At 60.6% G+C, this 57671-nt stretch carries 47 protein-coding genes and 1 tRNA gene (2 of these 48 cut by a window edge); 38 read left to right on the top strand and 10 right to left on the bottom strand.

All coding sequences use genetic code 11. The features are described from left to right. The 7 genes from rmuC to DWY03_RS02730 form a co-directional block, all read left to right on the top strand. A protein-coding gene (rmuC, locus tag DWY03_RS02760) for a DNA recombination protein RmuC (protein WP_117839840.1) crosses the window boundary here: on the top strand, positions 1-482 show its end. Its footprint begins 874 nt before the window's first position; 482 of the gene's 1356 nt are visible here — the last part of the coding sequence; its start codon lies off the left edge, out of view; it ends in the stop codon at positions 480-482. Positions 483-609: 127 nt separating this feature from the next. Continuing rightward, a complete protein-coding gene (locus tag DWY03_RS02755) occupies positions 610-2412 on the top strand; it encodes an ABC transporter ATP-binding protein (protein WP_117839839.1) in 1803 nt (600 codons plus the stop codon). A gap of 63 nt (positions 2413-2475) precedes the next feature. Continuing rightward, entirely contained in the window at positions 2476-3141 is a 666-nt protein-coding gene (nth, locus tag DWY03_RS02750) for an endonuclease III (RefSeq protein WP_117839838.1), read from the top strand. A 159-nt stretch (positions 3142-3300) separates the two neighbouring features. Then, entirely contained in the window at positions 3301-6933 is a 3633-nt protein-coding gene (mfd, locus tag DWY03_RS02745; RefSeq protein ID WP_117839837.1) for a transcription-repair coupling factor, read from the top strand. A gap of 56 nt (positions 6934-6989) precedes the next feature. Then, positions 6990-7853, top strand: coding sequence for a phosphatase PAP2 family protein (locus tag DWY03_RS02740; RefSeq protein ID WP_117757524.1), 864 nt, complete (start codon positions 6990-6992; stop codon positions 7851-7853). Positions 7854-7898: 45 nt separating this feature from the next. Next, the gene (locus tag DWY03_RS02735) at positions 7899-8924 is read left to right on the top strand and encodes a low specificity L-threonine aldolase (RefSeq protein WP_117839836.1); all 1026 of its coding nucleotides are present in this window, start codon (positions 7899-7901) and stop codon (positions 8922-8924) included. Between the two features lie 78 nt (positions 8925-9002). Next, complete coding sequence (locus tag DWY03_RS02730) at positions 9003-9605, top strand: GNAT family N-acetyltransferase (RefSeq protein WP_117757526.1); 603 nt, start codon at positions 9003-9005, stop codon at positions 9603-9605. A 374-nt stretch (positions 9606-9979) separates the two neighbouring features. Here DWY03_RS02730 and DWY03_RS02725 read toward each other — a convergent pair whose 3' ends face one another. Next, positions 9980-10702 (bottom strand): GntR family transcriptional regulator, encoded by a 723-nt coding sequence (locus DWY03_RS02725; protein WP_117757527.1) that lies wholly within the window; start codon positions 10700-10702, stop codon positions 9980-9982. Between the two features lie 205 nt (positions 10703-10907). On the opposite strand from DWY03_RS02725, the gene DWY03_RS02720 reads away from it, so the two are divergent. The 12 genes from DWY03_RS02720 to DWY03_RS02665 all read left to right on the top strand — a co-directional run bounded on the left by DWY03_RS02720 (position 10908) and on the right by DWY03_RS02665 (position 24348). Then, complete coding sequence (locus DWY03_RS02720) at positions 10908-11900, top strand: SIS domain-containing protein (protein WP_117757528.1); 993 nt, start codon at positions 10908-10910, stop codon at positions 11898-11900. Between the two features lie 259 nt (positions 11901-12159). Beyond that, entirely contained in the window at positions 12160-13242 is a 1083-nt protein-coding gene (locus DWY03_RS02715; RefSeq protein ID WP_158558607.1) for a DMT family transporter, read from the top strand. Positions 13243-13425: 183 nt separating this feature from the next. Then, entirely contained in the window at positions 13426-14349 is a 924-nt protein-coding gene (locus DWY03_RS02710; RefSeq protein ID WP_117839835.1) for a PTS mannose/fructose/sorbose transporter subunit IIAB, read from the top strand. Between the two features lie 36 nt (positions 14350-14385). Then, positions 14386-15180 carry a PTS sugar transporter subunit IIC gene (locus tag DWY03_RS02705; protein WP_117629035.1) on the top strand — a complete coding sequence of 265 codons (795 nt, stop codon included), beginning with the start codon at positions 14386-14388 and terminating at the stop codon, positions 15178-15180. Positions 15181-15193: 13 nt separating this feature from the next. Continuing rightward, on the top strand, positions 15194-16027 hold the full coding sequence (locus DWY03_RS02700; RefSeq protein WP_117806036.1) for a PTS system mannose/fructose/sorbose family transporter subunit IID: 834 nt from the start codon (positions 15194-15196) through the stop codon (positions 16025-16027). 191 nt (positions 16028-16218) lie between these two features. After that, positions 16219-17202 (top strand): SIS domain-containing protein, encoded by a 984-nt coding sequence (locus DWY03_RS02695; RefSeq protein WP_226814256.1) that lies wholly within the window; start codon positions 16219-16221, stop codon positions 17200-17202. A 156-nt stretch (positions 17203-17358) separates the two neighbouring features. After that, the gene (locus tag DWY03_RS02690) at positions 17359-17988 is read left to right on the top strand and encodes an HAD family phosphatase (protein WP_158558606.1); all 630 of its coding nucleotides are present in this window, start codon (positions 17359-17361) and stop codon (positions 17986-17988) included. A gap of 352 nt (positions 17989-18340) precedes the next feature. Then, the gene (locus DWY03_RS02685) at positions 18341-19348 is read left to right on the top strand and encodes a YitT family protein (RefSeq protein WP_089572749.1); all 1008 of its coding nucleotides are present in this window, start codon (positions 18341-18343) and stop codon (positions 19346-19348) included. A 104-nt stretch (positions 19349-19452) separates the two neighbouring features. Beyond that, on the top strand, positions 19453-20172 hold the full coding sequence (locus DWY03_RS02680; RefSeq protein WP_117839834.1) for a GntR family transcriptional regulator: 720 nt from the start codon (positions 19453-19455) through the stop codon (positions 20170-20172). A 322-nt stretch (positions 20173-20494) separates the two neighbouring features. Then, entirely contained in the window at positions 20495-22477 is a 1983-nt protein-coding gene (locus DWY03_RS02675) for an ATP-dependent DNA helicase RecQ (protein WP_117839833.1), read from the top strand. A 2-nt stretch (positions 22478-22479) separates the two neighbouring features. Continuing rightward, on the top strand, positions 22480-23235 hold the full coding sequence (locus tag DWY03_RS02670; protein WP_117839832.1) for a GntR family transcriptional regulator: 756 nt from the start codon (positions 22480-22482) through the stop codon (positions 23233-23235). Positions 23236-23379: 144 nt separating this feature from the next. After that, a complete protein-coding gene (locus DWY03_RS02665; RefSeq protein WP_117839831.1) occupies positions 23380-24348 on the top strand; it encodes an SIS domain-containing protein in 969 nt (322 codons plus the stop codon). Between the two features lie 132 nt (positions 24349-24480). On the opposite strand, the gene DWY03_RS02660 is transcribed toward DWY03_RS02665, so the two are convergent. Then, a complete protein-coding gene (locus tag DWY03_RS02660; protein ID WP_117786755.1) occupies positions 24481-25458 on the bottom strand; it encodes an L-lactate dehydrogenase in 978 nt (325 codons plus the stop codon). Between the two features lie 210 nt (positions 25459-25668). On the opposite strand from DWY03_RS02660, the gene metA reads away from it, so the two are divergent. Next, positions 25669-26595 carry a homoserine O-succinyltransferase gene (gene metA / locus DWY03_RS02655; protein ID WP_055250586.1) on the top strand — a complete coding sequence of 309 codons (927 nt, stop codon included), beginning with the start codon at positions 25669-25671 and terminating at the stop codon, positions 26593-26595. A gap of 24 nt (positions 26596-26619) precedes the next feature. On the opposite strand, the gene DWY03_RS02650 is transcribed toward metA, so the two are convergent. The 3 genes from DWY03_RS02650 to DWY03_RS10330 form a co-directional block, all read right to left on the bottom strand. Beyond that, positions 26620-27216, bottom strand: coding sequence for a 5-formyltetrahydrofolate cyclo-ligase (locus DWY03_RS02650; protein WP_117786756.1), 597 nt, complete (start codon positions 27214-27216; stop codon positions 26620-26622). 127 nt (positions 27217-27343) lie between these two features. Continuing rightward, the gene (locus DWY03_RS02645; protein ID WP_117839830.1) at positions 27344-27673 is read right to left on the bottom strand and encodes a type II toxin-antitoxin system HicB family antitoxin; all 330 of its coding nucleotides are present in this window, start codon (positions 27671-27673) and stop codon (positions 27344-27346) included. Next, complete coding sequence (locus DWY03_RS10330) at positions 27666-27929, bottom strand: type II toxin-antitoxin system HicA family toxin (RefSeq protein WP_117839829.1); 264 nt, start codon at positions 27927-27929, stop codon at positions 27666-27668. The genes DWY03_RS02645 and DWY03_RS10330 overlap by 8 nt, the downstream gene beginning before the upstream one ends. Positions 27930-28150: 221 nt before the next feature. Between DWY03_RS10330 and DWY03_RS02635 the strand changes: the two genes are divergently transcribed. Beyond that, on the top strand, positions 28151-29806 hold the full coding sequence (locus DWY03_RS02635; protein WP_158558605.1) for a zinc ribbon domain-containing protein: 1656 nt from the start codon (positions 28151-28153) through the stop codon (positions 29804-29806). Between the two features lie 305 nt (positions 29807-30111). Here DWY03_RS02635 and DWY03_RS02630 read toward each other — a convergent pair whose 3' ends face one another. Then, positions 30112-33156: an insulinase family protein gene (locus tag DWY03_RS02630; protein ID WP_117839827.1), complete on the bottom strand. Its 3045-nt coding sequence runs from the start codon at positions 33154-33156 to the stop codon at positions 30112-30114. 481 nt (positions 33157-33637) lie between these two features. Between DWY03_RS02630 and DWY03_RS02625 the strand changes: the two genes are divergently transcribed. From DWY03_RS02625 to DWY03_RS02595, 7 genes are all read left to right on the top strand, one after another. Then, positions 33638-34342 (top strand): GntR family transcriptional regulator, encoded by a 705-nt coding sequence (locus DWY03_RS02625; protein WP_117563729.1) that lies wholly within the window; start codon positions 33638-33640, stop codon positions 34340-34342. Positions 34343-34477: 135 nt separating this feature from the next. Beyond that, the gene (locus DWY03_RS02620; RefSeq protein WP_117629024.1) at positions 34478-34897 is read left to right on the top strand and encodes a PTS sugar transporter subunit IIA; all 420 of its coding nucleotides are present in this window, start codon (positions 34478-34480) and stop codon (positions 34895-34897) included. Between the two features lie 71 nt (positions 34898-34968). Further along, on the top strand, positions 34969-35442 hold the full coding sequence (locus DWY03_RS02615; RefSeq protein WP_117634363.1) for a PTS sugar transporter subunit IIB: 474 nt from the start codon (positions 34969-34971) through the stop codon (positions 35440-35442). A 194-nt stretch (positions 35443-35636) separates the two neighbouring features. Beyond that, positions 35637-36671, top strand: coding sequence for an SIS domain-containing protein (locus DWY03_RS02610; protein WP_117640663.1), 1035 nt, complete (start codon positions 35637-35639; stop codon positions 36669-36671). Between the two features lie 81 nt (positions 36672-36752). Next, positions 36753-37526 (top strand): PTS sugar transporter subunit IIC, encoded by a 774-nt coding sequence (locus DWY03_RS02605; RefSeq protein ID WP_117563725.1) that lies wholly within the window; start codon positions 36753-36755, stop codon positions 37524-37526. After that, complete coding sequence (locus DWY03_RS02600; RefSeq protein WP_192924133.1) at positions 37526-38374, top strand: PTS system mannose/fructose/sorbose family transporter subunit IID; 849 nt, start codon at positions 37526-37528, stop codon at positions 38372-38374. Before DWY03_RS02605 ends, DWY03_RS02600 begins: the two co-directional genes overlap by 1 nt. A 430-nt stretch (positions 38375-38804) precedes the next feature. Next, positions 38805-40271, top strand: coding sequence for an ATP-binding protein (locus DWY03_RS02595; protein WP_117839826.1), 1467 nt, complete (start codon positions 38805-38807; stop codon positions 40269-40271). Between the two features lie 100 nt (positions 40272-40371). Here DWY03_RS02595 and DWY03_RS02590 read toward each other — a convergent pair whose 3' ends face one another. Then, positions 40372-40863 carry a hypothetical protein gene (locus tag DWY03_RS02590; RefSeq protein ID WP_117839825.1) on the bottom strand — a complete coding sequence of 164 codons (492 nt, stop codon included), beginning with the start codon at positions 40861-40863 and terminating at the stop codon, positions 40372-40374. Between the two features lie 11 nt (positions 40864-40874). On the opposite strand from DWY03_RS02590, the gene DWY03_RS02585 reads away from it, so the two are divergent. Then, positions 40875-41444: a hypothetical protein gene (locus DWY03_RS02585; protein ID WP_117839824.1), complete on the top strand. Its 570-nt coding sequence runs from the start codon at positions 40875-40877 to the stop codon at positions 41442-41444. 319 nt (positions 41445-41763) lie between these two features. On the opposite strand, the gene DWY03_RS02575 is transcribed toward DWY03_RS02585, so the two are convergent. Beyond that, the gene (locus DWY03_RS02575; RefSeq protein WP_117839823.1) at positions 41764-42450 is read right to left on the bottom strand and encodes a DUF5710 domain-containing protein; all 687 of its coding nucleotides are present in this window, start codon (positions 42448-42450) and stop codon (positions 41764-41766) included. A 335-nt stretch (positions 42451-42785) separates the two neighbouring features. Next, a tRNA-Val gene (locus DWY03_RS02570) sits at positions 42786-42860 on the bottom strand. Between the two features lie 289 nt (positions 42861-43149). Here DWY03_RS02570 and DWY03_RS02565 point away from each other — a divergent pair. From DWY03_RS02565 to glmM, 3 genes are all read left to right on the top strand, one after another. Next, positions 43150-44172 carry a DMT family transporter gene (locus tag DWY03_RS02565; protein ID WP_172674587.1) on the top strand — a complete coding sequence of 341 codons (1023 nt, stop codon included), beginning with the start codon at positions 43150-43152 and terminating at the stop codon, positions 44170-44172. Positions 44173-44321: 149 nt separating this feature from the next. After that, positions 44322-46634 (top strand): DUF4012 domain-containing protein, encoded by a 2313-nt coding sequence (locus tag DWY03_RS02560; protein ID WP_117839822.1) that lies wholly within the window; start codon positions 44322-44324, stop codon positions 46632-46634. Positions 46635-46717: 83 nt separating this feature from the next. Continuing rightward, positions 46718-48049: a phosphoglucosamine mutase gene (glmM, locus tag DWY03_RS02555; protein WP_117637400.1), complete on the top strand. Its 1332-nt coding sequence runs from the start codon at positions 46718-46720 to the stop codon at positions 48047-48049. Between the two features lie 205 nt (positions 48050-48254). Here the strand turns inward: glmM and DWY03_RS02550 are convergent, their stop codons facing one another. Then, positions 48255-49796: a carboxypeptidase M32 gene (locus DWY03_RS02550; protein WP_117839821.1), complete on the bottom strand. Its 1542-nt coding sequence runs from the start codon at positions 49794-49796 to the stop codon at positions 48255-48257. A 506-nt stretch (positions 49797-50302) separates the two neighbouring features. Between DWY03_RS02550 and pheS the strand changes: the two genes are divergently transcribed. From pheS to DWY03_RS02520, 6 genes are all read left to right on the top strand, one after another. Next, positions 50303-51379 carry a phenylalanine--tRNA ligase subunit alpha gene (pheS, locus tag DWY03_RS02545; protein ID WP_055250566.1) on the top strand — a complete coding sequence of 359 codons (1077 nt, stop codon included), beginning with the start codon at positions 50303-50305 and terminating at the stop codon, positions 51377-51379. Positions 51380-51539: 160 nt separating this feature from the next. Next, positions 51540-53993 (top strand): phenylalanine--tRNA ligase subunit beta, encoded by a 2454-nt coding sequence (gene pheT, locus DWY03_RS02540; RefSeq protein WP_117839820.1) that lies wholly within the window; start codon positions 51540-51542, stop codon positions 53991-53993. 325 nt (positions 53994-54318) lie between these two features. Further along, positions 54319-55401, top strand: coding sequence for a cobalt transporter CbiM (cbiM, locus tag DWY03_RS02535; RefSeq protein WP_117839819.1), 1083 nt, complete (start codon positions 54319-54321; stop codon positions 55399-55401). Next, entirely contained in the window at positions 55379-56215 is an 837-nt protein-coding gene (locus DWY03_RS02530) for an energy-coupling factor transporter transmembrane protein EcfT (protein ID WP_117786095.1), read from the top strand. Before cbiM ends, DWY03_RS02530 begins: the two co-directional genes overlap by 23 nt. Before the next feature lie 44 nt (positions 56216-56259). Then, the gene (locus tag DWY03_RS02525) at positions 56260-57030 is read left to right on the top strand and encodes an energy-coupling factor ABC transporter ATP-binding protein (protein ID WP_231500752.1); all 771 of its coding nucleotides are present in this window, start codon (positions 56260-56262) and stop codon (positions 57028-57030) included. 78 nt (positions 57031-57108) lie between these two features. Beyond that, on the top strand, positions 57109-57671 hold the 5' portion of the coding sequence (locus DWY03_RS02520) for a hypothetical protein (protein WP_117736236.1). The gene runs 286 nt beyond the window's last position; 563 of the gene's 849 nt are visible here — the first part of the coding sequence; the start codon lies at positions 57109-57111; the stop codon falls past the right edge of the window.

The raw sequence follows: 57671 nt of genomic DNA, 5'->3' as shown, positions 1-57671 counted from the left end.
TCAAGCGTGAGGCAAAGGACATCTGCGAAAAGTATCTGAGCGTGCCCGTGACCACCAACTTTGGCATCATGTTCGTTCCGTTTGAGGGGCTGTACGCTGAGGTCGTCAGCCGCCCCGGGCTTATCGAGACCCTGGGCCGCGACTATCATGTCAACGTTGCCGGCCCTAGCACCATGGCGGCCATTCTCAACAGCCTGCAGATGAGTTACCAAACGTTTAAGCTGCAAAAACGCACCGACGATGTACTGCGCGTGCTCTCCGCTGTCAAGGCCGAGCTGCCGCGCTATCAAAAGGCGCTGCGCCGCGTCCAGCAGCAGATCGAGACCGCGGGCAAAACGGTCGAGGGCATCATTACCACGCGCACCAACGTCATGGAGCGCAAGCTCAAGGACATCGACGCGCTGGAAGACGCCGACCAAGCCGATGAGATCTTGGGGCTCACGCCCGCGGGCTTTCCCACAGACCAAGAAGACGAGGACTAATTGCAACAAGACGGCGGGGCGCCGGCGCAAACGCGGATGCCCCGCTGCTTTTCGCATCGTGCTTGCCTGAAGTGCGCTTCAATGTGCAACAATGGCGTTTCGCCCTATCAGACGCGAAAGGAAGCCCATGTCTCAGAGAAGCACCAGCCCGCTCAAACGCTCCACCGTGCGCCGCACGCTACAGCGTTTTTGGGATGTCACGCGCACGCAGCCGCTGATTGTCTTTCTCTCGGTGTTCTCGTCGGCGGGCTACATCTTTTTGCTGACGTTTGCCAATACCTATGTGATGGCCCTCATTGTCGACCGCGTTCAAGCCGGTCCCGTGGCGGGTGACCAGGTGTTTGAGGTCTTCGGTCCCTACATTCTGGCGCTCGTGCTCGTCAACCTGGTGGGCCAGATCCTCTCCAAGCTGCAGGACTACACCGTCTACAAGCTCGAGATCGCGGGCAACTATCACCTGGCGCGCCTGTGCTTTGACACACTCTCCAACCAATCCATGACATTCCATACCAGCCGCTTTGGCGGATCGCTTGTGAGCCAGACAAGCCGTTTTATGAGCGGCTACACCGGTCTGGTCGACGTGACGGTGTATTCGCTCATCCCCACCATCGCCTCGGTCATCTGCACCGTGGCCGCACTCGCCCCGGTGGTGCCGACGTTTACCGTGATCCTGGTGTGCATCATGGTCGTCTACATCGCGTTTGTCTGGCTTATGTACAAGCGCATCATGCCGCTTTCGGCCGCGACGTCCGCCGCCCAGAACAAGCTCTCGGGCGTGCTCTCCGACGCGGTCACGAACATCTTGGCCGTCAAGACCTGCGGGCGCGAGGACTTTGAACGCGATCTGTTCGACGCCGCCGATCGTGCCGCGCGCGACGCCGAGACGGTCTCGATGCACGCCATGATGCAGCGCAACTTTACGACCTCGGGCCTTATCGTCATCACCATGGCCGTGGTGAGTGTGTTCGTGGCGGGCGGCAACGCGTGGTTTGGCATCTCGGCCGGCTCGCTCGTCATGATCTTTACCTACACCTATAACCTCACCATGCGTCTGAACTACGTAAGCTCCATGATGCAGCGCATCAACCGCGCGCTCGGTGATGCGGCCGAGATGACGCGCGTGCTGGACGAGCCGCGTCTGGTGGCAGACGACGAGAACGCTCCCGAGCTTAAAGTGACCGAAGGTGCGATTGATTTTGAGCACCTGAGCTTTGCATATCGTGACGCCGCGGCGGGCGAGAACGTGTTCGACGACCTGACGCTTCACGTGGCGGCGGGCCAGCGCGTGGGCCTGGTGGGTAAATCGGGCTCGGGCAAGTCGACGCTCACCAAGCTGCTGTTGCGCTTGGACGATGTGCAGGGCGGCCGCGTGCTCGTGGACGGCCAGAACGTCTCGCGCTGCACGCAGCAGAGCCTGCGCCGCCAGGTTGCCTACGTGCCGCAGGAGGCGCTGCTGTTTCACCGCTCCATTCGCGAAAACATTGCCTACGGTCGTCCCAACACCACCGACGAGCAGATTCGCGAGGCCGCGCGCCTGGCCAATGCCCTGGAGTTTATCGACCGCTTGCCCCGTGGCTTTGACACCATGGTGGGCGAGCGCGGCGTTAAGCTCTCGGGCGGCCAGCGTCAGCGCGTGGCTATCGCCCGCGCCATCCTAACCGACGCGCCGATTCTGGTGCTCGACGAGGCGACCTCTGCCCTCGACAGCGAGTCCGAGGCGCTGGTGCAGGAGGCGCTCGAAAACCTGATGCGTGGACGTACCTCCATTGTGGTGGCGCACCGCCTGTCCACCGTGGCGGCGCTCGACCGCATTGTGGTGCTGGCCGATGGCGAGATTGTCGAGGACGGCACGCATGCGCAGCTTGTCGAGGCGGGTGGCGAGTACGCGAGCCTGTGGGGCCGCCAGACCGGCGCATTCTTGGAGGCGTAAGCGTCTCGGACGTGGGACAATTGTGCCCATAAGTTTATTGTGCCGTTGAGCCGAGGAGTCGTTATGCCACGCGAGACCAATGCCGCCAAGCGCGAGCGCGCCATCGAGGTGTGTGAGCGCCTCAACCGTCGCTATGGCCCGGTCGAGTGCTTTTTGGACCACGAGAATCCCTTCCGCCTGCTGATCGCGGTACTGCTCTCGGCACAAACGACCGATGCGCAGGTCAACAAGGTGACGCCGCGGCTGTTTGCCCAGTGGCCCACGCCCGAGGCCATGGCCGGGGCGAGCGTAGCTGACGTGGCGGACACCATCAGGTCACTCGGCTTCTACAAGAGCAAAGCCAAGCATGCCGTCGAGGCCGCGCAGATGATCGTCGCCGACTATGGCGGCGAGGTGCCGGCCGACATGAAGGAACTCGTGAAGCTGCCGGGCGTGGGACGCAAGACGGCGAACATCGTGCTCAACGTGGGGTATGGCATCGTAGAGGGCATTGCGGTGGACACGCACGTCAACCGCATTGCGCACCGCCTGATGCTGAGTCCCAAGACGCATGCCAAGGAACCGCTCAAGACCGAGCAGGATCTGCTCAAGATTTTGCCGCACGAGTATTGGGAGTCGGTCAACCATCAGTGGATCACCTTTGGCCGCGAGATCTGCGACGCCCGCAAACCCAAGTGTGACGAGTGTCCGCTGGCAGATTTGTGCCCCAGCGTGCGCGTAGCGGGGTAGGGCGGAACGCATCTCCGTCTGGCGTTTTTGTTGCGGGGCTGGGCGTACGCTTGAGCTGGAGTCCTCTCCATGCGCTACCATGACAGACAATGTATTTGACGTACGACCCGCCGAGCTTGCCCCGGCGGGCTTTTGGCGTTGCGATGCCGGAGGAACAGCATGCTCATTCACCGTATAGCCGCGCAGCTCTACACTGCCGAGGCCTTGCAGACCGTCGAGGCCGGACTCGATGCCGGCGAGGACGTGACGCTGGCCGTGTCGCAGTCGGGCCGTACGCTCATGGCGGCCGCCCAGTTTGCGCGTCGTCCGCGCCCCACGGTCTATATCGTGAGCGGCGAGGACGCGGCCGATCGTGCCGCCCGCAGCCTTGCCGCCTATGTGGGGCTGGCGCACGTGTGCCGCTTCCCCGAGCGCAAGGACTATCCGTGGCGCGAGCAGGCGCCCGACGACGTCGTGGTGGCGCAGCGCTGCGAGGCGCTCGGGCGCATCGTGCGCGGCGACAACTGCATTATGGTCGCCTCGGCCCGCGCACTGCTGCGCTGCGTGCCGCCGGTCGAGAGTCGCTACTGGGAGTCCACTACTTTTGCGGTGGGCGAGGAGATTCCCTTTGACGAGGTGCCGCAGTGTCTGGTGGGCATGGGCTACACCAATGCCGGCGCCGCCGACGCGCCCGGCCTGTTCCGTGTGCACGGCGACACCGTCGAGGTGTTTCCCGCGCAGGAAAAGGCGCCCGTGCGCATTGAATTTTTCGGCGACGAGATCGACCGCATCCGCCGCATGGTGGGTTCCACGGGCCAGACCATCGGCAACGAGGACAGCATCGAGATTTTCCCCTGTCGCGAGCTCGCACTCACCGACGACGCCGTCCACAACATGCATGTGGCGCTCTATCGTGCCAGCCAGGACGACAGCAAACTGGCGGCGCTGCTCGAGATGGTGGATGCGCGCATCGTCACGCCCGAGCTCGATCGCTTTTTGCCGGTGATGTACGGCCAGACCGTGAGCCCGCTGGCGCACGTGAGCGGCAAGGCGCTCGTGGTGCTGTCCGAGCCGCGCTCGCTGTTCGACGATTGCCTGCGTGCCTACGAGGATATCGAGGCACGTGCCGGCGAGGCGGGGGTCGACCGTCTGGACGGCCTGTACGTGCGTGCCCAGCAACTCGACTTTGGTGCCCAGCAGCGCCTTAACTACGTGAGCTTGATTCGTGCCGGCGGTGCGGTGACGGCAGAGCTCAAGATTGAGCAGCCGGCCATCGCGGGCTCGGACAATCGCTTTATGACGCGCATCCAGGAGGTCGTGGGCAAGCGCTATGCCTGCGTATTTGCCATCCCCGACCGCGGTGCGCGCGAGTCGATGGAGCTCACCTTTGGCGATGAGGGTATTACTTTTGAGGAGTCGCTGACGGCCGCGCCCGAAAACGCGGGCGCTATTGGCGACCGTGTGCGCGTGGCAGCGGCGGATTCTGCCGATCGTGCTGTCCGCCAGGATGCTCATGCTGCAATTCGCGAACGCAAGGCCGACGCGCTCAACGCCCGCTCGCTCGAGGCAGGTGCCGCCCAGGCTGCCGCCGGCGCCACCGTGCCCACCATCTCGCGCGGACGCGTGACCTTTGTCGATGCCGCCTTGCCGCAGGGCGTGGTGGTGCCCGATGCCAACCTGGCCGTGTTCTCGATCGCCGACCTCAACGCCCGCATGGACGCCAACCGCGCGCGCAGCCGCCGCAAGGTGGACATTACGCAGATCACGTTTCCGTTTAAGCCGGGCGACTACGTGGTGCACGCCACTCACGGCATCGCGCTCTTTAGCGAGATCGCGCGCCAGGAAGTGGGCGGCAAGGAGCGCGACTACTTTTTGCTGGAATATGCCGACGGCGACAAGCTCTACGTGCCGCTCGAGCAGGTTGACCGCATCACACGCTATGTTGGCCCCGACGGCGACAAGCCGCGCCTGACCAGGCTCAACACCGCCGACTGGACGCGCGCCACCAACAAGGCGCGCAAGAACGCCAAAAAGCTGGCGTTTGACCTGGTCGATCTGTATACGCGCCGCTCTTCGATTACCGGTATCGCTTGCCCGCCCGACACGCCCGAGCAGATCGAGATGGAGCAGAGCTTCCCCTACGACGAGACGCGCGACCAGCTGGAGGCTATCGCCGACATAAAGGCCGACATGGAGGCACCCAAGCCCATGGACCGCCTGCTGTGCGGCGACGTGGGTTTCGGCAAGACCGAGGTCGCCCTGCGCGCGGCGTTTAAGTGCGTGGACTCCGGCCGCCAAGTCATGGTGCTCTGCCCCACGACCATTCTGGCCCAGCAGCACTACGAGACGTTCTTTGAGCGCTTTGCCCCGTTTGGCCTCGAGGTCGAAGTGCTCAGCCGCTTCCGCACCCCGGCGCAGCAAAAGCGCGCGCTCAAGGCGTTTGCCGAGGGCACGATCGACGTGCTGATCGGCACGCACCGCCTGCTTTCTGCCGACGTGAACCCCAAGAACCTGGGCATGGTGATCATCGACGAAGAGCAGCGCTTTGGTGTGCAGCACAAGGAGCAGCTCAAGAACCTGCGCGAGCAGATTGACGTGCTCACGCTTTCGGCAACGCCGATTCCGCGAACCATGCAGATGGCCACGAGCGGCGTGCGCGACATGAGCCTGATCACCACGCCGCCGACCGGGCGCCGCCCCGTGATCGTGCACGTGGGAGAGTACGATCCCGACGTGGTGAGCGCGGCGATTCGCCTGGAGGTGGGCCGCGGCGGCCAGGTGTATTACGTGTCCAACCGCGTCAAGACCATCGACGACGCCGTGGCGCGCGTGCACGAGGCCGCGCCCGAGGCGCGCGTGGGCGTGGCGCACGGCAAGATGAGCCCGCGCGAGGTCGAGGACGTGATGATCGAGTTCGCGACCAAGAAGATTGACGTGCTCATCGCCACGACCATCGTGGAGAGCGGTATCGACAACGCGACCGCCAACACGCTCATCATCGAGGACTCGCAGCGCCTGGGCCTGGCACAGCTCTACCAGCTCAAGGGCCGCGTGGGCCGCTCAGCCACGCAGGCATACGCGTACTTTATGTTCCCAGGCGAGCTGCCGCTTACCGAGGAGGCCACGGCACGCCTGACCGCGCTTTCCGAGTTCCAGGACCTGGGCAGCGGCATGCGCATCGCCATGCGCGACCTGGAGATCCGCGGCGCCGGTTCGCTTATGGGTGCCGAACAGCACGGTAACCTGTCGAGCGTGGGCTTCGACCTGTTTACGCAGATGCTGGGACAGGCCGTGGCCGAGGCGCGCGGCGATGACGATGCCGGCGTGGAGGCGGCGAGCGTGGGCATCAACCTGCCGGCCGATTACTTCTTGTCCGAGGAGTACATGCCGGCGGTGGATCAGCGCGTGCTCGTGTACCGCAAACTTGCGGCGGCCGAGGACCTGGAGAGCATCGATGAGGTGCAGGAGGAGACCGAGGCCGCGCACGGTGAGCTGCCGTTGGCGGGGCTCAACCTGTTCAACCGCGCGCGCATCCGTATCCGCGGCGAGCGCCTGGGACTCGAGAGCGTCACACTCAGTGGCGGCCGCATCACGTTTTTGGGCGTCGACGTGCCCAAGAAGGTGGCTTTTGAACTAAAGACCCGCTATGGCGCGGTGAACTTTCCCAAGAGTCGCAAGCTCTCCGTGCCCTACAAGGCGGGCGCCGGCGCGGGCAGCGGCCTGGGTCGCGGCCTCGATGCCAACGACGGCACCGGCCCGGTGGCGGCTGCGCTCATGCTGCTGCAGCAGCTGGGCGCGAGCGACGATGACTAACGGGTCGACGCTGCAAACGCCCCATTTGGGCAATCTGGTTCCATCGAAAGGAAAGCATGTTCGGGTACATCTATAAGAAAGACGCCGCTGCTATCGCGGTTATCCTTGCCCTCTGCCTGGGCGTGGGCAGTTTCTTCGATTATCAGATTTCGAGCGCGCTGTTCAACATCGGCAGCATGTACGGTCGCTTTGTCGAGGCGGCCGGCGAGCTACCGTTTGAGCTGACGGCGAGCATCGCGGGCGTTATGCTCGTGCGAGCGGTGCGCCCCGATTCCAAGGCAAGCAAGTGGCTCGCCGCGCTGGGCATTCTCATCAACGTGGGCCTGCTCGGCTACGAGATTGTCGGATCGCAGCGTGTCGGCGGCAAACTCATCGCGTTTCAGCTGGTGCTGACGTTTGTGCTGGTCATCGCTGCCAACCTTATCGCCTACCGCCTCACACGCGACACCGATCCCGACGAGCTCACGCGCTGGGCGTTGATGGTGCTTGCCGTGTGGGTCGCTCAGGCCATTATCCTCAACGTGATCGTCAAGCCGCTGTGGTCGCGCCCGCGCATGCGCGTGATCGAGGTCACGCCGGGGCTCAATTTTCAACCGTGGTGGGTAATCGGCAATCCCGATAAGTGGAGCTATATTGCCGCCGGCGTGATCAAGGACGGCTTTAAGTCGTTCGCGAGCGGGCACACCGCGCACGCGGCGATCGGCCTTATGCTCGCCGGGCTTCCCGCGGCGGCCTTTAAGGAAAGGCCGTCGCGCCGCCGCGTGGTCTTTTGGGCTGCCGCTGTGGTTGCGGCGCTCGTCGCTTTTGGCCGCATCGTGATCGGAGCGCACTTTTTGAGTGACGTGAGCTGCGGCTTTGCCCTGGTGCTGGCACTTGAGTGCCTTGCCGCGCGCATTGCCTATCCCAACGGCGTACAATAGCCCCGTTTGAATCATCTGGCCGATACCCGGTAAGAGAGGATTGTCATGCTCGCGTTTAACAACGACTATTCCCACGGCGCCCATCCGGCGGTGCTGCAGGCGCTCGTCGACACCAATATGGAGCCGCAGCCCGGCTACGGCACCGATGCGCACACCGAGCGTGCCAAGCACCTTATTCGCGAGGCCTGTCAGGCCCCCGATGCCGACGTGTTTTTTCTGGTGGGCGGCACGCAGGCCAACGCGACGGTGATCGACATGCTGCTTGCGCCCTACGAGGGCGTCGTTGCTGCTGAGACTGGTCACGTCGCCTGCCACGAGGCGGGCGCCATCGAGTTTGGCGGCCACAAGGTGCTCACCATCCCCGGCTACGAGGGCAAGATGCACGCCGAGGATCTCGAAAACTATATCCAAGTGTTCTACGAAAACGAGAGCTGTGAGCACATGGTGTTTCCGGGCGCCGTGTATGTGAGCCTGTCGACCGAGTACGGCACGCTGTACTCCAAGGCTGAGCTCGCGGCAATCCATGCGGTGTGCCAGAAGCGCGAGATTCCGCTGTTTGTGGATGGCGCCCGCCTGGCCTATGCGCTGGCGGCCGATGAGTGCGACATTACCCTGCCCGAGCTGGCGCAGCTGTGCGACGTATTCTACATTGGCGGCACCAAGTGCGGCGCGCTCTGCGGCGAGGCTGTGGTGGTCTGCGGCATGCACGCTCCGGCGCATCCCATTCCGCGCATTAAGCAGCACGGCGCGCTGCTGGCCAAGGGCCGCCTGACGGGCGTGCAGTTTGAGGCGCTCTTTACCAATGGCCTGTATTTTGAGATCGGTCGCCAGGCGATTGAGACGGCTCAGGCGCTGCGCCGCGTGCTGCATGAGCGCGGCTACGAGTTCTTCTTGGAGACGCCTACGAACCAACAGTTCGTGATTCTGCCCAACGAGGATATGGCCCGCATTCGCGAGCACGCCTCGATCGAGTACTGGGAAAAGCACGACGAGACCCGCACCGTGGTGCGTTTTTGCACCAGCTGGGCCACGACGCAGGAGGACATCGACGCGCTGGCGGCTGTCCTGTAGCTTGATGTAATGACGAGGGGCCGCCCTACGCCTGGGTTTGGCGCAGGGCGGCCTTTGCTTTTGTGGGGGAGGGGCTGTATGCCCGAGATGTCCGAGCCGACGATTCGCCTGGCGACGCCCGATGATGCGCCGGCGCTGCTTGCCATCTATGAGCCGTATGTACGCGAGACGGCGATAACCTGCGAATACGAGGTGCCGAGCGTTGAGGAGTTCGCCGGGCGCATCGAGCGTACACTCAAGCGCTATCCGTATCTGGTGATGGAGTTGGACGGGCGTCCAGTGGGCTATGCCTATGTGAGCGCGCTTAACAGCCGCGAGGCCTATGACTGGTCGGTCGAGACGTCGATCTATCTGGCGCGCGACGTGCGCCACGGCGGGCTGGGCCGCAGGCTGCACGACGCGCTCAAGCAATGCTTGGTCGCGATGGGCATCACCAGCATGTGCGCGCTCATCGCCGTGCCGCACGATAAGGACGACGAGTATCTGACGCACAACAGCCAGGATTTCCATGCCCATATGGGATATCGCCTGGTGGGCGCCTTCGATCGCTGCGCCCAAAAGTTCGGTCGCTGGTACGACATGTGCTGGATGGAGCTGGTCCTGGCCGAGCGCACGCCCAACCAACCCAAACCAACCTGGTTTCCCGCACTTGTCGTCCAAGGTTTCAAACCTACCATATAGGGACAGGTTTTTGGCTGTCTTGCGGTATCAAATCGCCGCAAGAAGTGCAGCGTTCGTACGCTATTTTGACCTGAATCGTCCCTTCGGGACGCCTTGCGAGCTAAGTGAGTAGACTTTTTGGCGCAAAGCGAGCACAAAGCGTATCTGTTTTAGTAAAACCGCAGGTCACGGAGGCGGCTGTTTTGGGTGTGCTCGGCAGGTCGCGAAAAGTCTACTCACTTAGGTTTACGGTGCTGGATATTCTGAGCAGGAACAGTTGAGCTTGGACGGCGCGTATTGCCAGGCGATGCCGGCACTTGCGCCATGCTGGCTTGAGATTTAATAAAAACCGCAGGTAAAACGTTTATTAGGTACATTTTGCCTCGTTTGGTGCGCTAGCCGATGGGCTCGGTGTATTTGGCGCGGTCGGTGCGTTGGATACGCTTGGAGACATGGAGCGGGCGGCCGTCGGTGTCGTAGACGTAGTCGGTGATCAAGATCAACGCCTGCCCACGCTCAACGTTGAGCAAAAACGCCTCGTTTTGTGAGGCATAGCACACCTCAAAGGTCTTATGTCCCTGTGCCGGCGCGCGATGGAATTCTTGGCGCAGCGTGGCGTAGAGCGAACCGTTGATATCGCGATCGATGAGTGCCTCAAAGCTCGGCGGTAGATAGGTGGTTTCCAGGCACAGTGGCGCATCGTCCAGATAACGCAGGCGGACAAGTTTGACGAGCTTGCTGCCCACGGCGGCATCGAAGAACTTGGCCACGTTGCCCGTTGCCTTGGCAAAGCCCGAGTCCACCGTGCGCGTGGTGGGCTTCATGCCCTGGCCCTGGACCTGTGCCGTGTAGCTCGAAAACACCAGGTTGTTCTCGTGGAGCGCTGGCGTTTCGGCCACAAAGGCGCCGCGCCCGCGCTCGGTACGAATCAGGCCCTCGTCAACTAACACCTTAAGCGCGTGGCGCACGGTGCTGCGCGAAAGCCCCGATTCGTCCATGAGTTCCATCTCGGACGGCAGCTTGTCTCCGCGTGCGTAGATGCCGGCGGCGATGCGGTCACGCAGCGTACCCGCCAGACGCTCGTATTGGGCCAAGTTCTTTTTCGACGAAGTGCTCATGCGAACAATCTGTATCTAACCTGTATGCTTACTGAACCAAGCATGTATCCAACATGACAACAAAACCGCTGATAATGGATTGCCGAAAACTTTACCAGCAAAATATCTAAGACAAATATAGCATACAACTAGTCGACATAACCAAAACATGTATGTAACTTGTATGCCATCAAGAGCATCAAACGAGAAGAAAGGCTGATGCACGATGACTACTCAGGAACAGGTTAAGGACGTCGTCTCTCAGGTTTTGGCTGACAAGGCAGACAAGGGCGGCATCAAGCGCGTCGTGTGGATTGGCGCCGGCGGATCCAACGGCGGCAACTATCCTGCCCAGTACTTTATGGAGCACGAGGCCACGCAGGTCGTGAGCTCCAGCTACACCAGCAACGAGTTCGTGCACGCCACCCCGGCCTACGTCAACGAGAACACCCTGGCCGTCGTCGTGTCCATGCGCGGCACCAAGGAGACCATCGTCGCCGCCCAGGTCGCCAAGGACCACGGCGCCAGCACCATCGCCATCTATGTTGACGAGTCTGGCCTCACCGAAGTCTGCGACTACAAGATCCAGTACGACAGCCTTGCCATCGACGAGTCCTGCATGGGCCGCACCAACTCCGCCGTCGTGACCATGATCGCCATGGAGCTCACGCAGCAGATCGAGGGCTATGCCGAGTACGAGACCGCTATGGCCGCCTTCGACCTGGTCGATCCCATCTATCGCAAGGCCGTCGAGTACACCCGTCCGCTCGCAGCCAAGTGGGCCGAGCAGAACGCCGACAAGCCCTGCATCAACGTGATGGCTCAGGGTCCGCTCTTTGGTGCCGCCTACGTCTTTAGCATCTGCAACGTGCAGGAGATGCTGCAGATCGACTCCTGCACCATCAACACCTGCGACTTCTTCCACGGCCCCTTCGAGATCCTGGACAAGCGCACCTCGCTGTTCCAGCTCATCAGCGTCGGCCGCAGCCGCTGCAACGACGAGCGCGGCATCCGTTTCGTCAACCAGTACGGTGGCGATCGCGTCTATCAGCTCGACGCCAAGGAGCTTGGCCTCAACGACATCAAGGACAGCGTGAGCGAATACTTCAACCACCTGATCTTTGCCCCGATCCTCAACAACGTCTACATGCGTGCGCTCTCCGCCGTCACCCACAAGGATTACATGACGCGCCGTTACATGTGGAAGCTGGATTACTAAGGGATAGAGCGGCCTAACAGCCCAATACCCCTCATGAGTTGCGGTGGAATAGTTCCTGTTTGGGAGCGTGAAGCCTCTGTTTGAGAACTATTTCACCGCAACTGCTAGAGCGGCACTTGGGGACGTTCCCTTTCTGCCGGCACCTGCGACACTCCTTGTTTCAAGAGATTTCCCGTTCGCCGATTTGTGTCTTGAAAAATGTATATAACGACTATAACGTAGTATGAAACATATTGGAAACAATACCGAGGAGGCTGCGTTGAAGAGGAGCAATCTGGGCTATGTGCTGGTGCTGATCGCCGCGCTTATGTGGGGCAGCATCGGAATCTTTGTAAACGGCATCTCGGCCATGGGCGTTACGTCTCAGAGCATGGCGGCCTTTCGCCTGTTGTCGGGTGCCGTCTTAATGGCTCCGGTCTTGGCATTCATGGGTTGCCAGGGAGGTGCTCGTGAGGGAAAGGCATCGGGTCCCCTGGCACTGTTCAAGGCAAGTCCTAAAGAGCTTGTTCCTTGTGCGCTTCTTGGCATTATCGGCCTCGCCACCGCTAACACGCTTTATTACGAGTGCATGGGCGAGGTGGGCATGTCCACGGCCTCGGTGCTGCTCTACACCTCGCCGGTGTTTGGCGTCATGCTCGGCCGCGTACTTTATCGCGAGGATGTGACTCCCAACAAGCTCGTTGCCATCGCTTTTAACATCGGTGGCTGTGTACTTGCAGTGACCGATGGCGACCTTTCCGGTTTTCATTTTTCGGTTTGGGGCGTCACGTCGGGCGTGATTGCGGGCTTTTGTGGCGCGTCGCTCGCGGTGTTTAGCCGGATCGCAACCAAGACGGTCCACCCGCTGGCTGTCACGTTTTGGGGCCTTGTTTTTGGCGGTGCGGTTATGGCGGCTATCGCGGCTCCGTGGCCAGATGTCGCCGCGGCAATGTCGCCACAGCTGCTGCTGCTGTTCCTTGGCTTTGGACTCATCCCCACAGCCGTGGCCTATGTCTTATATATGCAGGGTCTGTCCATGGGGCTCGAGACGTCGAAAGTTCCCGTCGTAATGTCATTCGAGACAGTCGTCACCGTACTGCTGGGCATTGGTGTCTACGCCGAGCCCGCCGGCGCGATCAAAGTTCTGGGCATCGTTTTGGTGCTCGCGTCCATCGTGATTATGAACACCGACTTTTCCAAGCTGCGCAACAGTGTGTTTGTCGGTCATGTCGTTGAGAGCATGACCTTTAAGCCCAACGCGTGGTGGACGGAGAAATCGCAGGACATGGATCTCTTCCGCGAGCGCACCGGCATCGCGCTGGAGCCCACCGTGCAGGAAAGCCCCTGGTACTTCGTGCGATAGGGGATTGCGCACAGGGTCCGACTTGGGGTTATCCCGCCAGTGCCGGCCTGCCCAGCCCCAACGTTTCAAGTACGTTAAACCCGTCAACGGTCGATTTTCACCCGCGAACGGTCTTTATACTAATTAGCAATATCCGCAACGTATAAGACGTTATAATGACCATAACGAAAAGGAGGAGGCAAGATGAATCAGATCATTCTCGCATCTCATGGCGGCCTGGCCGCAGGCGCCAAAGACACGCTCGAGATGGTTCTCGGCGACGTGTCGAACGTCCACGTCGTGTCGCTTGCTCGTGACGACAAGGAGCCCATCACCAACAAGGTGGACGCCATGATCGCCACGTTCAACGCGGACGACACCGTCTATGTGCTGACCGATATGCTCGGCAGCTCGGTCAACAACAGCATGGTCGAGCTTTCCCGCAACGGTGCGGCATTCACGGTGATCAGCGGTTTCAACATTCCGCTGGCACTGACGCTCGCTATGAGCCCCGCCCCCGTCAAGGGTGCCGAGCTCGCGGCCCTCATCAACGAGGCCCGCACCGGTCTGACCAACCCCAACGCACCGGTCGAGGCTGCCGCGGCTCCCGCCAAGAAGGCTAAGGCGCCCCGTCACAGCTCCGGTCCCGCCAAGATCGTCCTCGCACGTCTTGACTACCGTCTGCTGCACGGTCAGGTCGTCTTTACCTGGACCACCAAGGTTCAGGCCGAGCGCATCATCGTCGTCGACAACGCTGCCGCCAACGATGACATCAAGAAGGGCGCTCTTAAGCTGGCCAAGCCCCAGGGCGTGCGCCTGAACGTCTTCACCGTCGAGCGTGCCCTCGCCAAGATGGACAAGCTCAACACCCTCGGCGAGCGCGTCATGTTCGTCTTTGGCAACACGGCCGAGATGCTGCAGTTCTGCCAGGGCTACAAGCTCGACGCCATCAACCTGGGCGCCACCGCCAACCACGACGGTGCCGATCAGGTCGGCGGCAAGGACAGCTCCGTCTTCCTCGACGCCACCCAGAAGGCCGACGTCAACCAGCTGCTCGACATGGGCATCAAGCTCTACGTCCAGCAGACCCCTACGTATCAGAGCGTCGACATCGACGCCAAGCTGTAATCAACCAGGCTTTTGCCTGACTGAAAGGAGAAGGGTATGAATACGTTCATCAGTGCGGTGCTCGTCGGCCTCGTCGGCGTGTTCTGCATGTGGGACTCCCGCCTGCTCGGTCGTCTTAACTTCGAGCAGCCTCTCGTTGGCGCTACGCTCGTCGGTCTGCTGCTGGGCGATGTGCCCACCGGCCTTGCCGTCGGTGCCGCCGTCGAGCTCGTGTCCATGGGCCTGGTGCAGGTCGGCGCCGCCGTTCCGCCCGATATGGTCCTGGGCGGCATCGTGGCCGCTGCCTTCGCGTGCCTGACCGATGCTTCCGCCGAGACCGCCATGACGATCGCCATCCCGGTCGCCGTCCTGGGTCAGCTCCTCGGCATCGTGTTCCGTTCCATCATCGCCGCCCTCACCCATGTGGCCGATAGCGCGATTGATAACGGCAAGTTCAAGACCGCCTACCGTATGCACATCTGCGCCGGCTCCGGTCTGTACGCCATCATGTACTTCCTGCCGATCTTCCTGGCCGTCTTTGTCGGTACCGACCTGGTCCAAGCCATCGTCAACATGGTTCCCGAGTGGCTGTCCGTTGGTCTGAACGTCTCGACCAAGATCATGACCGCCTACGGTCTGGCCCTGCTGCTCACCATGATGATCAAGAAGGGTATGACCCCGTTCCTGTTCATCGGCTTCCTGCTCGCCGCCTACCTCAACCTGTCCGTCATCGCGGTCGCTCTGATCGGTGTGTGCCTGGCTATCGTCTTCATGGGCTTCAAGTTCAATGGCTCCCATGCAGCCGCCGGTGTCGATTCCGACTACGATCCGCTCGAAGACGACGAAGACTAAGGAGGAACACACTATGGCAACCGCAACCAAGGACGTGTCCCTGAACAAGAAGGTCAGCCAGTTCTTCTGGCGCTCCTGGGCCATCCAGGCCTCTTGGAACTACGAGCGTCAGATGAACATGGGCTTCCTCTACGGCATGGTCCCCACGCTCGATCGCCTCTATCCGGACGAGTCCGACCCCAAGCAGCTCGCTGCTAAGAAAGAGGCTTACCACCGTCACATGGCGTTCTACAACTGCACCCCGCAGACGAGCGCTTTTGTCCTAGGCCTCGCCGCCTCCATGGAGGAGGAGTACGCCAAGGATCCCGAGAACTTCGATCCCGATTCGATTAACGCGGTCAAGACCTCCCTCATGGGCCCGCTTTCCGGCATCGGTGACTCTTTCTTCCAGGGCACCATCCGCGTTATCGCCTTTGGCCTGGGCGTTCAGCTGGCTCAGCAGGGCTCCATCATGGGTCCGATCCTGGCCATGCTCATCTCCATTGTGCCCTCCGTGCTGATCACGTGGTTCGCTGCCAAGATGGGCTATCAGGGCGGCCACGAGTACCTGAGCAAGCTCCAGGGCGGCGACCTCATGGAGAAGCTCATGTATGTCTGCGGCATCGTGGGTCTTATGTCCGTGGGCGGCATGATCGCTACGCTGATCGGCGCCACCACCCCGCTGCAGTTCGCTGAGGGTACCGTCGTGATCCAGGACATCCTGGACGGCATGATGCCCCAGATGATCTCCCTTGGCCTCACCGGCCTTATGTACTGGCTCATCAAGAAGAACGTCAACACCGGTTGGCTTCTCGTGATCGCCATTGTGGGCGGCATCGCCCTCTCCGCGGCCGGCATCCTGGCCTAGTCGCGACCCAATGCTTCCCCCGGGGGCCTGCCTGGCATCCCATACCCCAGGCAGGCTTCCATCCCTAACATGTGACAAGGGGACAGTTCCTTTGTCACATCCTCAACGGGCCGGCGACTCGGTCCTAACCACGGTAACCCTGCGAGCGTCCGGCAATGTGGCGCCGCAACAAATCGAAAGGAATGTGTCAGATGTACGAGATCGACCTTAACCTCCCTAAGCAGATCGTCGCTGACGTCCTGTCCAACCACGAGATTCACAGCGTCGCTTTCGTCGGCTGCGGTGCTTCCATGTCCGACCTTTACCCCGCCAAGTACTTCCTGGCCAACAACACGGACAAGCTGAACGTTCAGATCTTCACCGCTAACGAGTTCAACTACGACACGCCTTCCTGGGTCAACGAGCACACCTTCGTGATCACCTGCTCCCTCGGTGGCTCCACGCCCGAGACCGTCGAGGCCAACAAGACCGCCAAGAAGCACAACTGCCCGGTCGTCTCCCTCACCAACAAGGCTGGCTCCGCTCTGACCGTCGACGCCGACCACGTCATCGTCCACGGCTTCCACGCCAACTACGCTGCCAAGTGCGAGAAGCCCGGCTATGCCATCGCTCTTGCTCTCGAGATCCTTCAGCAGACCGAGGGCTATGACCACTACGAGGACATGATCACCGGCCTCACCAACGTTTTCGATCTCTGCGAGAACGCCGCTCAGCACTGCAAGAAGCTCGCCAAGAAGTTCGCCGAGGACTTCAAGGACGACAAGATGATCTACTTCATGGCCTCCGGTGCCTCCGAGAAGATGGCTTATTCTCACGCCGCCTTCCTGTTCACCGAGATGCAGTGGATCGACGCCGCCGCCTACAACACCGGCGAGTACTTCCACGGCCCGTTCGAGGTTTCCACCGAGGGTAAGCCCTACGTCTTCTTCATGTCCGATGGTGCTACCCGTCCGATGGACGCTCGCGCCCTCACCTTCCTTGAGCGCATGGGCGCCAAGGTCGCTCTGATCGACTCCAAGGACTACGGCCTGGCTGACGCCGTGCCCGCGAGCGTCGTCACCTACTTCAACCCGCTGCTGCACCTCGCCGTTATGCGCGAGTACGGCAACCAGATCGCCGAGGCCCGTCAGCACCCGCTGACCATGCGTCGCTACATGTGGAAGCTTTCCTACTAATCACAAGTAAGTAGACCTTACGGGTTGATTGAGAGGGGATGGGGTTTGCGCCCCGTCCCCTTTTTGCTTTGGGGGCGTGTCTGTCGCGTCGCAAAACACCAGATAAAACCTACCAAAATAAACCTGTCCCTTTTTGGCAGGTGGGAGGAGATGCGTATGATCAAGGCAGTGCTGTTTGATATGGACGGCGTGCTGGTCGATACCGAGTGGTTCTACAACCGTCGCCGCGTGGCGTTTATGGAGGAAAAGGGGTTCCACTTTGACGAGATCCCCGATCTTTCGGGGTCTAACGAGCCTGCCATCTGGAAGTCGCTGGTGCCCGACGATGTTGAGCTGCGCGAGCGCTTGCGCGTTGAGTACAAGCAGGTCTACAGCCCGGTTCACCCTGTTCCGTATGCCGAGCTGCTCAACGAGCAGACGGAGCCGGTGATGCGCGAGCTGCACGAGCGCGGCGTCAAGTGTGCCATCGCGAGCTCGTCCTATCGCGAGCTCATTGACGAGCTGGTGGAGATTGCCGGTATCACCGACGTGCTGGACTACACCATCAGCGGTCACGAGTGCAGTGCATTTAAGCCCGACCCCGAGATCTACCTGCGTGCCATGGAGGCGCTGGGTGTGGAGCCTACCGAGTGCCTGGTTATCGAGGACTCGCCTTTGGGCATCGAGGCCGGCAAGCGCTCCGGCGCGCGCGTCCTGGCGCTGCGTCCGCACGAGGGCGTTAACCTGGACCAAACGGGAGCCGACGCCGTCATCGACAACCTCGCCGACATTCTGACCGCTTTGTAGCGTCAATTCGCCGCAAGAAGTGCGGATTCACACGTCTCTTGCGGTGGATTGGCTCATTTTGGCTTCGATTTGATCCGTTTGGCTTCGACTCAGGCTAAGTGAGTAGACTTTTTGGCGCAGGCCGAGCACAAAGCGTATCTGCCTTAGTAAAACCGCAGGTCACGGAAGTGGCAGCTTTGGGTGTGCTCGGCAGGTCGCGAAAAGCCTACTCACTTAGAATTTGGCTCTTTGGTTGGGGGGCTGCTGGCTCGTTTTGGTTGTCGAGAGAGGGTGAATTGAAGCGCCCTCTCGCGCTCCATGCTACAATCGCCGGCATGCCCCACAATTACATCTGCCTTCGAAAGGAGCCTACGTGGCGAACGCCATCGATCAGCTCACGGACCGCGTGCTCGTGCTCGGTCGTCTCACCATCGTCCGCCGCGCCATTACTGCCGTGGCGGTCACCATCTCCGCCGTTCTCCAGACATTTCTGATTCAGGCGTTCATTCGCCCCGCCGACCTGCTTCCGAGCGGCCTCACCGGCGTCGCGGTCCTGCTCGATCGCGTCACCTCGCTCGGCGGCGTTCATATCGACATCTCGCTCGGCATGCTCGCGCTCAACATCCCCGTGGCGCTCCTTTGCTGGAGCGGCATCAGCAAGCGCTTCGTCATCTTCTCGATGATGCAGGTCATGCTCTCGTCGCTGTTCCTCAACATCTTTCACTTCGCCCCGTTTTTGGGCGACAAGATCATGCTCATCATCTTTGGCGGCGTGGTCTCGGGCCTGGGCGCCGCCATCGCGCTTAAGTCCGGCGCATCCACCGGCGGCACCGACTTTATCGCGCTGTGGGTTTCCAACCATACAGGCAAGACCATCTGGGGCGTCATCTTTGGCTTTAACTGCGCTATCCTGGCGATCTTTGGCTTTATGTTTGGCTGGGACAATGCGGCGTATTCCATCGTGTTCCAGTTTATTTCGACCAAGACCATCGACAGTTTCTACCGACGCTACGACCGTGTGACGCTGCAGATCACGACACGCAAGGCAGATGAGGTCATGACAGCCTATGTTGACCATTTTCAGCATGGCATTAGCTGCGCCGAGATCATTGGCGGATACAGCCGCGAAAAGATGTATCTGCTGCACGCCGTTGTCTCGACCTACGAGAGCCAGGACATTATCAAGCTGGTGTGCGATATTGATCCCGGCGCCGTGATCAATGTGTTCCACACACTCAACTTCGTGGGCGGCTGGTGGGGCGGTCATGTCGACGAGCCCATGCCCACGGCCGTACCCGATCCCGACAAGCCCGCGCGCATGGCCAGCAGGCAGGCGCGCCTCAGCGAGCAGGACAGTCTGCAGCAGGACGACGGCAAGTAAGGATTTGCTGTATGTGGTGTATCGTTTTATCAAACTGATGTAACATATAAAAAGACGTTATATACGTATTAGTTATTTCGCTATTTTGATAAGAGTGATCAGATATGCCCGCACCCAAAAATGCACCGCTTTACCAGCAGATTTATGACGAGATCAAGGATGCAATCGAGAAAGGGGTTTATGCACCCAAGGAGCGCATTCCGTCCGAGCTTGAGCTTGCCGAACAGTACGAGGTGAGCCGTATTACGGTGCGCCGTGCCGTCGAGGAACTGTGTTCCGACGGCTATCTGGTTAAGCAGCAGGGCCGCGGCACCTTTGTCTCCACGCCGCACATCAACCGCCAGTTTCACGCCTCGACGCTGCAGACGTTTACCGCGCTGTGTGCCGGCAACGGCATGAAGGCCGGTGCGCACGTGATCGATCGCCAGATCGTTCCGGCGCGCCAAAACGAGATGGAGTTCTTTGGCCTGCAGAAGGATGCGCTGCTGCTGCATATCAAGCGCGTGCGTACGGCCGACGGCGAGCCCATCTTTGAGGAGAACATCTTTGTGCCGTTTGACGCCTACCGTGAGCTGTTGACGGCCGATCTTGAGAACAAGTCGATTTTTGCCGAGGTCGAGCGTGTTGGCGGAACGCCGATTGTCTCGGTTGGCTACCGTACGGTCGAGGCCGTTCGAGCTAACGCCGAGCAGGCGGCCGAGCTGGGCATTGCTCCGCACGATCCGCTGCTCAACCTGCGTGCCGGCTTTACCGGTCCCGATGACGAGCCGGTTTTGATGGGTAAGCAGTACTACGTGGGATCGCGCTACGTTATGGTCATGTAAGTTACGCGGTTTTACCAAACCGCGTAACGGCTCGACGCTGCAAACGCCCCTAAGCGGCAATCTGACGTTCAATCGTCGGTCGCGTACCCAAAGTACGCTTCCCTCCTCTTTCACGTCACCTTGCTCGCTTAGGGGCGTTTTCGCTGACTTATGCTCAACCAGCGACGTTTGCGTGCTTGTCAAGAGATTAGCCGTTGGGAAAGTGTCCAAAAATCCCACGCTCGTTCCTTTTGGATTGCGTTGCCCGTGGCCGACAGCCGTGCGGCACCGGTCCGCGTGGCGGCGTATAATCGGCGGCAGATGACTTGGACGTTAGGAAACCATGACCGATAGCATGCAGCAGATGGCGCTCGACACGCTCGGCGCCTATTTTGGCTACACCTCGTTTCGCCCGGGACAGGACCGCATGGTCGATGCGATCCTTGCCGGTCGCGATGCGCTGGGTGTTATGCCCACGGGTGCCGGCAAGTCCATTTGCTACCAGGTGCCCGCGCTCATGCTGCCCGGCATCACCTTTGTGGTGAGTCCGCTGCTGTCGCTTATGGAGGACCAGACCCGTGCGTTGCTCGCGGCGGGTGCGCGACCCAGCTATCTCAACTCCAGCCTTACTCCGGCCCAGCAAAACACCGTGCTCAAGCGGGCGCGCGAGGGCCGCTACCAGCTTATGTACGTGGCGCCCGAGCGCTTGCTCGAGCCGCGTTTTTTGGCCTTTGCGCAGGAGGCTGCGGGTTCCGCCGGCATTGGCGTGCCGCTCGTGGCCATTGACGAGGCCCACTGCGTAAGCCAATGGGGTCAGGATTTCCGCCCCGCCTATCTGCAGATTCGTGAGTTCATCGATTCCCTGCCGCAGCGCCCCATCGTGGCGGCGTTTACCGCCACGGCGACCGAACGCGTGCGTGCGGATATTCAGCAGATGCTCGGCCTGCAAAACCCTGCGACGGTGGTGACGGGCTTCGATCGCAAGAATCTCTACTTTGGTTGCGAGGAGATGGGCGACAAGGCCAAGACTGCCTGGGTGCGCGACTATGTGATCGCGCATTCGAGCGAGAGCGGTATCGTGTATTGCTCGACCCGCAAGACGGTCGATGCGCTGGCGGGCGAGCTTGCCGAGGCGCTGGGCCCCAGCGGCATTCGCGTTGGCCGCTACCATGCCGGCATGGGCAACGACGCCCGTCGCCAAAGCCAGCGCGCCTTTATCGACGACGATATCCAGGTGATGGTTGCCACCAACGCCTTTGGCATGGGCATCGACAAGCCCAACGTGCGCTACGTGATCCACAACAACGTGCCCGAGAGCATCGAAGCCTACTACCAGGAGGCGGGCCGCGCCGGCCGCGATGGCGACCCGGCCAGCTGCTACTTGCTGTGGAACGGCAACGATTTTCGCATGCGCCGCTTTCTGATCGACCGCGGCGATGCTGCCGATGAGGCGCTCGACGACGAGCAGCGCGCGTGGGCGCTCCAGAATCGATATCGTCTGCTCAGCCAGATGGAGGGCTACTGCAATACCACCGGCTGCCTGCGCGAATACATGCTGCGCTACTTTGGCGACGAGGCCGCGGCCGAGCATGCTGCCGCGGCTGGTGCGGGCGCCACCGCCACGGATGACGCCGAGGGTTGCGGCAACTGCAGCAACTGCCTCACACAGTTCGAGGTCGAGGACGTCACCGACATGGCCCGCGCCGCCGTGCAATATGTGGCCACGCGCCCCATGCGCTTTGGCAAGTCGCTGATCGCCGACGTGCTTCACGGCGGCAACACCGAGCGCATTCGCCAGATGCATCTGGACGAGGATCGCGGCTACGGTGAGCTGTCGAGCGAATCGGTCGGGCGCATCAAGGACATCATCGGCCAGCTGTGCGGGCGGGGCTACCTGGCCACCTCGCAGGGCCAGTATCCGGTCGTGGGTCTGGGCCCGCGTGCCGGCGAGGTCGAGGACGAGACGTTCGCCTTTACCGTTAAGCGTCGCGCGTCCAAGCGCAAGGCCTCGGCCCGTGCCCGCCGTGCGGTGGATTTGCTGCGCGAGGAGGCCGAGCTGGATCAGCGACCGCGCGTGGGCGACGACGCCGAGCTGTTTGAGCGCCTACGGGCACTCCGCAAGGAGATCTCGACCGAGCTGGAGATGGCACCGTACATGGTCTTCTCTGACAAGGCCCTGCGCGGCCTGTGCCGTCTACGTCCTCAGACGCGCGACGAGCTTATCCAGGTCAACGGCATCGGCGAGAAAAAGGCCGACGCCTTTGGCGAGCAGTTTATGGCGGCGATAGAAGAGTTTGAATCCGAGCATGCACGGGATGGAGCGTAACGATGGCGACCGATAACAAGACCGACCGTACTGACGTGCCCGCCGTGCCGCTATACCAGCAGGTCATGGACGACCTAAAGGGCGAGATCGCACGCGGCGTGTACGCGGCCGGCTCGCGCATTCCTTCCGAGATGGAGCTCGCGAAGTCTTACGGCGTGGGGCGCATCACCGTGCGCCGTGCCATCGAGGAGCTGTCGCGCGCGGGCTACCTCAACCGCCAGCAGGGGAGGGGCACCTTTGTGTGCGCTCCCAAGCTCAAACGCAAGATTCGCCAGAAGGGCGACGTCCAGAGTTTCACCGAGGGTTGTGCCGCCAACGACATGGTGGCCGGAGCGCGCCTGGTGTCGCGCACGGTGGTTGCGGCGACGCGTGAGGACGCGGCATTTTTTGGCGTGGAGCCCGGCTGCGAGCTCATCGTGGTCGAGCGCGTGCGCACGGCAGATGGCGTGCCCGTCATGCTCGAGAACAACGCCTTTGTGCTTGCCGACCATCCCTACCTGCAGACGTTGGCCGATGAGGACCTCACCGATAACTCAATCTTTGCGCTCGTTGCCGAGCATTCGGGCCGCGCGCCGCTCAAGTCCGACCCCTGCACCGTGGAGATTGCGCTTGCCGATGCTCAGGCGGCCCCGCTGCTGGAGGTGCCGGTCGGCGAGCCGCTCTTCTATATGGAGGCATACTTTACCGATGAGGACGAGCGGCCCCTGCTGCTCGGTCGTCAAAAGATCGTGGGCTCGCGCTACGTGTTCGACATCTAACGTCCATAGATAGAACAACATAGAACAAATTTGCCGAGATGACTTCACGGGCGTTATTACACGTGTTATAAATAGGACAACATAGAACGACCGCAGGTACGAGCTGCCGTCGTTCAAAGCCGCCACACAAGGAGGAGCGTCACCGTGAACGCACACGATCTGATTCAGGAAATTATCGAGCGCAAGGGTAAGATCGAGAACGTCTTTTGGATCGCCTGCGGCGGTTCGATGATCGACCTGATGCCGGCTAACGAGCTGCTCAAGCGCGAGGCCACCACGTTTGCCTCGACGGTCTACACGGCACGCGAGTTTTGCCTGATGGCGCCCAAGAGCCTGGGGCCGAAGTCGCTCGTCGTCGCCTGCAGCCACAGCGGCAATACGCAGGAGGTTGTCGATGCCTGCGAGATGGCGCTCGCCGCCGGCGCCGAGGTCGTGACTATGACCGACTACGCGGGCTCCAAGATCGACAACGGCAAGTGGACCACCTGGGTCTATCCGTGGGGCAAGGGCGAGTCGCAGGCCGAGGTCCCGCAGGGCATTGGCGTGCTAATGGCTGCCGAGCTGCTCGACCAGCAGGAGGGCTACGAGGCGCTCGCCGACATGTATGCCGGCCTTAAGCAGATGGACGCGCTGCTGCCCGCCGCCCGCGAGAAAGTCAACGCCGAGCTGGGCGATCGCTTTGCCGAGCTCTGCCAGCAGCACAAGTTCTTCTATATCCTGGGCTCCGGCCCCAACTTTAGCCAGACCTATGCCATGGCCATCTGCTCGCTCATGGAGATGCAGTGGCAGCACTGCTGCTACATCCACTCCGGCGAGTACTTCCACGGCCCGTTCGAGGCTACCGAGCCCGGCGTGTTCTACTTTGTGCAGCTCGGATCGGGCGAGTGTCGCCCCATGGAGGAGCGCGCGCTGGCGTTCCTCAACACGCACACCGACACGATCATGGTGCTCGACGCACTCGAGTACGGCGTGGGCGACGTGCCTGCCAGCGTGCGTTCGTACCTGGAGCCAATCTTCTTCTACGCGATGAGCTGCGAGCTGCGCGCAGCCCGCGGTAAGGTGTTCGACCACAGCCCCGAGATTCGTCGCTACATGGGCATCGAGCAGTACTAAGTAACGGGAAAACCATTCACCTTCGATTCGCAAGGGCGCTGCGTGAGTCAAAAAAGTGGGCCGCGCCGGGGATTTCCGGCGCGGCCCGCTTAGTATCGCGCTTAGATTCGCAAGGTTGCGGTAGCCAGCGGCCTACTTTGCGTCGTAGGCCTCGGTGTCCCACCAGTCGAGCTGGGCGATGTTGTCGCGGATGTGCTGGCAGCTCTTGTGGAAGCCCTCGAGCTCGTACTCGGAAAGGTCGAGCGTGTAGACCTCCTCGACGCCCTCGGCGCCGATCACGCACGGCAGGGACGTGAAGATGCCCTCCTCGCCATACTGGCCGGTCATGAGCGTGGAGGCGGAAAGCACGGCGTGCTCGTTGTGCAGAACGGCAGCGCAGACGCGCGCGGCGGAGTTGGCGACGGCGTACTCGGTGCACTGTTTGCCCTGGTAGGTTACGTAGCCGCCCTTGCGCGCGAGCTCCTCGACCTCCATGTGGTCAAAGGCGTACTTGTCGGGGTTCTCGGCCTGAAGCTCGTTGAGGCTCTTGCCGGCGATGGTCGCGGCCTTAAAGGCGGCCAGTTGGCTAAAGCCATGCTCGCCAATCATGTAGGCGTCGATGGACTTGGGGCTCACGCCGACCTTCTTGGAGATCTCGGTGCGCAGGCGGGCGGAGTCCAGGCCGCAGCCCGAGCCGATGATCTTCTTGGGATCGTAGCCGGTCAGGTGCCACAGCTCGGTGCACACGACGTCGCAGGGGTTGGAGATGCTCACGAAGATGCCGTCAAAGCCGGCGTCGACGATGCGCTTGGCAAAGGTGCGGGCGGCGTCGGTGGTAAAGAACAGCTCGCCGTCGCGGTTGCTGGCGGCCAGCGCGACCTTGCCGGCGGCGTTGACGATGACGTCGCAGCAGGCCAGCTCCTCGTAGTGGTCGTAGCAGTTGACGATCTTGGTGTTGTACGGGACAAACGAAAGGGAGTCGCGCAGGTCCTGGACCTCGGACGTCACCTTGGCCTCGTTGATATCGCATAGGTACAGCTCATCGGCAATGCCCTGCATGAGCAGGCTGTTGGCGACATGTGCTCCTACGTGGCCCTGGCCGACCACCCCGATCTTACGCGTCTGGTACATATATGTATCCTTTCGGCCGAGTTTTTCGCGTCGAACCATTGTAGCGTCCTGTTGCCACTTTGCTAGGCTAAAGCGCCACAGATTTTGGGACATGCCGTAATCTCTACTTTTGGAGTGATTTGGGCCGCTGACGGCATCGCTGGGCGATGTGCTCGCGCGGATGGGGCCGGTCGTTGTACCATAGCTGCAACTGACTCGTAAGGAGCATCCATGCCCATTCGCATCCCCGACGCCCTCCCTGCCGCCGCGCAGCTCGAGAGCGAGAACATCTTTGTCATGACCGAGTACCGCGCGCTGCACCAGGACATCCGTCCGCTGCGCGTGCTCATCCTCAACCTCATGCCCACCAAGATCGCCACCGAGACGCAGATCATGCGCAAGCTCTCCAACACGCCGCTGCAGGTGGAGGTGGACCTGCTGCGCACCAAAACGCACGAGGCCACGCACGTGAGCGCCGGCCACCTGGAGACGTTCTACCGCACGTTCGACGACATCCGCGACATCCACTACGACGGCCTGATTATCACGGGCGCGCCCGTGGAGCAGATGCCGTTCGAGGAGGTCGACTACTGGCCCGAGCTCTGCCAGATCATGGATTGGTCCACCACGCACGTGCACTCTACGCTGCACATTTGTTGGGGCGCGCAGGCCGGTCTGTACCATCATTACGGTATCCAGAAGTACGATCTGCCGGCAAAGGCGAGCGGCGTGTTCGAGCATTATCTGGTGAAGCCGCAAAGCCCGCTGGTCCGCGGCTTTGACGACCGTTTCTATGCCGTGCATTCGCGCAACACCGATGTGCGCCGCGAGGACGTGGAGGCCGAGCCGCAGCTTGAGGTCGTGGCCGTGTCCGACGAGGTGGGCCTGTATATTGTCAAGTCGACCGACAGCCGCCGCTTCTTTGTCTTTGGCCACCCCGAGTACGATACCGACACGTTGCGCCTGGAGTACGAGCGCGACGTGAAGCGCGGTCTCAACCCCCAGGTGCCGGCGCATTACTTCCCGAACGACGACCCCACCGCCGAGCCGCGCAACGTCTGGCGCAGCCAGGCTCAGCTGCTCTACACCAACTGGCTCAACTACTACGTCTACCAGACCACGCCCTACGACCTGGCTCGCGCCGGCGAGGAGCACTAGGCCTGTTGGGAGGTGCGCCGGCGGTTAGGCGCTGATGATATGGGGTAGCGGCAGGTCGTGGGCGTCGGTGGGAACGTGGTCGACACGCTGCTCGTCAAAGGCGATGCCGATGATTTGGCATGCGGGCGAGAGTATGGGCAGGTAGCGGTCGTAGCAGCCGCCGCCGTAGCCCAGGCGCGCGCCGGTTTGATCGAAGGCCACGAGCGGCACAACAATCATGTCGAGTGCTTCGGCAGGCACGATGGGGAAGCGGTCGCTGTCGATGTCCGTGGCCGCGAAGGCCCGCGTAGGGTGGCCGATAAACGGGGCCGCGTCCGCGTCGCCGGCAGCAACTGCCCGCATGCACATGCGTTGGCCGCGTGCGGCGGGGTCGCTTGCCGAGAACATGCACGGATAGGCCACGCGCCAGTCGCGTTTGGCGGCCGCAGCGGCAAACGCGGCTGGGTCGACCTCGGAACCCATCGCGGCATAGACGGCAACGGTGTGCGGTGCCGCGGCACCCAAGCGATCCATCAGCTCAACAAGCCGCGCGCATACAACAGCAGACTTCGCCGCTCGAACATCCAAATCAAGAGCATTGCGTCGGGCAATCACCGTCCGCCGCAACTCGGTTTTATCCATCCCGGCCTCCTCAGGCAAACCTACCAAAAAGGTACAGGTTTATTTGGCAGGTTTTATCTGGGCAAACGTCAAAAGCACCACAAAGGGGCCTGTCCCCTTTGTGGTGCTTTTGACGTTTGCGTAAACGCTACAACGCCGCAGCGATTGCTTCAGTCACAAACTGATTGAGTGACTCACCTTTCTTTGCCGCTGCCAGCGCCGCTTGCTTGTGGAGCTCGGAGCCCGTTCTTACGTTGAACGAGCCTTTAAAAGCCCGCTCGGGTTCCTTGCCCTTTTCGGCGCAAAACTCAAGGTAATCGTCGACGGCGTCGTGGAAGCATTGCTCCACTTCTTCAGCCGTGGAGCCTTCAAATACGATTGCGTCCCTAATGCCGGTGACCATACCTGTTAGCACATGCTGTTCGGCATTGAACTCGACTGGGGCGAAATAACCCTTGTATGCCAAAACGTTACTCATGACTACCTCCGACATCCTGCAGAAATCGAACGATGTTTCGAATGGTCCCCGCTGTCAATTCGTCAGATGGATGTGGCGCGTGCATTACGAACATCCTGCCATCTGATGGCCTGTAAAAGCGAACGCGCGATCCGGATGTCTTGCCTTTGTTGTCCATTTCAAAGCCATATGAAGCCATGACTTTTAAAAAATCGGTATACCGATACGTCGAAGGGCAGCTAAGCAGTTGGGCGATGAGTTTATCGGTCCGAGTCATCCCGCCTCACATTCTGCAACTATATCCTAGTTGCAATTTAAGTCCGATGCAAGCACCCTTACTATAGAACATGTGTACGTATAGAACAAGTGTTCGAACTAACACAAAGACACCTGTGAACTGCGTCCCTTTGCGGTGGTTTGGGCTGAATGTTGCGCAACAAGGGCTGCATTTTTGGGTTTACCTTCAGGGTGGAAGGAATGAACCGAAAGGAGCCCGCCATGTTTTGTCGCTCGTGTGGCACGCCGCTTGTCGACGACGCCCTCTTTTGCCCCGTCTGCGGCGCGCCCGTAGCACCCGACCAGGTCGCGGCCACGCAGCAACCCCAGCCTGCCGCGCCCGCTCCCCAGCAATACGTGCCCGTGCAGCAGCCCGCGCGGCGCAAGCGTTCCAAGAAGCCCCTCATCGCCCTTGCCGCGGTGCTTGCCGTGGCGGCGGGTGTCGGCGGAGGAGCGCTGTTCTACTTCACCCAGATCGCGACCACCCCAATCGATGAGAAAACCTTCCCGGATAGCGGCATGCGTGCGCTTGTCTCGACCAAGTACGACACTAACGGTGACGGCCGCATCTCACGCGACGAGGCCAAGGCGGTGACGTCGGTCGAGCTGGACGGCATCACGTCGACGCAGGGCCTGGGCAAGGTGTTCCCCAACGTTACCAGTGTGGAAAATGGCGGGGACAAACTCGTCAACCTGGATCTTTCGGGCTGCGGCGACCTTAAGACCGTCGAGCTTAACTCGGCGAGTAATGTCACCGTCGCCAATCTGGACGGTTGCGACAACATCGAGAAGCTCGACCTCAAAAATGCCGAAAACCTTAAAAGCATCGATTTTTCGGGCAAAAAGAAGCTCGCCACGTTGGCGCTGCCGCAGGATACGAAGATTACCGGCATTAAGGACACACAGCTTGACGAGCTGTGGCTGCCGATGTCCTATGAAGGCACCGATAAAAGCGATGCGTACGGCGATATCTACGAGATCGAGCGTGACGAGAACGGTTACGTCACGGGCTTCACGTCTGCCGTCAAGCAAGGTGGCGGCGTAAGCTACAGCGTCGAGCACGATGAGTTGCATCGTATCTCTGAGATTGAGGAAGATCTGGCGGGCGGTTACGAGAACGTCAACACGTTTACGTACGACGCTGACGGTAACGTCACGCGCATCGACTGCGATGCCGACATTAGCGATTCGTCGAGCACCACGACGTTTACCTACGACGCGGACGGAAACCTGATCAACAAGACGACCCATGCGGGTTACGGCGAGAGTGCGAGCACATATGTCTACCAGGACGGCAACATGGTGACCGACACCGATACCAGCCCGGGCAATCCTCGGACGGTCGTGTATTCGTACGGATACGACAAGGATCGCGTGACGTCCTTTACGCTGGACTGTCAGGGCGACACCGTGGGCACCAGGTGGACGATCACCGCTGGCTACGAGTATGACAAGGACGGCAACATATCGAGTATCTCGCCTGTGGCCTACGACTCGCACGGCAACGATTACGGCTCGCTGAACTCGTATGCCGCGGTGGATTATTCGTACAGCGACGGAAAGCTCGACAGGATCGATTCCGAGCGCGGCGGCTATGCGGAGTTTTACTATGACGACCACGGCAACCTGACGTCGGTCGACGAGTATGCCGGCCGCGGTTCGGATGCCGAGTTTGAGTTTGAGCACGAGGTCGAGTACCAGCGCTACTTCTGCAGCAAGCACGAGAAGAACAAGCCAGAGGAGTGGATTCGTCTGGATGCAGAGTACGACGTCGACCAGGGTAGCTGGAACAATGACTCCGATTATGGTCGTGAGTGCTTTGCAACCATGTACAAGCTCGATCCGCTGGCGGCAAGGCTGAACCCGTTCATCAAGTAACAGCCCACTCGCAAACCACCCAAAGGGGACAGACACCTTTGGGTGGTTTTTGCTGAAGGGCGGGTGTCTGCGGCGGTTTGTCTCGATCTGTAACAGTAACTCGGCATAAATGGGCCTAGCTGTTACAGATCGAGACAAAGAGCTGGTGCCGTTCGGGAACGTCTCGATCTGTAACATCTGGAGCCGATATTGCCGTCTAGATGTTACAGATTGAGACAAACCGCCGCAGTGGGCTGCGCCGCCCCGTCTAAGCCGCAGAAAAAAGGTAGATTTTTAGGCATGTCCTAAAAATCTACCTTTGTGCGTTAAGCGAGCAGGTCGACTACGTTGAAGTTGGCGTTGCTCTTGGCGATGACGTCACGGCCGCCAAAGACGCAGGTCGGCGACTCGGCTGCGATACGCGTCACGTCGGCGCCGAGCGAGCGCAGCTCATCGGGCGTGGCGGCGAGCATCTGGGCGCGGCGCTTTTCGCGCGCGTTGGGATCGAGTCCGGCCAGGTAGGTCGTGTTGCGGCGCTTGGTGAGCGCGTAGGGCTTCACCGGCGCGTCCATGCCGCTCACGCAGCTCACGATAAAGCCCTCAAAGGCGGCCTCGTCGGGCTCAAAGCTGCCGAGCCATTCGCCTGCGCGCGCCACGCGCTCAATCGAGGGATCGATCGCCGGGTCGCGGTAGGTGTAGAACGCCGTTTGACGCTCGCCAGCCGCGCGGAATCCGCAACCGTATGCGCCGCCCTTCACACGGATCTCGTTCCACAGGTAGTCGTAGGAGAGCGCGTTGGCGGCAACCGCCCAGGCGCCCGTCACGTCGAGCCCCAAGCGACGCGGGTCGCACGCGCTTGCCGCAAAGCAAATGTCGCTGGGGATGACGAAAGCCTCGTGACGGTCGCGCGGCGTCGGCACCACGAGCGCGTTGCGGCCGGCATCGGCGCCGTCGCCTGCGCCAAGCCCCAGGTCGCCCGCGGCATCCCAGTACGCGTCAAAGTCCTCATCGCTGCCGGTAAAGCTCGCCAGGCAGCCGTCGGCCACAAAGATGCGGCCTGCCAGCTCGGCAAGCTTGGCACGCAGGTCATCCAGTCGCTCGTCAAAGTGGTCGAGCAGATCGCGCAGGAACAGATAGAAATCCACGCCCGAAAGCTGCTCGCGCACCACGGCCGAAGACGAGCTGTAGCTCATCGCACGACCGAGCGCCGCCGAGTGACCGTTGTTGATAAAGCCCTGCTCAAGCCCAATGCGAATCTGCGTGAGCACGTCGCGCACACGGTCGGCGTCGGCATCGAGCAAAAGCGTGCTCGACCACACCTCGCGCGGCAGGCTCGCCAGCGCGTCGATCTTCTCGGACAGGGCGCCGGCGCTCACCAACAGGTAGGGGCGCACGCCGTCCACGTCGGGCTGGGTCATGACCTCGGTCGTAAAGCTCAAAAAGCCCAGCTTGCCGGCAAGCAGGTTGTCGAGTTCCTCGGCCGAATGCTCGCGCGTGGGTAGCTGCTTGAGCAAGCGGCCGAGCAGCGTCACATAGGGCAGGTCCTCAAACGCGACGCAGCTCAGGTCGAAGTACTGCATGGCGTAGGCCAGACGGTTGGTGGGGATGTCGTGGCGCAGGCAGGGGATGGGCGCGGTCGTGTCCACGACCAGCGGCGGCTCGGGGCGCGCCTCGCCAATGTCGGATACACGCAGGCGCGGCAGCGTGGCCTTGTCCTCGGGCGTGTCCTCGGCCTCCTGCGCGGCACGCAGCGCGGCCGTGCGCTCGACCACATCGGCCAGCTCGGCATCGGTCATGGCGTCGCGCCTGGTAGCCAGCTCGGCAGCCTCGGCGCCCTCCGCACCCTCGGCAGCGTCTACCGGAACCAGCTCGACCAGCGCCATGTGGTCGTTTTGCAGTACGAGTTCGCGCAGCAGGTCCTCAAAGTAGCTGCCGTCCAGCTCGCCACGCAGCTCCTCGTACACCGGGCCGTACTTGAGCGCCAGCGTCGCGGCGTCGTCATCGTAGAGCCAGGTGCTCAGCGCGTCGCACGCAATGGCCACGCCGTCGGCGATACCGTAGTCGCGCTGGCGCAGGTCGTACTCGTTGCTGCTGATGATGGCCTCCAGGCGCTCGCGCGGAACGCCATGCTCGCACAGGTCGCGGCAGGCGTCCTGGAACACGCGGCGCAGCTCGCGCGCCACGCCGGGCTGCGCGTTTTGCAGCATGATGAGCTCGTAGGGCTGCAGGCACTCGGCCGCGGTGTAGCTCACCACGTTGCCGCCCAGGCCCGCCGCCAGAATTGCCTTCTTAACCGGGGCCTCGTTGGAGCCCAGCAACGCCTCGAACAAGATATCCGCCGCGATCGTGCGCTTGCGGTCGAGCGCACTGCCTAGCACCAGGCCCAGGCCCACCAGGGCGTTCTCGGGCGTGGTGGCCATCTCGACGCGCTTGTACTCGCAGGTCACGGGTGCCTGCACGACCAGCGGATTGGGCGCCAGCATGGACGGGTCCTCGCCGGCGGCAACGGCTGCGTCCATGCGGCAGCTCGCGGCACTCGGCTGCGACAGATAGCGCTCGTCCAAAAAGGCCAACGCGCGGTCCACGTCCAGGTCGCCGTAGAGCGTGATGTAGGAGTTGGAAGGATTGTAGTGGCGCGCGTGCGTGTCCAGGAACTGCTCGTAGGTGAGCGTGGGAATCGCGCGCGGATCGCCGCCGCTCTCATGCGCATAGGCGGTGTCGGGATAGAGCGCGGCGTTGACGGCGTCGTCCAGCACGCTCATGGGGTCGGACAGCGCACCCTTCATCTCGTTGAACACCACGCCGTTATAGCGCAGCGTGCCCTCGTGCAGGCTCGCGGCGCTGCCATCGCCCTCGCCCTCGGCGCCCTCCGGCAGGTCCAACTCGTAGTGCCAGCCCTCCTGCTCAAAAATGGTGGGTTTGGTATAGATGGCCGGGTTGAACACCGCGTCCAGGTACACGTCCATCAGGTTGTACAGATCTTGCTCGTTGGTGGTGGCAACGGGGTAGATGGTCTTGTCGGGGTAGGTCATGGCGTTGAGGAACGTCTGCATGGAGCTCTTGATCAGGTCGACAAACGGCTCCTTGACGGGAAACTTAGCCGATCCGCACAGCACCGAGTGCTCAAGAATATGGAACACGCCGGTGGAGTCGGCCGGCGGCGTCTTAAAGCCAATGGCAAAGGCTTTGTTTTCGTCGTCGCACGCCAGGTACAGCAGGCGAGCGCCCGAGGCGGTGTGGCGCAGCACGTAGGCGTCCGAGTCGAGCTCGGGCACGGTCTCGCAACGCTCGACGGCAAAGCCGTGGCAGGTGGTGCCGGGTGCCAGCAGCGCGGCGGCTGCGGCGCGCGGGTCGGTTGAGGTGGTGGGCATATGCAGTCTCCTTTGACGCCCCAGCGGGGGCGAATCGAGTCGAATCCCCGAGAGTATACCCATATGGGGCCTTCGACCAATCTGCCGCACGAGCGTGGATTTTCGGACACACGAGCGTGGAAATTCGGACGCCCGCCAAATAGCAGTGGATTTTCGGACGAAATCGGCCGCCAAAAGCCTAGAAACCGTCCAAATAACCACGCTCGTGCGTCAACTACGTATCTCTCACCTCACATTCATCTCTACGACGAGGGATGAATGTGAGACAGGTAGAAGATAAAAATCAATCGGCTTATCGGATGCATATACCGCCATCAGATTGAAGTTGTATGCGGAAATGGATGGACTCTACACCGCTTACGCAAAATAGCCCCTCGTTTGCTAAAACATTATAGGAAATGGCGTGGAGTGCTAAAAAGTTCTAATACAATATAAGCCATTTATCTATAAGCTGCTGATTTCTTGTAAAGGTATGGTTGATATGGTTGAAGCAAATAGCGTTATCCCCCTGTACAAACAGATTGTTCGTGCGCTTTCTGATTCGATCGCCAACGGCACGTACCGCCCGGGAGATAAGCTCCCGACCGAGGCGGAGCTTATCGAGCAATTTGGCGTGAGCCGAATAACGGTTCGCTCCGCAATTAAAGAAATGGAAGATGCTGGGCTTGTTGAGAGGGCCCGTGGCAAGGGCACGTTTGTTTCGTCGGACACGCAGATGTATGCCGCGGACGACCGTGAGAGCTTTACCCATTCGTGCCAGCTTGCGGGCAAACAGGCGTCTACCAGGGTTCTCGAAATGGGCTGGGACTTCCCAAGCCTGCGAGACGCGAAGTTCCTGGGCGTAGACGATACCCAAAAGGTATTGCGTAGTCGTCGTCTACGCCTTGTGGATGGCAAGCCCACGATGCTGGAAACCAATAGCTATTCCGCTGCGCTTTCTTTTTTGGAGCATGAGTCCCTCGATGATTCGCTGATGGCGGTACTCGATCGCCAGGGGATCAAGATGGGTCCCAACACGCGTACGCTCGAGGTCTGCTATGCGAGCGAGCTCGAGGCGGCATACCTTAACGTGGAGCTGGACTCTTCGCTGCTTCTGTTTGTCGATAGACGTTATGCCCCAAGTGGCGAGCCGCTTTTCATCTCCCGTCAGGTGTACTGCACCGAGCGACTGAAGTTCTATTTGTAAATTAGCGATAGATTGGTCGATTTACCGACCAATTGTTACCGTTCGCGGATTTGGAAAATAGACACACCAAGTAGGGTAGATTGCTAATATACTTTGTTATGACAATATAGTACGTCCTATTGGTATTGGAGAACTATGAATAAGATATTGCTAGCGAGTCATGGTTATCTCGCCCAAGGCATGAAAAGCTCTCTGGAGATTCTGATGGGCACCAACGACCGAATCGAGTGCCTGTGCGCCTATGTCGATGACGATTCAAGGGACGTCGCGGCGTTGATTGATGCATGGATGGAGACGAGGGACCCTGCCGACTCTTGGTTTGTCGTGACTGACATCTTTGGCGGCTCTGTAAACAACGAATTCATTCAGAGGCAGACCGACGGATCGTTTACGTTAATCGCTGGAATGAACTTGCCGCTGCTGGTGGAAATGGTTACACAGCTGGACTCCCTGGATGCGGACAAGGCCAAAGCCGCGGTCGAGGGATCGCGTTCGTTTATTCAGCTTTGCGAGGCGGCGGACATGCTTGCCGGCGCCGAGGAAGAAGAGTTCTAGTTAGTTCTGGTTCGAGCCCTAGCTAGGGGCCACACCTGTCATTCCCTTTATCACGTGCGGAGATGATAACGATGATTAAGCTTACGAGAGTTGATTACCGACTGATTCACGGCCAAGTTGCCATGTCCTGGACTCACGCTTTGGATGTAGATTGCATCTTGCTTGCCAGCGATGCTGTGGCAAAAGACGACATGAGGAAGGCGGCCTTGAGGCTCGCCCGCCCCAACGGCGTTAAACTCGTCATCAAGGATGTTGACGCTGCTATCGAGGCGCTCAACAGCGGCGTTACCGACAAGTATTCGCTGTTTATCATCACTGAGACGATTGAAGATGTCTATCGTCTCGCTAAGGGTTGCAAAGACATCAAAGAGATCAATCTGGGCGGAACCCGAAAGACCCCTGAGACCACGCTTCATCCGACCCCTGCGATCTTTGCGACCGAGAAAGATGCCGAGCATATCCAAGAGCTCCTGGGCGATGGCGTGGCCATCGAAATCCGTCAGGTCCCCAATGACGCTAAGGTGTTTGCCAAGGACGTTTTCTAGCCGGAAACACGTTGATGCTCGGCATTTATTGAACCAATGCTCTATGCCTATGCCCGTCGATCATTTGATCGGCGGGCTTTTTATTAAAGAAAAATCAAAAAAATCTGAAATAGTTCTTGCATAGTTAGTTATATAAAGTATTATAACGTCATGGGATGAATGAAGGGTTCATCCAAGTGAGTTAGGAGTAAGGGATGTTCAATTTCGATGAGCCTCGTTACGAGAAGGTTGTGAGCGATGCCCTCGCTCTCCGTCCTCAGATTGAGGCTGCCGTGGACGAGGTCTGCGAGCAGGGTTATTCCAACATCTTCTTCATCGGCTGCGGCGGCACCTGGGCCCACACGCTCCCGATGAAGTATTGGGTCGAGACCACCACGGCCGACGTCGATGTCCACTGCGAGATCGCCGCAGAGTTCCTCGCCTGCCCGCCCAAGACCTTCAACAAGGATTCTGTCTGCGTCTTCTCCACCCGTACCGGCACCACCCCCGAGATCATTGAGGCTGCCAAGTTCTGCCAGGAGCAGGGCGCCCGCACGCTGATGTATGTCTCCAACGACAACACCCCGGCCACCGAGTACGCCGATTACAAGTTCTTCAGCTTCGCCGAGGACGACGTTCTGTGCGAGGCCATCTACACCTACCAGATCACGCTGGTCGCCCGCTTCCTCAAGAACGCCGGCGCCTTCCCCAAGTACGACACCTTCATGGAGGAGTTCGGCAACATCGCTCCGTACCTCATCAAGGCCAAGGACGCTCAGGACGAGCGCTGCGCCGCCATGGCCGAGGACTTCAAGGACACCGATTACCACATGGTGATTGGCTCCGGCATGCTCTGGGGTGAGGCCTACGACTACGCCATGTGCATCCTCGAGGAGATGCAGTGGATCAAGACCAAGTCCATCCACGCCGCCGAGTTCTTCCACGGCACCATCGAGCTGTGCGAGGAGGGCACGAGCCTCATCATGCTCTACGGCGAGGACGACACCCGTAAGCTCATGGACCGCGTGGACAACTTCACTCACATGCTCGCCGACGAGAAGGGCGTCAACGTCCGCGTGAACAAGTTTGACACCGCCGAGGTCGAGCTGCCGTTCAGCGACCCCGAGTTCCGCAAGATCGTCTCCCCGATGGTCACCTACACCATCACCGAGCGTCTGAGCTGCCATCTCGAGCACGTCCGTAACCACCCGCTCACCACGCGTCGTTACTATCACCAGATGAACTACTAATCCTCTCAAATTGCTGCGGTTGTCTGCAGGCGAGCTGCGCAGAATGCCTCGCCTGCAGACTTGTTTCTGGGGTTGATCGAAATGGTTGTCCAGTATCTTCTAGTTGCACTGGTCGCATTTATTGCGTCCATGGACGAGCAATTATTTGGCATTACGATGCTTGGTCGTCCGCTGTTTACGAGCCTGTTTGTCGGCTTGATCCTTGGCGATGTCCAGCAGGGCGTTATCGTCGGCGCTGCTTTGGAGTCCATGTTCATGGGCGCCATCATGGTCGGCGCGGCGGTTCCTCCCGAGGTCTATGCCTCCGGCGTGCTTGGCTGCGCGTTTGCCGTCATTACGGGTACGGGCACGGCAACTGCCGTCGCGCTCGCCCTTCCCGTCTCCGTCTTCCTTCAGGTGTGGCGCAACTTCTGCTACGCCGTTCCGGGTGCCTTTGCCTGCAAGAAGATTGAGACCGCTCTGGCAAATCGCGATCTTGCCAAGGCGAATCTGTACCATCTGACTATCGTGCCGCTGTCGATTGGCATTCCGTCTGCACTGCTGGTGTTTGGCTCACTGTTCTTTGGTGCCGACCTTATCAACAATGCGCTCAACGCGATTCCGCAGTTTGTGATGGACGGCCTCAACGTTGCGTCCGGCGTCATGGTCTGCATCGGCTTCGCTCTTCTTATCAGGACCATGGGCGATAACAAGCTCCTCCCCTGGCTGTTCCTGGGCTTCATTATGGTCATCTACCTCAAGATGGACGTGGTCGGCGTCGCCGCAGCTGCCATTTGCGTCGCGCTGCTCCTGGCCTTCCGCGAGGGCTCGTCCGGTCCGCAGACGGTTGCTGCAGATGAAGAGGAGGACTTCTAATGGCTATCCAGAACACCGACCTCAAAGAGGCCAAGAAGGACGCGATTATGACTCCCGATATGTATCGGAGCATGTTCCTTCGCCAGTTTACGAGCCAGTGCTCGCAGTCGTACGACAAGATGATGGCAATGGGCTTCATGTACACCATTCAGAAGCCTCTGCGAAAGATCTATCCCAACGACGACGATTACTATGCGGCGCTTGATCGCCATACCGAGTTCTTTAACATCACGCCTCATGTGCTTCCGTTTGTAGCCGGTCTAACGGTTTCGATGGAAGAGCAGGCGGCTGCCGATAAGAACTTCGACACGTCCTCGATTAACGCTATGAAGGTCGGCCTCATGGGACCGCTTTCCGGCATCGGCGATTCGTTCTACTGGGGTACGTTCCGCGTGGTTGCCGCCGGCATTGGTATTGGCATCGCTTCGACGGGCAACCCGCTCGGCCCCATCGTGTACGCGCTCATCTACTCCGTGATTAACTTTGCAACGCGTATCGTCGCCGCCCATCTGGGTTACGACTTGGGAACCAAGTTTTTGCAGCAGTCCGAAGAAAGCAACCTTATGTCTCGCATGACGCATGCTGCCGGTGTTCTCGGAATGACCGTTATCGGCGCCATGATTGCGGCACAGGTCTCGCTGTCCACGGCTTTGACCTTTGACGTGGGTGGTTCGGAGATTGTCCTGCAGGATCTGTTCGATTCGATCTTCCCCGGTCTGCTGCCCTTGCTGGCAACGTTCGCTTGCGTTGCCCTCTATAAAAAGGGCGTCAAGACCATTTGGATCATCTTGGGCATCTTCGCAATCTGCATCATCGGAACGGGCTTGGGAGTGTTCGCGGCGGCGTAATGTTGACTGCTATGCTCGCGCGTTGGATAACTAACTGACCGTTTGAAAACGGGGCTCGGCGTAAGGCCGGCCCCGTTTTTTGTTTGAGGGATTTTCCGACCGTCCAATAGTCCAGGCCCATGCATCACTCACGTATCTCTCATCTCTCATTCATCACTAATACGAGAGATAACAGAAAAATGAGAGATAAATATGAGAGATAACAATGCTGCAAAGAGACAGGCAACCATGGTATTGTTTCAATATAGATTGTTTTACCAGCGAAAATATGTTTAAATGAAACAGATGACAGACATCTTATCTTTCATCTCTCACTCATCTCTAATATGAGAGATAACAGAAAGATGAGAGATAATTACGAGAGATAACTGAGAGACGAGGGAAATCTATCCGCGGCATTCTTCGCAGAACCGAGCGAAAGGACGTGCAGATGAACGAAAACGAACTGACCGGTCTGCTCGAGTCTTTAAGGCGCATGGGCTCGGACGATCTTAACGTCGAGGTCAAGGAGAGCGCCACGACACTTTCCCGCGACGTATGGGAAACGGTCAGCGCTTTCGCAAACACCGCCGGCGGCATCATCGTACTCGGAGTGAGCGAGCACGCGGGTTTTGTCCCAGTTACAAACTTTGAGACCGAGAAAGTGCTCAACCAATTCGTGGCGGGCATGGGCGATGCCGGCGGTCGTGGAAAGCTGGCCAATCCGCCCAAATACACCATTGAGCGCGTGGAGCTCCAGGGCACCGTGGTTCTGGTCATCACGATTGAGGAGCTCGACCCGTCGAGCAAGCCTTGCTATGTCATAGAGCGGGGCGCTCAAGGTGGCAGCTACAAACGCATCGATGACAAAGATGTTCCGCTTTCGTCGACCGAGGTTTTGGCACTGTCGTCATATGAACGGACGAGTCCTAGCGATCGCGATGCGGTGCCCGGTACGAGTGTGGGCGATCTCGACGAGTCGATGGTCGACCGCACGATAGAGCGTGCCTATTCGCTGACGCCTCGAGCGATGCGCGGTGCGGCGGACAAGAAGACAAAGATGGAGCGTCTGAATTTCCTCGACTTCCAGGGCAATGTTACCAAGGCCGGCCTCCTTGCCGCGGGCGTTTACCCTCAGCAGTTCTATCCCAAGCTCTTCATTGATGTGGCTGTCCACGTGGGAACTCAAAAGGGAGCTGCGGGGCCACTAAGGTTTATGGACCGCACAGTCTGCGAGGGCACCCTAGGCGAGATGATTTCGGATGCCGTCGCAGCTGTCGCCAAGAATTTGCGGCGAACCTCGACCGTCCAAGGCGTCTCGCGTGTCGACTCGCTGGAGATTCCCGAGGAGGTTCTGCGCGAGGCAATCGCCAACGCCGTAATCCATCGAGAATACGGGGATCGGTTCTGTGGACAATCGATTGCCGTCGACGTCTTTGACGATCGTGTCGAGGTGACGAATCCTGGCGGCCTTTACGGGGGAAAGACTCGCGAGAACTTGTTTGACGGCAGCTCCCGATGCCGTAACGCGACGCTCGTGAAACTCATGTCGATTGTCCCGCTGCCGGATGGCGCAGGTTCGCCGGCTGAGGGCAATGGCTCGGGCATCCCGATGATGATCGATGCCATGCGCGCGCATGGTCTGGCCGAGCCCCTGTTCTGCCCGGGGTTCGATCGGTTCAAGGTCGTACTTTACCGTCCAAAGATCGAGCCGGTCGATCATGGCGGGGACTTGATTATGACGGCACTCAAGCGCTACGGCGAATTGGGGACGCGCGAACTGGCGGAGCGCACGGGACTCACGGTTTCCCAGGTTAGGGCACGCGTCAATGCGCTCATTGAGCAGGGTGAGCTTGAGCCGACGGCGCCGTCGACAAGCCGCAACCGCAAATATAGACTGTCAGAGCGCGTGGAATAAATGCGTTAGTGGACGAGGCGACCCAATAATCGACCCTCGATTGGCGCCCACTAAGGTAAAGCGGTTGTTGCCCAGTCGACGGTGATGCTAAAGACTCGGCTTACGCCGGCATGGCCCCGAACCCGTCCATCAAGAACAGCCTAAGAACCAGCTTGATGACATATCCCGGTTTGATTTCTGCCGTGCCAAAGACGCTGCGCTCGGCGAGCTCGCTGCAGTATGCGTAGATGTCGCGGATAAGGTCCGCGCCCGAAAGCGTAAACATGTAGCCTGCGTCCGAAAGCGCATTGGGCGCGGCGGGCAACTTGGCCATGTGGCAGAACGTTTGCAGGTCGGGCGCCATGGCGTTCTGGTAGTCAAGGTGGCTGCCGTCTTCTTGCGCGGCGAATTCCAGCTGGCGTACTCGATCAAGCGCCGCTGCCAGCACAAAGCTCGGTGTGGGAGCATTGGCGTCCTCCGTGCTCGCCACAAGCCTGCCCGCCGCCTGCGTGACAAGCCAAGCGACCTCGCGCTGGCAACGCACGGCCTTGCGCGTAACCGGCTTGATGGACGAAGAAGAAACGCTCCCCTTAGGCGGATTCGAAGCAGCCATAAGACCCTCCCATGAACGACCCGGTCCAACAAGCCCGGATGAAACACGTGCTACATCAGTATACAGGGGAGTGGGGTAGCGGGGTACAAGCGCGCCAGCGGCAAACCGAGAGCATCAACAATGTGCCTCCGCTCTATTTGGACGATGGTACGTGGGTCATTAAGTACTCGGTTCAAGCGTCGGGTACCGTTGGTTTTCGAGACCAGAATTACAACCGTAAAATGCTCAACTGCATGGAATGTGACGTCCCAGTCGGAGTCATATTTGCAACCGAGGTGGGCTATAAGGTGCTCGGCCTTGCGTTTGTTGAGCGGTTCGAGCCCGAAAACGGATGGTTTGTTCTGCACGGTCCTGTTCATAAAGGCGGACCGGACCCTCGTTTTGCGCCCGACATGAGTTATCTGAAGCACATACCCGTCGATATTGAGTTTGCCGGACAGGGTGCGACCGACGATGAAATTTGGCTTTGGCGGTCTTTTACGATCGTGCTGTTTGATCGGATCGCGTGGCGATGCAATCTCGCACACGCCTGCCGGTGCATGCTCTTCCTGATTTGTATAGCGAGAGGGGAGCGAACGTGAGCTGGCGAGGCGATATTGCGATGGGGAAGTACGGAAAACTGCCGTGCGCCCTTATAGACAACAAAATGTTTCCGAGCGTAGAAGTTGATTGCGGGTCGTTTGTCGTCGCCTGTCCTTGCTGCGGCTCGCAAATACCGTGCCTCGACATTCGGTTCATCGATGCGTGCGACAGACTTAGCGACGAAGTGAGAAAACGGACAGGCGTTCATATGCCGGTGTATCAGGAGAAATGCCCTGTTTGTGGCCTCGATATCGTGTACGACGCCGGCGACGAGGGATAGGTGATGCGGAGGAGCTGGCTGTGAAGGCATCTCTGTCCCTATAAATAAATCCCCTCACCGAGCTGCTTGTGGAACTTGGCGTGATGGTCGCGTGCCCAGGTAAAGAGCGCCTGGTCAAAGTCGGTGCGTGTGGCCGGGACGCCGAAGACGCCGGCAACTTCGACGCGCACAAACTCCAGTGCCGGCAGTTTGTTGATGGCAGTGAGGGCAAACGGGGACGAGGGCTCCTCGAACAGATAGCGGCTGCCTTGCAGCGCGTCGCAACTGGTGCACGTGTTGCCGAGCGACGGGGCTTTGGAGGCTCGCGCGCCTACGGGCTTGTAGCCGCAGCGCTTAGAAAGATAGTCGCGGATCTCGCCCGGCACGCAGCCAAGAGCGGGAACAATGGCGAGCGCGTTGGCATTGGCCGTGTCGATGGTAATGTGCCCGGCTTCGTTGGGCGCGTGCGCGATGGCGATGCCCTTGTCGTCATCGATTCGATAGGGAATGCCGAAGGCCGCGACCGAGGTCTCTTTGTGACACTTCCAGCACTCGCGCTTGCCCAGTACTAGATATATATACGGCGCTGAGGGGTCGGATCGGTCAACACCGGGCAGCCACTCGGCAAAGGGCTCGGGGTTGACGCCGCTGGGTACATACCAGATCTTCTTGGTCCGGTCCCATTTGGCGCCCAGCGCCTTGGCTTCTTCTTTGTGCGAAAAGGGGACATCGAGCTCGGTGCGCATGGCGGCTCCTTGGTGCTGCAGGTGCGAGTGGCTCAAGGATACCGCAGGGCGCAGACATCGCGGCGTTTTGTTGAGAAGTTGCGGCGCGGACTGCTTGGTTACGCCGTTAGATAAATTGGCAAGTAGATGGTCGGCTTTTGACCAGTTGGGCGGTTGGAGCAGCTTGCGGCGCAGTTTTGTGCCTGGCTATTGTTGATGTTGGGGTATTGAATATATTTGGCTGCCATTCGTCAGGTGAATTGTTGTTACGTTGCGATGACGGTTGGAACTGCCAGCGGATTTAGCGACAAAAAACAAAACAGCCCAGAGGACATAGCCTCTGAGCTGCGAACATTTGGTGGGCGTTAGAAGATTTGAACTTCTGACCTCTTCCGTGTCAGGGAAGCGCTCTCCCCCTGAGCTAAACGCCCGATCAAGGGTGCGCAAGCGCGCAAGGGATAATATAACGGAGCCTGAACTCGGTGGCAAGAACATTTTTAAAAATCGCTTACATTGTGGAATTCGGGGGCTTTGTCATATCCATTTCAAAAGAGCCTGCTGCCGCGATTTGACTGTCGCATAATGCAAGGCCATTGCGGTATCGAGCTATGGAAAGACGTCTGCGGAATTGTCCTACCGATAAGCGGACAAGCCTCCAGCTGGTGCCTTCGCCGTGGTAAGGTAAGCCGAATTGTTTCCAGGCTGCTTCGAGGGAATGGAATGAGCAAAGAGCGTGTCGAGCAGGTCGAAGGCGCAGGGGCTTCGGTGCCGATGACCGATATATCGAACATTGATGTGCCCGAGGGCACCGATGAGCTCAGCCGTAGCACCCGCCGCGCTTGGCGCGAGCGCCTGAACAGCGCTTCGACGCGCAAGATGATCACGGGCGTCTTGGCTACGCTGGTGGGCGGTTCGTTTTGGGGCTTCTCGGGCACCAGCGCGAGCTTTCTGTTCGATACCTACCACGTCGACACCTTGTGGCTTATGAGCGTGCGTCAGATTCTCGCCGGTCTACTCTTTATGGCCGTGGTTGTTACGCGCGACCGCGAGCGCCTGATTAAGCTCTGGACCACACCCGCCGATCGCAAGCAGCTGCTGCTCTTTACCGCCTTTGGTCTGCTGTTCAACCAGTTTTGTTATCTTTCGGCCGTGCGCCTGACCAATGCCGGAACCGCGACGGTGCTCCAATGCCTGCAACTGGTCATCATTATGGGCTACACCTGCGTGATCGACCATCGCATGCCTCGCGTGCGTGAGGCCGTTGGCATTGGGTTGGCCCTGGGCGGCACCTTTTTAATCGCTACCGGCGGCGACCCTACCAGTCTGAGCATATCGCCGCTTGGCCTGGTCGCAGGCCTTATGTGTGCGGTCAGCGCCACGTGTATGGCGGTGATTCCCGCCAAGATCCTGCCCGAATACGGCAGCCCCATCGTCACGGGCTCGGCAATGCTCACGGCGGGCGTGGTCTCGTGCGTCTTCGTGCAGCCTTGGGCGCATATGCCGGCACTCGACGCTGCCGGCGTCGAGGCGCTCGCGGTATTCGTGGTTATCGGCTCGTTTTTTGCTTACATGCTCTATATGCAGGGCGTTAAGGACATCGGCTCGGTGCGTGCGAGCCTCATCGGAACTGTGGAGCCGGTTTCGGCGACCATCACCAGCGCCGTTATGCTGGGCACGGTGTTTTTGCCGACCGACCTTATCGGCTTTGCCATGATCATCGTGATGATGTTCCTCACGGTGTAGCTGGCGCCGCCGCCAAGACGGAAAAGGCGTTGTGCCACATTTTCGCCAATTGATGTCCGTGTCTGGAGTTTAGCTGTCGATGCTCAAAATGCCATAAACTAGTAACGTTATGGACTTTTTCATTGCGACTCAATTGCGAGGATTTCTTTATGGCTGGTAATCACTTTAAGGGCAGCGATAGCGGCCGTCCTGCAGTTCCGCCGCGTCCGAACGGGGCTGGTAAGGCCGGCACGCCGGGCGGCGCTGGGCAGGGCGGTTCCGGTAAGCGCGTGTCCCCGGGCGAGACGGCGATGTTTACCGCTCTGTACGAGCAGTCTCAAAAGGCAAAAAAGACCGGCCGTGCAAGAGGGAATGTCTTTGCGGGCGGTGCAACCTCCACGTCGCAGCCGAGCGGGGCCCCTTCGATACCTGCGAACAACGCAGGTGCTGCCAACGCCGCGAATACCGCCGGCAACGTTAATGCCGGCAAGGCCGCCAACAATACTCCCTCTGCCGGTGGCGCGGGGCTTACGGGTAACCTTGGCACGATTTACACCGGCGCCTCCGAGACTGGCACGTTCGCCCGCCTGGATGATAGCGGTGCCGAGTTTGCGGGCTCGGGTTCCAAGGAAGATTATTACGATTTTGGCTTGAACTACGGTAGCGACGCTTCGTCGAGTTCGACCTCTGACGGTCTGGTCCGTCATCGCCATCGCAAGGGCGAGCGCAAAAAGCGTCACACTGGCGCCATTATTGCCGCTGTAGTCGCGGTGCTTCTCGTTGCGCTTGGCGCAAGCGGCTTTATGCTGCTTAACTCGGCAAAGACCGTAAAGAGCGAAGCGAAGGAGGCTGTCGAGATCGTCGGTGGCCTTAAGGACAAGGTCACGTCGGGCGATTTTTCGACGCTGCCTGACGACGCGAAGAAGATTGATGAGCTCTGCGACAGCATGAAGGCGGAGACCTCGAGCCCGCTGTGGACGGCGGCTTCGTTTATCCCGGTGTATGGCAGCGACATCAATGCTGCCCGCACCATGATCGACGCCCTGTCCGATGTCTCTAGCGGCGCGCTGATTCCCATGGCCGACAACCTCTCGCGGGCAACGCCCGGCAAGCTGTTCCAGGATGGCATGATTAACGTGTCCGCGCTGCAGGCGGTCGCCGATTCGCTTTCCAACAGCTCGAAGGTGTTCAAGAGCGCCAACGAAAAGATCCAGGGCATTGGCGATACTCATATTTCCCAGGTGACCGAGCTGGTCGATAAGGCCAAGGACGGCTTTGCCACCCTCAACGGCGCGGTTGACGCGGCGGAGAAGGTCGCCCCCGTCCTTCCCCAGATGCTCGGCGCCAACGGCCAGACGCGCAACTACCTTATGTACGCCATGAACAACGTCGAGATTCGTGCCTGCGGCGGCTTTGGCGGTTCGCAGGGCCTGATTTCGGTCACCGACGGCCAGATGTCGATCGGCGAGTTTGTTCCCCGCATTGGACTCAGCGAGGATGAGGCAGTCGAGAGCGTCGACGAAGAGGATGAGGCGCTGTTCGGCAACCACAGTAACCTGTACAACTCGGGCAATACCTATTCGCCTGATTGGCCCCGCAACTCGCAGCGTGTCGCAGCCCTGTGGAAATCTCAATATGGCCAGGACGTTGACGGCGTCGTGGGTATCGACCCGGTGTTCCTGCAGTATCTGCTGGGCCTGGTCGGTAACGTGTCGCTGCCCGACGGAACGGTTGTCGACGGCACCAACGCCGCAAAGGTCCTCATGCACGATGTGTACTGGAACTATCCGGTCGAGGAGTCGGACGGCATCTTTGCATCCGTCGCCAGCGCTGCCTTCGACAAGATCCTTGGCGGTATCGGCGATGTCGATGTTACGAAGCTTGTCAGCGCCGTTGAGCGCGGTGCCGAAGAGGGCCGCCTGATCGCGTGGATGAAAAACGATGACGAGCAGAACGCTATCAAGGAGATGAACATCGACGCCTCGCTGCCCGATCCGGATGACCCGAGTGAAGATCCCGTTGCTGGTGTCTACTTTAACAACCTGAGCTTCTCCAAGCTCGACTGGTACCTGAATGCCGATACGCAGATTGGCCAGGGCATCAAGAACGGTGACGGCACATGCTCGTATCGCATCACCGTTACCCTGACGAACATCATGACGCAGGAGGAGGCCGGCAAGCTGCCCGACTACGTCGCGGCGAGCGCGCCCGATGCCGCGCGCGACGACGAGCGTCTGAATGTCTCGTTGTTTGCCCCGACGGGCGGCAACATTACTGATCTGACCGTCGAGGGCACCCAGTTTGGTCTTGGCGCCGCTACGTGGCATGGAATCCCCTTCTATTCGGGCACCGTTGACCTGCATGCTGGCGAGACGACGACGATCACATATACGCTGACCACGTCAGCCGAGGCGGGGGACAAGCCGCTTACGCTGCGTCAGACTCCTACATGCCAGGCGGCTCGCGACAGCGCGTCGGCGTAGGGTTTTTCTGGTAGCGCAGATAATCGAGTACCATTTTGGGGCGGACAGGCAATCTGTTCGCCCCTATTTTGTAAGGAGAGCGCATGAAGTACTTTGGCACCGACGGCTTTCGCGGTGAGGCTAACGTTGGGCTGACGGTAGAGCACGCTTATAAGATTGGCCGTTTTGTGGGCTGGTATTACGGCGCCAACCGCGAGCGCAAGGCGCGCGTCATCGTGGGTAAGGACACGCGTCGCTCGAGTTATATGTTCGAGGCGGCGCTGGTGAGTGGCCTGGTCGCGAGCGGTGCGGACGCCTATATGCTGCACGTGATCCCCACACCGGGTGTAGCGCATCAGACCGTGGAAGGCTGCTTCGATTGCGGCATCATGATCAGCGCGAGCCACAACCCGTTTTGCGATAACGGCATTAAGCTCGTCAATAGCGACGGTTTTAAGATGGACGAGGACGTACTGGAGCTCATCGAGGACTACGTCGATGGCAAGAGCGAGGTGCCGCTGGCCACGGGCAACCACATCGGCGCCACGGTGGACTACATGCAGGGCCGCAACCGCTACATTGCCTCGCTCATCGCCAGCGCGAACTTTTCGCTGCAGGGCGTCAAGATCGGCATCGACTGCGCCAACGGCTCGGCGTCCTCGGTGGCCAAGCCGGTGTTCGACGCGCTGGGCGCCGACGTGCGCGTGATCAATGCCGCGCCTGATGGTTTTAACATCAACGTCGACTGCGGCTCCACGCATATGGAGCGTCTGCAGCGCCACGTGGTGGAGCAGGGCTTGGACGTGGGCTTTGCCTATGACGGCGATGCCGACCGCTGCCTGGCCGTGGACGAGCGCGGCCGCGTGGTCGATGGCGACCAGATCCTGTACGTGTGCGGCGTGTACCTGAACAAGCACGGTCGCCTTTCGGGCGGTACCGTGGTTCCGACGATTGCCAGCAACTTTGGCCTGATCAAGTCGTTGGAGCTTGCCGGCCTAAGTGCCGTGACCAGCGGTGTGGGCGACCGCCACGTGTATGCCAAGATGCGCGAGGGCGGTTACAGCCTGGGCGGCGAGCAGACGGGCCATACGATCTTTGGCGATATCGAGCGCACGGGCGACGGCATTATGACCTCGCTGCGCGTGATGGAAGTGATCCGCGCCGAGCGCGAGACGCTCTCGCAGCTCACGGCTCCGTGCAAGCTGCTACCGCAGGCGCAGGTGGCCGTGCGCGTGGCGGACAAGGACGCCGCGCTCGAGAACATGGGCGTGCAGAACGCCATCGCCGAGGCCGAGGCTGCGCTGGCAGGCGAGGGCCGCGTGCTCGTACGCAAGAGCGGAACCGAGTCGGTTATCCGCGTGCTGGCCGAGGCGCCCGACCAAGCATCCGCCGATGCCGCCATGAAGCGCATCGCCAACGCACTCGAGGCTCTGTAGTTACGCGGTTTTACCAAACCGCGTAACTGCTCGACGCTGCAAACGCCCCTAAGCGGCAATCTGACGTTCAATTTCAAGGGCGCGACCAGAAGGTCAGCGCCCTTTCATTTCACGTCACCTTGCTCGCTTAGGGTCGTTTTCGCTGACGTTGCCAAGACATTGGCGTCAACATAGTTGGCGTTGGCGATGGCGTGCTGGTCAATCCTTACAGCTCGTACAGCGTGGTGAACTTGTCCTGCAGGTAGCTGCAGTAGTAGCGGGCGTCAAAATCCATGCCGCAGGCACCCTTGATGAGTTCCGGCGCGTCCTTGGCGCGGCCCCACTGCCAAATGTGCTCGCCCAGCCACGCGCGGACGGGTGCCAAGTCGCCGCTCGCGCAGGCACCGGTAAGGTCGACGCCGTCGCGGCACATGGCCGGCACAAACATGGCATCGTAGGCGCTACCCAGCGCATACGTGGGGAAGTAGCCAAACGAACCGCCGCTCCAATGCGTATCCTGCAGGCAGCCGTGCGTGTCGTCGGGAACGGGAATGCCCAGGTACTCGTCCATAAAGCGGTTCCAAAGCGCGGGGATGTCCTTGGCCGCAGCCTCGCCGGCAAACAGCATGCGCTCGATCTGGTAGCGCACCATAATATGCAGCGGATAGGTGAGCTCGTCGGCCTCGGTGCGGATCAACGACGGCTGCGCGATGTTCACGGCGCGGTAGAGCGTGTCTTCGTCGACGTCGCCGTAGACCTCGGGCGCGTGACGACGCAGCACCTCGAGCAGCGGGCCCATAAAGGCGCGGCTGCGACCCACGGTGTTCTCGAAAAAGCGGCTCTGGCTCTCGTGGATGCCCATGGAGGTGCCGCCCTCCAAGCACGTGCGCGCATAGGCGGGATTGACGCCCAGCTCGTACATGGTGTGCCCCGCCTCGTGGATGATGCTGTAGACGTTGGAGATGCAGTCGTCCTCGTAGATGTGCGTCGCGATGCGCGCATCACCCACGGCAAAGCCCTCGCTAAACGGATGCTCGGTAAAGGCAAGCGTGGTGTCGTCCAGGTCCAGGCCGACAAGCTTCATAAGGTCGAAGCTCATGGCGCGCTGGGCAGCCTCGGGCACGTGGGCGTGCAAAAAGTCGGCAGCCGGCTGCTGGCCGCGCTCGCCGATGGCGTGCACGAGCGGCACGACCGTGGCCTTGACCTCATCGCAAAACGCGTCGAAGCTCTTGGCGGAAAGGCCGCGCTCGTACTGGTCGAGCCAAACGTCGTATGGATCGCGCTTGGGGTCCATGAGCTCGGCCTGATGCTTAAGTTGGGCGACGATTCTATCCACATAGGTCTCAAAGCTCGCCCAGTCGTTGGCAGCCTTGGCCTTGTGCCACACGGCGTCCGCCTCGCAGGTGAGCCTGGTCCAGGCCTCGGCTTCTTCGGTGGGGATGGCACTGGCCTCACGTTGATCGCGGCCGAGCACACGGATCTCGTCGAGCAGCTGAGGGTCGTCGATTTTGCCGCCGGCGACGGTCTCGCGCGCTAACGAGCGTACGAGCTCAACGGACTTCTCGCTGGTCAGCAGCTTGTGATGCTCGCCGGCAAGCGTGCCCATGGCGTCGGCACGCGCTGCTGCGCCGTTGGCAGGAGCAATCGTCGCTCCATCGAACTCGGCAATCTTGAGCAGGTACTCGCGAGTCCACAGCTTGCCTTCGAGCTTGCGGAGCTTCTTGATGCTCTTGCCCGCCTTGGCTTTCTTATCGAGTTTCTTTCCCATACCTATATCCTTGATCTCGCAGGTCGAGCGCCACGGGTGGGCGTGCGGCCAGTTTGCACAGCTACCCGCCTTGTACCCAGTGCGAACAAAACGGAACGCGGCGATGCACACGCAGAATGTGTTATCCTATAGCCCAATGCGTTGACGGAGAGGGTTTTGCCCGCCGCGTCGCCGGCAAGAGAGGGAAGGTCATGGGCTGCGAGCCTTCCTGCGGTGACAAGGGCCAAGCGTTCACTCCCGAGCAGCGACCTCAACGGGCACGCAGCCAGCGGCGGCGAAGCCCCAGTAGGGAAGCCGTGAGCCTCGCGACAAGGGGCACAGAGTGGGCGCGGCGGGCCAGACATCCGCCGGGTCAAACAAGGTGGTACCGCGGAATTCAACCGTCCTTGGGCAATGCACATGCCCGAGGACGGTTTTTTTATTACCGAACCGGGCCGCGTTTTCACAACGCCAGACGGTGGCAGCCGCCTCGGCAAACGGAGAGCGCGAGAGACGAAAGGGAAGACATGAGTCTGATTGATGATCTGGTCAAACTCGAGGAAGAGGCCAAGGAGCTCGTCGCAGGCGCCGACGACGCAGCCAAGCTCGAGGCTGCGCGCGTTGAGCTGCTCGGCCGCAAGGGCCGCATCACCGGCCTGATGCGCATGATGGGCAAGCTCGCCCCCGAGGATCGTCCCGTGATGGGCAAGCGAGCCAACGAGATGCGCCAGCTGATTGAGGGCATGCTCGACGAGCGCAACACCGAGATGAAGGCCGCCGCCCTCAAGCGCGCACTGGAGCACGACGCCGTCGACATCACGCTGCCGGGCATCCGTCCGCAGATCGGCCACCAGCACCTGATCAAGCAGATTATCGAGGAGGCCGAGGACATCTTCTGCGGCATCGGCTACACCGTCGAGTCCGGCCCCATGGTCGACACCTCCTACTACAACTTCACCGCGCTCAACGCCCCCATGGATCACCCGAGCCGCTCGGCCCGCGATACCTTCTACGTGGTCGACAACAACCCCGGCAGCGTCGCGCACCCCGAGGCTCACGCCCACGGCGAGTCCGACGTGCTGCTGCGCACCCAGACTTCGGGCGTGCAGATCCACACTATGGAGTCGCAGAAGCCGCCCATCTACATGATCTGCCCGGGCACCGTCTATCGTCCCGACACGGCCGACGCCTGCCACCTGCCGCAGTTCAACCAGATCGAGGGCCTGGTCGTCGACGAGGGTATCACCTTTGGCGACCTCAAGGGCACGCTCGACTACTTTGTTAAGTGCATGTTTGGCGAGGATCGCAAGACGCGTTACCGCCCGCACTTCTTCCCCTTCACCGAGCCCAGCTGTGAGGTGGACGTGAGCTGCCACGTCTGCGGCGGCAAGGGCTGCAACTTCTGCAAGCACAGCGGTTGGATCGAGATCCTGGGCTGCGGCATGGTCGACCCCAACGTCCTGATCAACTGCGGCATCGACCCCGAGAAGTACACCGGCTTCGCCTTTGGTATTGGCGCCGAGCGCGTCGCGGCCCTGCGCTACGACCTGCCCGACCTCAGAACGCTTATGACGGGCGATATGCGCTTCTTAAATCAGTTCTAGGCCCGGCGGCTTTCCCAAGCACCGCACCTTGCCTTTCAATCGTCGGTTGCGTACCTAAGTACGCGGCCCTCCTCTTTCAAGGCAATCTGCGGCACTTGGAAAACCCGTCTCCGTTGCAGTTTTTGGCTCAAAGCCGCATTTATGAAAGGAGACCAGTTAGATGCGCGTTTCTTACGACTGGCTCAAGACCATGATCGATATTCCGGAGGATCCCAAGACCCTTTCGGACGAATATATCCGTACCGGCACCGAGGTCGAGGCGATCGACACCGTGGGCGAGTCCTTCGACCACGTGGTGACCGCCAAGGTGCTCACCAAGACCCCGCACCCCGATAGCGACCACATGTATGTGTGCTCGGTCGACGTGGGTGACAAGAACCTCGACGCCGACGGCAATCCCGCTCCACTGCAAATCGTCTGCGGCGCGCAGAACTTCGAGGCCGGCGACCACATCGTCACGGCCATGATCGGCGCCGTGCTTCCCGGCGACGTCAAAATCAAGAAGAGCAAGCTCCGCGGCGTCGTGTCCATGGGCATGAACTGCTCCGCACGCGAGCTCGGCCTGGGCGGCGACCACTCCGGCATTATGATCCTGCCCGAGGATACGCCCTGCGGCATGCCGTTTGCCGAGTACGTGGGTTCGAGCGACACTGTGCTCGACTGCGAGATCACGCCCAACCGCCCCGACTGCCTGTCCATGATCGGCATGGCCCGCGAGACCGGCGCCATCTTCGACCGCGATTTCCACGTTGAGCTGCCCGCCATCAAGGCCGAGACCGGCCGCGCGACCGACGACGAGCTTTCCGTCGAGATTGCCGACGAGGGCCTGTGCGACCGCTACGTCGCCCGCATCGTACGTAACGTGAAGGTCGGCCCCTCGCCCGACTGGATGGTCAAGCGCCTTAACGCCCTGGGCGTGCGCCCGCACAACAATATCGTCGACATCACCAACTATGTGATGATGCTCACCGGTCAGCCGCTGCACGCCTTTGACCTGGACACCTTTGCCGAGCGCGATGGCCACCGCCGCGTGGTGGTTCGCGCCGCCCAGCAGGATGAGAAGTTCACGACGCTCGACGGCGAGGAGCGTACGCTCGACGCCGGCATGGGCCTTATCACCGACGGCGAGCGCCCCGTGGCGCTGGCCGGCGTTATGGGCGGCATGGATTCCGAGATCGAGGACGATACCGTCGACGTGATGGTCGAGAGCGCCTGCTTCAACGCCGGTCGCACCTCGCACACCAGCCGCGATCTGTCGCTGATCTCCGACGCCTCCATTCGCTTTGAGCGCCAGGTCGACGAGACCGGCTGCGTGGATGTCGCCAACGTTACCTGCGCGCTGATCGAGGAGATCGCCGGCGGCGAGGTTGCTCCCGGCTATGTCGACGTTTTCCCCGCGCCCAAGACCATCGACAGCATTAAGCTGCGCCTGGCCCGCGTGCACGCCATTTGCGGTGCCGACATCGAGCCCGACTTTATCGAGCGTTCGCTCACCCGTCTGGGCTGCACCGTCGAGCGCGACGGCGAGGACTTTATGGTTACCCCGCCGAGCTTCCGTCCCGACCTGCCGCGCGAGATCGACCTGATCGAGGAGGTCCTGCGCCTATGGGGCATGGGCCGTGTGGCGGCGACCATCCCGGCCGCTAAGAACCACATCGGCGGCCTGACCCGCGAGCAGAAGCTCACCCGCAAGGTCGGCGAGATCCTGCGCGCCTGCGGCCTCAACGAGACCACGACCTTTGGCTTTGCCGCCCCGGGCGACCTGGAGAAGATCGGCATGCCCACCGAGGGTCGCGGCTGCCCCGTGGTGCTCATGAACCCGCTGGTGGCCGAGCAGACCGAGATGCGCCGCTCGCTGCTGCCGGGCCTGCTGCAATCCGTGGCCTACAACGAGGCGCACGGTACGCCCAACGTGCACTTGTACGAGGTCGGCAGCCTGTTCCATGGCCGCGAAAACGCCAGCCTGCCCAAGGAGACCAAGTCCGTCGCGGGCGTGCTTTCGGGCCAGTGGAGCGAGCAGTCTTGGAACATGAAGTACCGCAAGCTGCGCTTTTTCTTTGGCAAGGGCATTGTCGAGGAGCTGCTCGCCCAACTGCGCATCGAGAAGGTTCGCTTCCGTCCCGTCGAGGGCGAGGGCTACGCTTTCTTGCAGCCGGGTCGTGCCGCCGAGGTTCTGTCCGGCGGCACCGTGCTGGGTTGGGTCGGCGAGATTCACCCCGAGGCGCGCGAGGCGATGGGCATCGATGAGGTCGTCGTTGCCTTTGAGCTCGATCTGGACAAGCTGATCAAGGGCGCCCGCAACCAGGAGAACTATCGCGAGTTCTCGCAGTACCCGGCTGTTGAGCACGATCTTGCCATTGTGGTCGACAACGCCGTGACTTGCGAGGACCTTGAGCGTCGCATCACCAGCGCCGGCGGCAAGCTGCTCGAGGGCGTGCGCCTGTTCGATGTCTACCGCGATCCGGTCCGCGTGGGCGTGGGCAAAAAGTCCATGGCCTTTGCGCTCACGTATCGCTCAGACGACCACACGCTCACCAGCGAAGAGGTCGAGAAGGCGCACCAGAAGATTGTCACCAAGGTGTGCAAGGGCGTAAACGGCGAGGTCCGCTCGTAATCTTTGCCGTTTGGAACCCGCCCCCTGCGGGGTTTTACGGCAACGTCCTCGCCGCTTCGCGGCTGCGGGATGTTGCCTTAGAAAACCCCTCTCGGGGGCGGGTTCCTGCGTTAATCTTGTTGCGAGCGGACCGCACCTTCTTCCGGGTGACCGGAAAGTTGGGAGTGCATGGGCCCTTTATTGGGCGGTGTGTGGACTTGGGTTAATAACGTACGTATTGCAAGGGCGTGCTGCGTTGTGGGCGGTGCGCCTTTTTGTTAGTATGCAGAGTCGGTGTTACGGATTGTTGGAAACGTAACACGCAACGTTCTGATTGAGAGGGCTCATGCATATTCCCGATAATTATCTGTCCCCGCAGACCGATGCCGTTATGGCGGTGGCGATGGTGCCCGTATGGGTTCACTGCATCAAGAAAGTGCGCGCCACGCTCGATCGCGAGCATATGGCCTTTCTGGGTATTTGCGCTGCGTTCTCCTTTTTGCTCATGATGTTTAACGTTCCGCTGCCCGGCGGCACCACAGGCCACGCCGTCGGCGGCGCACTCATCGCGCTGCTGCTGGGCCCCGAGGCCGCGGCTATCGCTGTCTCGGTCGCGCTGGCGCTGCAGGCGCTGCTGTTTGGCGACGGCGGCGTTCTGTCCTTTGGCGCCAACTGCTTTAACATGGCCTTTGTGCTGCCGTTTACCGCTGCTATCGTGTTCCGTGCGCTCAACAGCCGTCTGCACGACAAGAGCTGGGGCACCTCGGTTTCTGCCATCGTGAGCGGTTGGGTCGGCCTGTGCCTGGCGGCCCTGTGCGCGGCAATCGAGTTTGGTATTCAGCCGATGCTCTTCACCAACGCTTCGGGCGCCCCTCTGTACTGCCCCTTCCCGCTGTCCGTGGCTATTCCGGCCATGTTGATCCCGCATATGCTGGTTGCCGGCGTGATCGAGGGCGTGGCGACGGCCGCCATCTACGGCTTCATTAAGAAGACGGCGCCGAGCATTATCGTCGGCCCCGAAGCCGCCGATGGCCAGCTTGCCGCCGATGGTACCGCCAAGAAGACTTCCCTGATTCCCACGCTCATTCTGGTCGCCGTGCTTGTCGTGGCTACGCCGCTCGGCTTGCTCGCCACCGGTGACGCCTGGGGTGAGTGGGACGCCGAGGGCGCCGCGACCGCCGTTCAGGAGGCTGGCGACGACAGCCTGCAGGCTTCGGTCGGCCTCGACACCCCGACCTTTGCCGACGCCCTGCCCACGGGCGATTATCTGCAGGCCTATTCCGAGGAGCAGGGCCTTGGCTTTGCCGGCCAGGCTGCGATGTATATTCTTTCGGGCGTGATTGGCGTGGCGGTGCTCACCATCACATTCCGCCTGGTCTCGCTGACGGTCAAGGAAAGCGGTGCTCATGGCAATAGCCGAGCTGCCTAGTTGGCTTGCGGCCGAGGAGCGTTACGAGCCCGCGGGGGCTCGGCATCGTGTGATGCAAAAGAATGTCCTGCACCTGGCGAGCCTGCTTGAGCGGGTTCGCCTGGGTGGAGGCGCGCACGAGGGCGGGTCGATGGTCGACCGCGCCCTTTCTTGCGTTTCGGCTCCGGTGCGCCTGGTGGGGATGTTCGTTTGCGTCCTGTGCGTGTGTCTGACGCAGAGCCCGCTGTACCTCATGTTGATGGCGGCCATCGCGCTGGTGCTCGTTGCCGTGCGCCCCGTACGCGGGCTGCGTGCGACCTTTGTACCGGCGCTCGGCGCCACGGGGCTTGCGGTGGTTCTGGCACTGCCTGCCCTGCTGCTGGGCGCTTCTGCCGCGGGCGCCATGCTCAAGATCGCGCTCAAGACGTTCATTAACGTGTCGTTCGTGCTGGGCGTTTCGTGGACGCTCACCTGGAGCCGCATGTCGGCGGCGCTCAAGACGCTACAGCTGCCCGACGAGGTCATCTTTACGTTTGATATGGCGCTCAAGCACATCGAGGTGCTGGGACGCACGGCGCACGATCTGACCGAATCGGTCATGCTGCGCAGTGTGGGTCGTGCGCCTGCGGGTTTTTCGCGTACCGATTCGATCGCGGGTATCATGGGCATGACCTTTATCAAGGCGATGGAATGCAGCCGCGCGATGGACGAGGCTATGCTTTGCCGTGGCTTTGCCGGTGCGTATCCGACTCCCGCGCGGAGCGGCTTTGGCTGGCGCGATGCGGTCTATGCGGTCGTCGTGGTGCTGCTCGCCGTGTTGTGCGCGGTGCTGTAGCGCGGGCGGCCGAGCCGTCGATGTGGATAGGGAAGGGCGACGTTTTGGCAAACGATACGAATGGCGTGATGGGCGCGAGCGGTGCTACTGGCGCCAAGAGCGTGCCGCTCATCGAGTTTCGCGACGTGCTGTTCTCCTATGCGGGGCATACGGTTGTCGATGGTGTGTCGCTGCAGGTCGATCGTGGTGAACTCGTTGCCCTACTCGGTCCCAACGGCTGCGGTAAGACGACGATTATGCGCCTTATCAACGGTCTTGAACTAGCGGACGCGGGTGCGTACCTGTTTGACGGGCACGTGATCGATGCGGCATATCTCAAGGATTCCGCAGCCGCTCAGCGTTTTCATCAGCGCGTGGGCTTTGTGTTCCAGAATGCCGACGCCCAGCTGTTCTGCGCTACGGTGGGCGAGGAAGTTGCTTTTGGCCCCGCGCAGATGGGGCTGCCGACAGACGAGCTCGAGCGCCGCGTCCGCGATGCCATGGAGCTGTTCCAGGTTGTCGATCTGGTCGATGCCTCGCCCTATCAGCTTTCGGGCGGGCAAAAGAAGCGCGTTGCGCTGGCTGCGGTGGTGTCGATGAACCCCGATATCCTAGTGCTCGATGAGCCCACCAACGGGCTCGATGAGGACTCGTGCGACATCGTAGTCAACTTTTTGCTGGCCTACGTTGCTGCCGGTAAGACGGTTTTGATGAGTACGCACCATCAAGATTTGGTGCGCCGCCTGGAGGCCCGTGCCATCTATATCGATCGATATCACCATGTGGTCGAGGCGCCCGTGCCGTCGTATGGAACCGAAAGCGGTGCTGCGGAATAGTTGCTGCGTAGGGTATGTATGGCCGCCTGTGCGACTCTGCCGTGATGGTATAGTTAACCAGGTTTTATGGGGGTGGCTATGCCAAGTTGGAACATTCATATCGCTCAAACGGAGCGCTTGCTGGCACGTGCTAGCGTGCTTGCCGATAGCGTGCGCGACCGCAATGCCTTTTTGTTTGGCTGCGTGGTTCCGGATATCTTCGTGGGCTATATGGTCCCTGGCATCGCCGATCCCATTCCGTATCGCATTACGCACTTTGCAAAGCCCGAGCCTATCCCTAAGCCGCGCGAGCACGAGTTCTGGGATACCTATGTGGCGCCGCTGCTTAAAGGCGCACCCGCGGGCGAACCTGCTGAGGCTACCTCGATTGTCGAGGAGCGCGAGCGACTGAACCGCGTGCACTATCCTCAGCGCTACAGGGATGCCGAGCCGGTTGTCGGTCCCGGCGCCTGTGAGTTCTCGCTTGCGTCCGAAGATGTGGCGCAGTCGCTGCTCGATTTAACGCTGGGCGTCTGGTCGCATCTGGTGGCCGACACGGTATGGAACACGCGTGTGAACCAGTATCTGGAAGCACACGGCGGCAAGCCGTGCGAGGAATTCCGCATTAAAAAGCAGGGCGATTTTGACTGGTTTGGCAAGAC

Origin of the sequence: Collinsella sp. AF23-2 (assembly GCF_003459245.1) — a bacterium.
Taxonomy (GTDB): domain Bacteria; phylum Actinomycetota; class Coriobacteriia; order Coriobacteriales; family Coriobacteriaceae; genus Collinsella.
Note: the sequence above shows the minus strand (reverse complement) of the source record. Positions and strands in the feature narration are given on the sequence as shown.

Excerpts from the sequence above, each read along its gene's own strand:
- DWY03_RS02730 (WP_117757526.1), top strand. The coding sequence starts at position 9,003 with ATGCCCGAGATGTCCGAGCCGACGATTCGCCTGGCGACGCCCGATGAT.
- cbiM (WP_117839819.1), top strand. The coding sequence starts at position 54,319 with ATGCATATTCCCGATAATTATCTGTCCCCGCAGACCGATGCCGTTATG.
- DWY03_RS02695 (WP_226814256.1), top strand. The coding sequence starts at position 16,219 with ATGTACGAGATCGACCTTAACCTCCCTAAGCAGATCGTCGCTGACGTC.
- DWY03_RS02565 (WP_172674587.1), top strand. The coding sequence starts at position 43,150 with ATGAGCAAAGAGCGTGTCGAGCAGGTCGAAGGCGCAGGGGCTTCGGTG.
- DWY03_RS02735 (WP_117839836.1), top strand. The coding sequence starts at position 7,899 with ATGCTCGCGTTTAACAACGACTATTCCCACGGCGCCCATCCGGCGGTG.
- DWY03_RS02635 (WP_158558605.1), top strand. The coding sequence starts at position 28,151 with ATGTTTTGTCGCTCGTGTGGCACGCCGCTTGTCGACGACGCCCTCTTT.
- DWY03_RS02660 (WP_117786755.1), bottom strand. The coding sequence starts at position 25,458 with ATGTACCAGACGCGTAAGATCGGGGTGGTCGGCCAGGGCCACGTAGGA.
- DWY03_RS02605 (WP_117563725.1), top strand. The coding sequence starts at position 36,753 with ATGGTTGTCCAGTATCTTCTAGTTGCACTGGTCGCATTTATTGCGTCC.
- metA (WP_055250586.1), top strand. The coding sequence starts at position 25,669 with ATGCCCATTCGCATCCCCGACGCCCTCCCTGCCGCCGCGCAGCTCGAG.
- DWY03_RS02575 (WP_117839823.1), bottom strand. The coding sequence starts at position 42,450 with ATGCGCACCGAGCTCGATGTCCCCTTTTCGCACAAAGAAGAAGCCAAG.
- DWY03_RS02645 (WP_117839830.1), bottom strand. The coding sequence starts at position 27,673 with ATGAGTAACGTTTTGGCATACAAGGGTTATTTCGCCCCAGTCGAGTTC.
- DWY03_RS02530 (WP_117786095.1), top strand. The coding sequence starts at position 55,379 with ATGGCAATAGCCGAGCTGCCTAGTTGGCTTGCGGCCGAGGAGCGTTAC.
- DWY03_RS02720 (WP_117757528.1), top strand. The coding sequence starts at position 10,908 with ATGACTACTCAGGAACAGGTTAAGGACGTCGTCTCTCAGGTTTTGGCT.
- DWY03_RS02595 (WP_117839826.1), top strand. The coding sequence starts at position 38,805 with ATGAACGAAAACGAACTGACCGGTCTGCTCGAGTCTTTAAGGCGCATG.
- DWY03_RS02610 (WP_117640663.1), top strand. The coding sequence starts at position 35,637 with ATGTTCAATTTCGATGAGCCTCGTTACGAGAAGGTTGTGAGCGATGCC.
- DWY03_RS02620 (WP_117629024.1), top strand. The coding sequence starts at position 34,478 with ATGAATAAGATATTGCTAGCGAGTCATGGTTATCTCGCCCAAGGCATG.
- DWY03_RS02585 (WP_117839824.1), top strand. The coding sequence starts at position 40,875 with ATGAACGACCCGGTCCAACAAGCCCGGATGAAACACGTGCTACATCAG.
- DWY03_RS10330 (WP_117839829.1), bottom strand. The coding sequence starts at position 27,929 with ATGACTCGGACCGATAAACTCATCGCCCAACTGCTTAGCTGCCCTTCG.
- DWY03_RS02725 (WP_117757527.1), bottom strand. The coding sequence starts at position 10,702 with ATGAGCACTTCGTCGAAAAAGAACTTGGCCCAATACGAGCGTCTGGCG.
- DWY03_RS02630 (WP_117839827.1), bottom strand. The coding sequence starts at position 33,156 with ATGCCCACCACCTCAACCGACCCGCGCGCCGCAGCCGCCGCGCTGCTG.
- DWY03_RS02590 (WP_117839825.1), bottom strand. The coding sequence starts at position 40,863 with ATGGCTGCTTCGAATCCGCCTAAGGGGAGCGTTTCTTCTTCGTCCATC.
- mfd (WP_117839837.1), top strand. The coding sequence starts at position 3,301 with ATGCTCATTCACCGTATAGCCGCGCAGCTCTACACTGCCGAGGCCTTG.
- pheS (WP_055250566.1), top strand. The coding sequence starts at position 50,303 with ATGAGTCTGATTGATGATCTGGTCAAACTCGAGGAAGAGGCCAAGGAG.
- DWY03_RS02670 (WP_117839832.1), top strand. The coding sequence starts at position 22,480 with ATGGCGACCGATAACAAGACCGACCGTACTGACGTGCCCGCCGTGCCG.
- DWY03_RS02705 (WP_117629035.1), top strand. The coding sequence starts at position 14,386 with ATGAATACGTTCATCAGTGCGGTGCTCGTCGGCCTCGTCGGCGTGTTC.
- DWY03_RS02680 (WP_117839834.1), top strand. The coding sequence starts at position 19,453 with ATGCCCGCACCCAAAAATGCACCGCTTTACCAGCAGATTTATGACGAG.
- DWY03_RS02755 (WP_117839839.1), top strand. The coding sequence starts at position 610 with ATGTCTCAGAGAAGCACCAGCCCGCTCAAACGCTCCACCGTGCGCCGC.
- DWY03_RS02700 (WP_117806036.1), top strand. The coding sequence starts at position 15,194 with ATGGCAACCGCAACCAAGGACGTGTCCCTGAACAAGAAGGTCAGCCAG.
- DWY03_RS02600 (WP_192924133.1), top strand. The coding sequence starts at position 37,526 with ATGGCTATCCAGAACACCGACCTCAAAGAGGCCAAGAAGGACGCGATT.
- nth (WP_117839838.1), top strand. The coding sequence starts at position 2,476 with ATGCCACGCGAGACCAATGCCGCCAAGCGCGAGCGCGCCATCGAGGTG.
- DWY03_RS02690 (WP_158558606.1), top strand. The coding sequence starts at position 17,359 with ATGATCAAGGCAGTGCTGTTTGATATGGACGGCGTGCTGGTCGATACC.
- DWY03_RS02650 (WP_117786756.1), bottom strand. The coding sequence starts at position 27,216 with ATGGATAAAACCGAGTTGCGGCGGACGGTGATTGCCCGACGCAATGCT.
- DWY03_RS02740 (WP_117757524.1), top strand. The coding sequence starts at position 6,990 with ATGTTCGGGTACATCTATAAGAAAGACGCCGCTGCTATCGCGGTTATC.
- glmM (WP_117637400.1), top strand. The coding sequence starts at position 46,718 with ATGAAGTACTTTGGCACCGACGGCTTTCGCGGTGAGGCTAACGTTGGG.
- DWY03_RS02625 (WP_117563729.1), top strand. The coding sequence starts at position 33,638 with ATGGTTGAAGCAAATAGCGTTATCCCCCTGTACAAACAGATTGTTCGT.
- DWY03_RS02710 (WP_117839835.1), top strand. The coding sequence starts at position 13,426 with ATGAATCAGATCATTCTCGCATCTCATGGCGGCCTGGCCGCAGGCGCC.
- DWY03_RS02560 (WP_117839822.1), top strand. The coding sequence starts at position 44,322 with ATGGCTGGTAATCACTTTAAGGGCAGCGATAGCGGCCGTCCTGCAGTT.
- DWY03_RS02675 (WP_117839833.1), top strand. The coding sequence starts at position 20,495 with ATGACCGATAGCATGCAGCAGATGGCGCTCGACACGCTCGGCGCCTAT.
- DWY03_RS02615 (WP_117634363.1), top strand. The coding sequence starts at position 34,969 with ATGATTAAGCTTACGAGAGTTGATTACCGACTGATTCACGGCCAAGTT.
- DWY03_RS02550 (WP_117839821.1), bottom strand. The coding sequence starts at position 49,796 with ATGGGAAAGAAACTCGATAAGAAAGCCAAGGCGGGCAAGAGCATCAAG.
- pheT (WP_117839820.1), top strand. The coding sequence starts at position 51,540 with ATGCGCGTTTCTTACGACTGGCTCAAGACCATGATCGATATTCCGGAG.